This window comes from Iodobacter sp., assembly GCF_025352645.1.
Lineage (GTDB): Bacteria > Pseudomonadota > Gammaproteobacteria > Burkholderiales > Chitinibacteraceae > Iodobacter.
Genome location: NZ_JANXSO010000017.1, coordinates 1 through 57,671 on the forward strand (window position 1 = coordinate 1; position 57,671 = coordinate 57,671).

The 57,671-nt window shown below is 48.9% G+C and carries 47 protein-coding genes, 1 tRNA gene and 2 pseudogenes (1 of these 50 running past the window's edge); 36 read left to right on the forward strand and 14 right to left on the reverse strand.

Annotated elements, in window-relative coordinates; genetic code table 11:
* The 8 genes and pseudogenes from Q0R17_RS01705 to Q0R17_RS01740 all read left to right on the forward strand — a co-directional run.
* A pseudogene (locus tag Q0R17_RS01705) lies at positions 1-134 on the forward strand (IS701 family transposase); the annotation flags it as partial.
* A 46-nt stretch (positions 135-180) separates the two neighbouring features.
* The gene (locus tag Q0R17_RS01710) at positions 181-330 is read left to right on the forward strand and encodes a hypothetical protein (protein ID WP_293931568.1); all 150 of its coding nucleotides are present in this window, start codon (positions 181-183) and stop codon (positions 328-330) included.
* 112 nt (positions 331-442) lie between these two features.
* Entirely contained in the window at positions 443-931 is a 489-nt protein-coding gene (locus Q0R17_RS01715) for a GNAT family N-acetyltransferase (RefSeq protein WP_293931570.1), read from the forward strand.
* A 30-nt stretch (positions 932-961) separates the two neighbouring features.
* Positions 962-1,870: a hypothetical protein gene (locus Q0R17_RS01720; RefSeq protein WP_293931572.1), complete on the forward strand. Its 909-nt coding sequence runs from the start codon at positions 962-964 to the stop codon at positions 1,868-1,870.
* 25 nt (positions 1,871-1,895) lie between these two features.
* Complete coding sequence (locus Q0R17_RS01725; RefSeq protein ID WP_293931575.1) at positions 1,896-2,255, forward strand: metallophosphoesterase; 360 nt, start codon at positions 1,896-1,898, stop codon at positions 2,253-2,255.
* A 19-nt stretch (positions 2,256-2,274) separates the two neighbouring features.
* Positions 2,275-2,625 carry a metallophosphoesterase gene (locus tag Q0R17_RS01730; RefSeq protein ID WP_293931578.1) on the forward strand — a complete coding sequence of 117 codons (351 nt, stop codon included), beginning with the start codon at positions 2,275-2,277 and terminating at the stop codon, positions 2,623-2,625.
* Positions 2,626-2,702: 77 nt separating this feature from the next.
* Positions 2,703-3,062: a nuclear transport factor 2 family protein gene (locus Q0R17_RS01735; protein ID WP_293931580.1), complete on the forward strand. Its 360-nt coding sequence runs from the start codon at positions 2,703-2,705 to the stop codon at positions 3,060-3,062.
* 81 nt (positions 3,063-3,143) lie between these two features.
* Complete coding sequence (locus Q0R17_RS01740; protein ID WP_293931583.1) at positions 3,144-3,665, forward strand: GNAT family N-acetyltransferase; 522 nt, start codon at positions 3,144-3,146, stop codon at positions 3,663-3,665.
* Here Q0R17_RS01740 and Q0R17_RS01745 read toward each other — a convergent pair.
* A complete protein-coding gene (locus tag Q0R17_RS01745) occupies positions 3,662-4,822 on the reverse strand; it encodes an iron-containing alcohol dehydrogenase (RefSeq protein ID WP_293931586.1) in 1,161 nt (386 codons plus the stop codon). The two genes, Q0R17_RS01740 and Q0R17_RS01745, sit on opposite strands and share 4 nt — an antisense overlap.
* A gap of 167 nt (positions 4,823-4,989) precedes the next feature.
* On the opposite strand from Q0R17_RS01745, the gene Q0R17_RS01750 reads away from it, so the two are divergent.
* Positions 4,990-5,385 (forward strand): hypothetical protein, encoded by a 396-nt coding sequence (locus Q0R17_RS01750; RefSeq protein ID WP_293931589.1) that lies wholly within the window; start codon positions 4,990-4,992, stop codon positions 5,383-5,385.
* A gap of 115 nt (positions 5,386-5,500) precedes the next feature.
* Here Q0R17_RS01750 and Q0R17_RS01755 read toward each other — a convergent pair whose 3' ends face one another.
* Positions 5,501-7,861 carry a serine/threonine protein kinase gene (locus tag Q0R17_RS01755; protein WP_293931592.1) on the reverse strand — a complete coding sequence of 787 codons (2,361 nt, stop codon included), beginning with the start codon at positions 7,859-7,861 and terminating at the stop codon, positions 5,501-5,503.
* Between the two features lie 66 nt (positions 7,862-7,927).
* On the opposite strand from Q0R17_RS01755, the gene pnuC reads away from it, so the two are divergent.
* Complete coding sequence (gene pnuC, locus Q0R17_RS01760) at positions 7,928-8,485, forward strand: nicotinamide riboside transporter PnuC (protein WP_293931595.1); 558 nt, start codon at positions 7,928-7,930, stop codon at positions 8,483-8,485.
* Positions 8,482-8,991: an ATP-binding protein gene (locus Q0R17_RS01765; protein ID WP_293931598.1), complete on the forward strand. Its 510-nt coding sequence runs from the start codon at positions 8,482-8,484 to the stop codon at positions 8,989-8,991. Before pnuC ends, Q0R17_RS01765 begins: the two co-directional genes overlap by 4 nt.
* Before the next feature lie 237 nt (positions 8,992-9,228).
* On the opposite strand, the gene Q0R17_RS01770 is transcribed toward Q0R17_RS01765, so the two are convergent.
* On the reverse strand, positions 9,229-10,119 hold the full coding sequence (locus Q0R17_RS01770) for a hypothetical protein (protein ID WP_293931601.1): 891 nt from the start codon (positions 10,117-10,119) through the stop codon (positions 9,229-9,231).
* A gap of 336 nt (positions 10,120-10,455) precedes the next feature.
* On the opposite strand from Q0R17_RS01770, the gene Q0R17_RS01775 reads away from it, so the two are divergent.
* The 13 genes from Q0R17_RS01775 (at position 10,456) to Q0R17_RS01835 (ending at position 27,848) form a co-directional block, all read left to right on the forward strand.
* A complete protein-coding gene (locus Q0R17_RS01775; RefSeq protein ID WP_293931604.1) occupies positions 10,456-13,089 on the forward strand; it encodes a cytochrome c peroxidase in 2,634 nt (877 codons plus the stop codon).
* Between the two features lie 44 nt (positions 13,090-13,133).
* Complete coding sequence (locus tag Q0R17_RS01780; protein WP_293931607.1) at positions 13,134-14,756, forward strand: bifunctional alpha/beta hydrolase/class I SAM-dependent methyltransferase; 1,623 nt, start codon at positions 13,134-13,136, stop codon at positions 14,754-14,756.
* Positions 14,753-16,060 (forward strand): phosphatase PAP2/dual specificity phosphatase family protein, encoded by a 1,308-nt coding sequence (locus Q0R17_RS01785; protein ID WP_293931610.1) that lies wholly within the window; start codon positions 14,753-14,755, stop codon positions 16,058-16,060. The genes Q0R17_RS01780 and Q0R17_RS01785 overlap by 4 nt, the downstream gene beginning before the upstream one ends.
* Entirely contained in the window at positions 16,057-16,470 is a 414-nt protein-coding gene (locus Q0R17_RS01790) for a hypothetical protein (RefSeq protein ID WP_293931612.1), read from the forward strand. Before Q0R17_RS01785 ends, Q0R17_RS01790 begins: the two co-directional genes overlap by 4 nt.
* Before the next feature lie 100 nt (positions 16,471-16,570).
* Positions 16,571-17,992 (forward strand): sigma-54-dependent Fis family transcriptional regulator, encoded by a 1,422-nt coding sequence (locus Q0R17_RS01795; protein WP_293931613.1) that lies wholly within the window; start codon positions 16,571-16,573, stop codon positions 17,990-17,992.
* Positions 17,993-18,540: 548 nt separating this feature from the next.
* Complete coding sequence (locus Q0R17_RS01800) at positions 18,541-19,329, forward strand: ABC transporter ATP-binding protein (protein WP_293931615.1); 789 nt, start codon at positions 18,541-18,543, stop codon at positions 19,327-19,329.
* Entirely contained in the window at positions 19,322-20,044 is a 723-nt protein-coding gene (locus Q0R17_RS01805) for an ABC transporter ATP-binding protein (RefSeq protein ID WP_293931618.1), read from the forward strand. Before Q0R17_RS01800 ends, Q0R17_RS01805 begins: the two co-directional genes overlap by 8 nt.
* A gap of 222 nt (positions 20,045-20,266) precedes the next feature.
* Positions 20,267-21,469, forward strand: a complete 1,203-nt coding sequence (locus Q0R17_RS01810) for an ABC transporter substrate-binding protein (protein ID WP_293931620.1) — start codon at positions 20,267-20,269, stop codon at positions 21,467-21,469.
* A 223-nt stretch (positions 21,470-21,692) separates the two neighbouring features.
* Entirely contained in the window at positions 21,693-22,598 is a 906-nt protein-coding gene (locus Q0R17_RS01815) for a branched-chain amino acid ABC transporter permease (RefSeq protein ID WP_293931622.1), read from the forward strand.
* Entirely contained in the window at positions 22,598-23,593 is a 996-nt protein-coding gene (locus Q0R17_RS01820) for a branched-chain amino acid ABC transporter permease (protein ID WP_293931623.1), read from the forward strand. The genes Q0R17_RS01815 and Q0R17_RS01820 overlap by 1 nt, the downstream gene beginning before the upstream one ends.
* A gap of 223 nt (positions 23,594-23,816) precedes the next feature.
* Positions 23,817-25,919, forward strand: a complete 2,103-nt coding sequence (locus Q0R17_RS01825) for a 3-hydroxybutyrate oligomer hydrolase family protein (protein WP_293931625.1) — start codon at positions 23,817-23,819, stop codon at positions 25,917-25,919.
* 39 nt (positions 25,920-25,958) lie between these two features.
* A complete protein-coding gene (locus Q0R17_RS01830; RefSeq protein ID WP_293931627.1) occupies positions 25,959-26,735 on the forward strand; it encodes a 3-hydroxybutyrate dehydrogenase in 777 nt (258 codons plus the stop codon).
* 165 nt (positions 26,736-26,900) lie between these two features.
* The gene (locus Q0R17_RS01835; RefSeq protein WP_293931629.1) at positions 26,901-27,848 is read left to right on the forward strand and encodes an alpha/beta hydrolase; all 948 of its coding nucleotides are present in this window, start codon (positions 26,901-26,903) and stop codon (positions 27,846-27,848) included.
* Positions 27,849-27,993: 145 nt separating this feature from the next.
* Here Q0R17_RS01835 and Q0R17_RS01840 read toward each other — a convergent pair whose 3' ends face one another.
* Entirely contained in the window at positions 27,994-28,551 is a 558-nt protein-coding gene (locus Q0R17_RS01840) for a hypothetical protein (protein WP_293931630.1), read from the reverse strand.
* Positions 28,552-28,778: 227 nt separating this feature from the next.
* Here Q0R17_RS01840 and Q0R17_RS01845 point away from each other — a divergent pair, with 227 nt between their 5' ends.
* The gene (locus tag Q0R17_RS01845) at positions 28,779-30,080 is read left to right on the forward strand and encodes a tryptophan--tRNA ligase (RefSeq protein WP_293931778.1); all 1,302 of its coding nucleotides are present in this window, start codon (positions 28,779-28,781) and stop codon (positions 30,078-30,080) included.
* 68 nt (positions 30,081-30,148) lie between these two features.
* Positions 30,149-30,727, forward strand: coding sequence for a GNAT family N-acetyltransferase (locus tag Q0R17_RS01850; protein WP_293931631.1), 579 nt, complete (start codon positions 30,149-30,151; stop codon positions 30,725-30,727).
* Between the two features lie 125 nt (positions 30,728-30,852).
* On the opposite strand, the gene Q0R17_RS01855 is transcribed toward Q0R17_RS01850, so the two are convergent.
* From Q0R17_RS01855 to Q0R17_RS01875, 5 genes are all read right to left on the reverse strand, one after another.
* On the reverse strand, positions 30,853-32,778 hold the full coding sequence (locus Q0R17_RS01855) for a DUF5666 domain-containing protein (RefSeq protein ID WP_293931632.1): 1,926 nt from the start codon (positions 32,776-32,778) through the stop codon (positions 30,853-30,855).
* A gap of 192 nt (positions 32,779-32,970) precedes the next feature.
* Positions 32,971-34,320 (reverse strand): efflux transporter outer membrane subunit, encoded by a 1,350-nt coding sequence (locus Q0R17_RS01860; protein ID WP_293931634.1) that lies wholly within the window; start codon positions 34,318-34,320, stop codon positions 32,971-32,973.
* 253 nt (positions 34,321-34,573) lie between these two features.
* Entirely contained in the window at positions 34,574-37,711 is a 3,138-nt protein-coding gene (locus tag Q0R17_RS01865; RefSeq protein WP_293931635.1) for an efflux RND transporter permease subunit, read from the reverse strand.
* 46 nt (positions 37,712-37,757) lie between these two features.
* Positions 37,758-38,957: an efflux RND transporter periplasmic adaptor subunit gene (locus tag Q0R17_RS01870; protein WP_293931637.1), complete on the reverse strand. Its 1,200-nt coding sequence runs from the start codon at positions 38,955-38,957 to the stop codon at positions 37,758-37,760.
* Positions 38,958-39,199: 242 nt separating this feature from the next.
* The gene (locus tag Q0R17_RS01875; protein WP_293931639.1) at positions 39,200-39,802 is read right to left on the reverse strand and encodes a TetR/AcrR family transcriptional regulator; all 603 of its coding nucleotides are present in this window, start codon (positions 39,800-39,802) and stop codon (positions 39,200-39,202) included.
* A 407-nt stretch (positions 39,803-40,209) separates the two neighbouring features.
* On the opposite strand from Q0R17_RS01875, the gene Q0R17_RS01880 reads away from it, so the two are divergent.
* The 3 genes from Q0R17_RS01880 to Q0R17_RS01890 are packed head-to-tail and all read left to right on the forward strand — an operon-like array spanning position 40,210 to position 45,909.
* Positions 40,210-41,367 (forward strand): efflux RND transporter periplasmic adaptor subunit, encoded by a 1,158-nt coding sequence (locus Q0R17_RS01880; protein WP_293931640.1) that lies wholly within the window; start codon positions 40,210-40,212, stop codon positions 41,365-41,367.
* Between the two features lie 2 nt (positions 41,368-41,369).
* The gene (locus tag Q0R17_RS01885) at positions 41,370-44,507 is read left to right on the forward strand and encodes an efflux RND transporter permease subunit (RefSeq protein WP_293931641.1); all 3,138 of its coding nucleotides are present in this window, start codon (positions 41,370-41,372) and stop codon (positions 44,505-44,507) included.
* Entirely contained in the window at positions 44,500-45,909 is a 1,410-nt protein-coding gene (locus Q0R17_RS01890; protein WP_293931642.1) for an efflux transporter outer membrane subunit, read from the forward strand. The genes Q0R17_RS01885 and Q0R17_RS01890 overlap by 8 nt, the downstream gene beginning before the upstream one ends.
* Before the next feature lie 131 nt (positions 45,910-46,040).
* On the opposite strand, the gene Q0R17_RS01895 is transcribed toward Q0R17_RS01890, so the two are convergent.
* The 4 genes from Q0R17_RS01895 to pmbA form a co-directional block, all read right to left on the reverse strand.
* A tRNA-Gly gene (locus Q0R17_RS01895) sits at positions 46,041-46,114 on the reverse strand.
* 341 nt (positions 46,115-46,455) lie between these two features.
* Entirely contained in the window at positions 46,456-47,073 is a 618-nt protein-coding gene (locus Q0R17_RS01900) for an HAD-IB family hydrolase (RefSeq protein WP_293931644.1), read from the reverse strand.
* A 43-nt stretch (positions 47,074-47,116) separates the two neighbouring features.
* Positions 47,117-48,172 carry an FUSC family protein gene (locus tag Q0R17_RS01905; protein ID WP_293931645.1) on the reverse strand — a complete coding sequence of 352 codons (1,056 nt, stop codon included), beginning with the start codon at positions 48,170-48,172 and terminating at the stop codon, positions 47,117-47,119.
* 212 nt (positions 48,173-48,384) lie between these two features.
* Positions 48,385-49,716 (reverse strand): metalloprotease PmbA, encoded by a 1,332-nt coding sequence (gene pmbA / locus Q0R17_RS01910; protein ID WP_293931647.1) that lies wholly within the window; start codon positions 49,714-49,716, stop codon positions 48,385-48,387.
* A gap of 262 nt (positions 49,717-49,978) precedes the next feature.
* On the opposite strand from pmbA, the gene yjgA reads away from it, so the two are divergent.
* From yjgA to Q0R17_RS01930, 4 genes are all read left to right on the forward strand, one after another.
* On the forward strand, positions 49,979-50,548 hold the full coding sequence (gene yjgA / locus Q0R17_RS01915; RefSeq protein WP_293931649.1) for a ribosome biogenesis factor YjgA: 570 nt from the start codon (positions 49,979-49,981) through the stop codon (positions 50,546-50,548).
* On the forward strand, positions 50,549-51,199 hold the full coding sequence (locus Q0R17_RS01920) for an HAD-IA family hydrolase (protein ID WP_293931651.1): 651 nt from the start codon (positions 50,549-50,551) through the stop codon (positions 51,197-51,199).
* 20 nt (positions 51,200-51,219) lie between these two features.
* Positions 51,220-51,801: a molybdopterin adenylyltransferase gene (gene mog, locus Q0R17_RS01925; protein WP_293931652.1), complete on the forward strand. Its 582-nt coding sequence runs from the start codon at positions 51,220-51,222 to the stop codon at positions 51,799-51,801.
* 103 nt (positions 51,802-51,904) lie between these two features.
* A complete protein-coding gene (locus tag Q0R17_RS01930) occupies positions 51,905-52,567 on the forward strand; it encodes an alpha/beta hydrolase (RefSeq protein ID WP_293931654.1) in 663 nt (220 codons plus the stop codon).
* Positions 52,568-52,587: 20 nt separating this feature from the next.
* Here the strand turns inward: Q0R17_RS01930 and Q0R17_RS01935 are convergent, their stop codons facing one another.
* Entirely contained in the window at positions 52,588-53,493 is a 906-nt protein-coding gene (locus tag Q0R17_RS01935) for a glycerophosphodiester phosphodiesterase family protein (RefSeq protein ID WP_293931656.1), read from the reverse strand.
* Positions 53,494-53,723: 230 nt separating this feature from the next.
* Here Q0R17_RS01935 and Q0R17_RS01940 point away from each other — a divergent pair, with 230 nt between their 5' ends.
* The 3 genes and pseudogenes from Q0R17_RS01940 to Q0R17_RS01950 form a co-directional block, all read left to right on the forward strand.
* Positions 53,724-54,467 (forward strand): 5'-methylthioadenosine/adenosylhomocysteine nucleosidase, encoded by a 744-nt coding sequence (locus tag Q0R17_RS01940; RefSeq protein WP_293931658.1) that lies wholly within the window; start codon positions 53,724-53,726, stop codon positions 54,465-54,467.
* A gap of 203 nt (positions 54,468-54,670) precedes the next feature.
* Positions 54,671-56,089, forward strand: a pseudogene (gene aspA, locus Q0R17_RS01945) (aspartate ammonia-lyase).
* A 959-nt stretch (positions 56,090-57,048) separates the two neighbouring features.
* Positions 57,049-57,671, forward strand: the 5' portion of a protein-coding gene (locus Q0R17_RS01950; RefSeq protein WP_293931659.1) for a PEP-CTERM sorting domain-containing protein. Its footprint extends 55 nt past the window's final position; 623 of the gene's 678 nt are visible here — the first part of the coding sequence; the start codon lies at positions 57,049-57,051; the stop codon falls past the right edge of the window.

Genomic DNA, 57,671 nt, shown 5'->3' on the forward strand with positions numbered 1-57,671 from the left:
CGATTTACGCGGTGTTCAAGCTAGAAAGCTTAAAGATCAAGCACAAAGCTAACCACTTTGCGCTACGCGCCAAGCTCTATATCAAAGCAACCCAGCAGGCCTTGGTGGAACTACAAAACCTGCGGGCTGCGTAACATCAGATCAATCACTACTTTGAACTTACCACTGCATAGGCCTCCCATGCTCAATACTCATTCCCCAGCCGAGCAGTTTCTGATCGATTTTCATAAAAAGTACCCTGGTATTACCTCGCAGTGTTTTCAAGCCTTAGCTACGATCTGGCGTTTTTATCCGCTGACGATTGCAGCCATTTTTATGACGAATACCTGAATGAGCTAAACACACTTTGCGCGGCGGATGGCAAGATAGAGTTTACTGACCACTTACGCAGAATAAGCGCCATTGCAAAATAAAAACCAACTCAAACAATACCTCGGCCACCATGCTCAATATCCACTACCGCCAGTTAGATATCGCTACCGATATAGCCGCCCTGCAAGCCTTGCTAGAAAGTGCGCCCGCTTACAGCTTGTTGGTCGAGGGGTATCTACCTCAAGCCACAGCCGCGATTGAGGCCATGCAAGCGCTGCCGCCTGACTCCAGCCCTGATAATAAATTTGTTTTTGGCTTTTATCTGAATGAGCGCCTGATTGGCTGCGCCGATTTGTGCCGTCACTACCCAGAAACAGGCATCGCCTATCTTGGTTTACTGTTATTTGACGAGTTATTCCAAGGCCAAGGCTTTGGTTCGATCGCCATGCAACAGCTAAAAAGCATCGCTCAAAGCTGGCAATGCCAACGCATCCGCATCGCCGTGATTGCCAACAACACCGCCGCTTTGGCCTTTTGGCAGCGCCAAGGATTTATTGAGCCATACAAAAAACCAACAACAGCTTACGCAGATGATGCAATCGTCATGGAGTGCGTGTAAATTATCCGCCTAGATTCTCAAGAGAAAAAAATGACTGTAAGCTTTGAAGCTTTTATCCAAACCGCTTGGGCAGATCATGGCGATCATCCTCAGGATGTTGCCAACCGCCTCGCTAACACGATGCCCGTACCTCAATCACCGGCGCAGACTTTAGCGCTGGCAAGGTTGATTTGCCATGTGTACGGCGAGCATTTAGCACGGTGGCGACAGGGCATTGATTTACTTAATACTTTGCCAGCCACAGACACCGTGGCCGCAGATGCAATTCGCCTAAATTGCGCCATTTTCAGCTATGCATCAGGCCAGAGCACGATACTAGCAACGCTCAGCGCCGCCGAGCAGGCCCATGTTTTAGCCAACACCAGCAGCATTTTCGCAGCGCAAGGCGCGATTGAGGGCGCGATTGAGCAATTCAGCCAAGCATTAACCATTGCAGAGCCGCTGCCCACCACCGTGCACCGTGCCCTAGCGATAGCGGGCAATGCATTGGCCTGTACGCTTGAAGAGATCCGACCGCGTCATGCCGCAGAAACCAACGCGATGATTTTGGCGGCGCAAAGCGCACTAAAATATTGGCAGCTGACCGGCACATGGCTGGAAGTTGAGCGCGCCCATTACCGGCTTTGCCGCAGCTCATTACAAGCCGAGCACGCCGATGCTGCCTTAAGCAGTGCGCAGAACTGCCTAGATGTTTGCCTGCAAAACAACGCCCCCGCTTTCGAGTTGTTTTTTGCCCACGCCATCTTGGCTATTGCACAAAGTAAGCGAGGCAACAGCGAGGCTTTCACTCGCAACCATCAAGCGGCCTGTACATTCTTTGAACAGCTGCCCGCAAACGAGCAGCCGTGGTGTGATGCAGAGCTAAAAGAGCTGGGCGAGCTGAATGACAAATACATTTGTTTATCACTCAGCGTGAGCGCAGGCGCCCACGCTACATAAAAAAAATACACACTTTGGAGCCACCATGCGCCTCGCCCTTGTTTCTGATATCCACGGCAATTTGCCGGCCCTTGAAGCGGTAGTCAAAGATATGCAAGGCCGTGGCGTGGATGCGGTGATTAATCTGGGGGATAGCCTGTCTGGCCCCTTGATGCCATTAGAAACGGCACAATTTTTAATGGCGCAAAATTGGGTTCATTTAGCCGGCAATCACGAGCGCCAGCTACTGGCGTCAGCAGCCAAAGGGCTTTCTGATGAATTTGCTTACTCGCAATTGGGGGAGGTTGAATTAGCATGGCTGGCCACACTCCAGCCTTGCCAAGCTTATTCCCCAGAAATACTGCTTTGCCACGGCACGCCAAACAGCGATAGCATATTTGCTTGAAACGCTGGCGGATGGCCAAATGAGGATGGCAACGGCTGCAGAAATCCGAAGCCGTCTTGGCGAGCAAAGCGCCGAGCTGATTGCCTGTGCCCATACGCATATCCCCAGATCCATCAGAACCATCAACGGGCAACTGATCGTCAACCCTGGCAGCGTTGGCCTACCCGCTTATGAAGATAGCCAGCCTTTTTATCATCAAGTAGAAAACGGCAGCCCCGACGCCCGCTACGCCATCGTTGAGCAGCAAAAAAACAACTGGCAAAGCCTGTTAATCAGTGTGGCTTACAAACACAAAGCCATGGCAAAACTTGCACAGGCAAGAGGCAGAGCGGACTGGTCTAGCGCGTTAATGTCAGGATATATGCCGTGACCAGCAGGCTGAACATATTTTAAGAATCACAAGCCAAATGATAACCCCTTGCTAAATATCTCTTAACAGGAGTTTTTATGAGTATCGCTCTTATTCAAAAATATATTACTGCTTATAATCAATTTGATATCGAGCAAATGATTCAGCTGATCCATCCTGACATTGTTTTTACAAATATTTCCAATGGAGCAACCACCGCACAAGCCGTCGGGATTGATGCTTTTCAGGAAATGGCGCTTCAAGCTGCGGGGATGTTTATATCTCGGGCACAAACCATACAAAGCACTAGCCAATCCGCAGAACTGATTCTGGTGAACATTCATTATCAAGCCGTTTTAGCCAATGGACTAAAAGCCGGTGAAAAACTTTCATTGCAAGGAAAATCTGAGTTTGAATTTAAAGACAATAAAATATTTAGACTAACTGATATTAGTTAGCGCCTAGATTTTATACTGCATACGTGGGCAAAAATGCTTACCTACCCTACACAAACTCAGCACTCAGCCTAGTAGATAACCATGCCACAAGTCATCAGGCCCGCCCTGCCCGCCGATGCCGCAGCCATTGGGCAAATTCGCGTTGCGGCTTGGCAGGCAGCTTACACTCCCTTTATGCCTGCTGATTATTTAGCCGTACTGAACCCCGCTGCAAATATAGAATCACTAAGACTAAAGCTGGAGAATCTTTCGCCGCACTTTTATCTAGCGCTAATTGAAGAAGCGCAAGAGGTGGCAGGGTTTTATCTATTAGGCACGCCACGTTTTGAATGCCCAAGCCATAGCGCTGAGCTTTGGGCACTGAATATTGCCCCACACGCTTGGCGCAAGGGGATTGGTAAGCGGCTGGTGATGGATGCTATTGCTAGCGCTCGGCGTTTTTCTTACCAAAATATTGTGCTTTGGTGCATTGCAGGTAATCTAGGCGCACGCCAGCTTTATGAGCAATGTGGCTTTCGTGTAAACGGGCAGCAAAAAACCGACAGCCAACTTACTGGTCACCCCCTGCATGAAGTTTGCTATGCGCTCACCCTCCATTTTTAGGCTGCCATTCTTACAATCGCCACGCAATCTTCCAGCGTTAGCTTGGCGCGCTCACCCAAGGGAAAAGACTTATGCTTAGGCAAAAGCTCCCCCACTGCCTGCGCCACTTCATTGGCATTTAGCCCGTAGCTCGCTAAATGCGTTGGCAGCCCCATGCGCTCAAAAAAATCAACCGTGGCATCGATGGCCGCATGCGCCACTTCTATATCGCCTCCCACCAAGCCCCAAACACGGCGGCCATATTGCGCCAGCTTTAGCAACTTATCGTCAAAGCAATAACGCAGCAAGCTTGGCAAAATCACCGCCAGCGTTTGCGCATGATCTAGCTTATACAAGGCAGTTAGCTCGTGGCCGATCGCATGGCTTACCCAATCTTGCGGCTGGCCAGCGCCAACCAAGCCAAATAGCGCCTGATTAGCACACCACATAAAATTAGCGCGCGCATCCAGATCATTTGAATCTGCCAGCGTACGCGGCCCCACTTCGATTAAGGTAGACAGCAGGCCTTCGGCGTAGCGATCTTGCAAACGTGCCTCAGCAGGAAAAGTGAGGTATTGCTCTGTAGTATGGATAAAGGCATCCACCACGCCATTACCCACTTGACGCGCTGGCAAGCTACACGTCAGTAGCGGGTCGAGCACCGCAAAGCGCGGGAAAACCAGCGCATTTTTAAATGACATTTTATCTTGCGTTGCACGGCGTGAAATCACCGAGGCAAAATTACTCTCTGCGCCTGTAGCGGGTAAGGTGAGCACCACGCCAATCGGCAGCGCATCGTGCAGCTTGGTTCGATTGCCAACGATGAGCCAAGGATCAATCCCAGAATCTAGCCGCGCTGCCGCCGCAATAAACTTGGCCCCATCCACCACCGAGCCACCACCCACGGCCAAAACCCAATCCACTGATGCGGATTTGGCTAGCGCTACCGCACGCAGCAGCGTTTCGTACTCTGGGTTGGCTTCTACCCCTGCAAACTCAAACACTTCACGCCCTACTAAAGCCGCCAACAGCGCTGGGTAAGTACCATTCGCTTTAATACTACCGCCGCCATAGACCAGTAATACCCGCGCACCGTGAGGGATTTCAAGGGCAAGCTGCGCCAGCTGCCCCTGCCCAAAGTGAATACGTGTTGGTGCGTAAAAGCTAAAATTTTGCATGATTTCCTCCTCTAACAAGGTGTAAGCTTACGCCGATTTACACGTAAAAGGATGACGTCGCTGCAATACCGCAAGCAAGGCATAGCGTTGATCTGAGCATGATATTTTCAAGTGCAATTAAGGTGGGTAAACTTCGCGGCTTAGCAAACAGCCTCAAGGCCTTTAAGATGTCACTCAAAGCAACTTGGTATCAAGATAAACTCAAGAAAAAAGCCAAACGCGGCTTTAATGGCTATCCCATTGCAACGGTTACTTTTTATGGCCCTAATAATCAATTAGCCAATAAAATAGCGGTCGGCATTATTGTAGAAGAAGAAGGCGAAGTGACTGCGCTGCAAAAGTGGTTTGCTGATGACGGCGATATTCGTAAGGATGCCAAGGCGATGACCGAAATGCTGGCTTTTATCGCCCAGCATAGCGTGATGTCTGTGATTTCCCCAGAGCGTATTTTGGGCTGCCCGCATGAAGAAGGCACGGATTATCCGGTAGGTGAAGCCTGCCCAAAATGTGCTTATTGGGCAAACCGAGATCGCTTTACAGGCCAGTTAATTACAACAAACTAAGGCAGGTAAAACCCAATTCTATCAAATTAAGGATATGTAGAATTTGTAGGGTGGGCACGTATTTTGCCCACGTTGTACATCCGCGATGGCACCCTACATAATGGTAATTCAAGCCTCACAAGCCCATTTGTTTTTGCCTAATCGCTAGCAAAGCTTGGTTTCTTAAGGTTTTTAATAAGTTTAGTTCTTTACCCGCAATTTTTAAATTTCCGGCCTTGGTTTTATCTGCATATAGCAATCCTATAGTACGTTTTTCTAGTACTAAGGGAAGAATAATAAAGGTTTGTGATGCTAATGCGGTGCGATACCAACTAGGGATGCGTGAGCGGATTGATTCAACATTAATGTCTTCAATAAAAATATCTGCGTTTCTTTCCATTGCCACTTGAAATACATCCACGGCTTTATCCAAATCAATTTGAAAGTGCGGGATAATGTCGCCAATTTCTGCGCCAAAACCAAAGCGCCCCACAATTTTATTTTTCTTTGGGTCTCTGGTGGCAATCAATACGTGCTCAAAGCCCATACCGCGATACATGGTTTCTAAAATAATTTGCAAAACATCATTTAATTTAAAGGTGGTGACTAAGGTATTGGTAATATCTTGCACCCCTGCCGCTAATGCTTCTGCAGGGGGGATAATATGTTCATCCAATGCGGCAATATCTGCATCTAAATCAAATTGCCGAGTCATTAATTGGGCGCGATCAAGGGTATCCGCCACTAAAGGGGCATTTGGATTTTCGGTGAGCACCCCAGTGAGCTGGCGTAATTTATTGGCAAACTCACTATCACGCGTATCGACTCCTAAAATAGATAAATAGCCAAGATAAGCGCTTGCAGAGTCTTTTAATAAATCGCCTAATTCGCGTGCCGTCCACGCATAAACCGGCCTAATTCTTTTTTCCATTTCAATTAAAGCACGCTCTGCCGCAGCTTTGGGCATATAAGCCAAAGGCACTAGCCCTGCACCTAAATTGGCAAATAAGCGCAGCCTTTCGGTTTGATTTTGCGGTGCTTTAATACCACCTTCGGGTAAGGAGCGCATGCTGGCGGTGATCCGTTCAGGAAAATTCCAGCTATGCGCCACGCCTACGCCTAAATCTCTAAAACCCAAACCCAATACTTGCACCGATACAGTTTCTTCATGCCCGCCTGCTTGCACCCGTTTATTAATCTCAACATTTTCTTCATGAAAATAATAAACCGTCAGTAATTTACCCAGCGCGGTAAACATGCCGCAAATCAGCCCTTCTTCCACATCGCGTGCACCACTTTTTTTGCCCAACTCACGGGATAAAATTCCACCAAAAAATGCGCTTAATACCGCATCGCGCAAGGCAACGGCTTGCGATTTATTATGCATATGCTCAAATAGCAACAGGGTGATGGCTAAATTTCTTATGGTATCGAAGCCTAAAATCACAATGGCTCTAGAAATAGTGCTAATCGTGCCGCCAAAATGGCCATAACTAGCAGAATTAACAATTCGTAATAATTTATTGGTTAAAGAAAAGTCTTGCAAAATGACTTCTGATAGCACTTGCAAGCGCTCTGCATCGCCCTCGTTAATTTTATTAATCGCCGTAACCGCTTGCGATAGCGCAGGAAAATCGGCGGTGTGGCGCATGCGCCGTAGCAAAAAATCTAAGGTGCTATTACCGCTAGTATCAACGCCCTCTTGCAGATTTTGCCCACCCAGCCATTCGCGCAGCGCCAGCAACATAGAATGCGCATCGTGATAGCGCTCTTGCGGGTTTTTAAATAGGGCAACCATCACCAGATGATCGAGCTTTTCATCCACACTATCTTTAAGGCTAGATGGCGGCACAAAGGGCTCGTTGGCAATGCGGTGCAAGATGGTAAATACCGATTCGCCCTCGGCGGCGGTATGGCCAGTCAGCATTTGATAAAGCGTCATTCCTACCGCAAACACATCGGCTTCGGCATCAACAGGCTGGTTTTGCATCATTTCAGGGGCCATATAGCCCGCCGTGCCGATCATGCCGCCTGCTTCTTTGCTGCCGCGTTTAGCTGCAATACCAAAATCCATCAAGCGCGGGCGATTTTGCTCATCCAGCATCACATTATGCGGCTTAATATCACGGTGAATGAGCCCCTGCCCGTGGGCATAAGCCAGCCCCTCTAATACCCCGCAAATAACTTCTACTGCAGCTACTGGCGTCATCGCGCCATCACGGCTAATCAATTGGGCCAGCGTTTGGCCTTTGACATATTCAAACACCAAGCAGGGGTGGCCGTTATTAACCAGCGTGTCGTACAAGGCCACAATATTGGGGTGCTGCAGGCGGCTAACAATTTTAGCCTCATCGGCGGCAGTCACCGAGTGGCTATGTAATACCTTAATCGCCACAAGGCGATCCAACTGCGTATCATTCGCAAGATAAACCAAACCTTGCGCGCCCTGCCCTAATTCTTTGACAACTTTAAATCGACCTCCCGCAAATTCTTTCATAACGACGCTTTCCTTTTTCTTCTTAGCAATATAGCCTTACCACGCTTAAATTCGGAGCCTCCTGTCTTGTCTATATTAGAAATCATTGGTTTTATCGCATCTTTGCTGGGTATTTGGCTTGCCACACGCAGCCATGTGCTCACTTGGCCGCTGCAATTACTGGCCAGCTTACTGTACGTTTGGCTGTTTTTTGATGCACATTTGTTTGGCGAAAGCTTACTGCAATTCGTTTACGCCGCGCTTGCCCTTTATGGCTGGTGGGTTTGGAAAAAAAGCGCCTCCGATGCCTCTGTCGCCATCAGCAAGCTGACTCGCCGCGAATGGCTGATTATTGGAGGTGGCGGCACGCTGCTCACGCTTTTAGTGACTCGCTTTCAAGTACAGTTTTTACCCACCGATTTACCCTTGCTAGATTCTGGTATTTTTGTATTTGGCCTACTGGCACAGTGGATGCAGGCCCGCAAAAAAATAGAAAACTGGCCGTTCTGGATTGTGCTGGATCTAATCGCGGCTGGCGTTTATGCCTATAAGGGCCTGCACCTTACGGCAATTCTCTATGTGATTCTGACTGCCCTCGCAGTATCAGGCTGGATCAGTTGGCGAAAAGAGCTTGCCGCAGCATGAAAATTGCCATTGTTGGGCCAGAATCCTGCGGCAAATCCACCCTAGCGCGTGATCTAGCCGCAGCCCTAAACGCGCCGTGGGTGGCGGAATATGTACGCGAATATTTTGCCGCCAAAGGCACAAATGATTATGGCCTAGACGATATTATCCGCATCGCCCAAGGCCAGCTTGCCGCAGAAAACGCAGTGCCTGCGCCACTGCTGATCTGTGACACCACGGTGCTGGTATGCAAAATATGGGCGGAGGTGCGCTACGGCCACTGCCCCGCCGAGCTAACCGCCCTCTACCGCCCGCAAGACTATGCCTTACACCTACTCACCCGCCCTGACCTCCCGTGGGAGCCAGACCCTCTGCGAGAGAATCCAGACGATAGAGATTATTTATTTGATTTTTACGAAGCTGATTTAAAAGCCAGTGGCGCGAATTATGTGGTGGTGGAAGGAATCAGGGAGAGACGATTGGCTATAGCGATGAAGGCGGTTTTAGGGATGGGGTTAGAACACTAAGTACTAGGGCACAGAGGGCAAAGATATTTAAAATTTTTTGCCCTCTGCATTAAAAAGAACCTGATCGCCTCTTGCTCAATAACGCTAATGTAAATCGATTTATTACAGTTGCACCCTGTTTTTGCAGTTGTAAGGGCGGGTGCAACCCGCGAGCGATGCTAAAAAACGCGGGTTGCACCCGCCCTACGGTATTTATGATGCAGTAAGCAAAAGGCATAATCAGGAAAAAGAAACCACTTATAGGGCAAGTGCAGCCCCTAATGTCCAACCTCTAAATCCTTCTTCACCCCGAATGATCGAGGTACTTAGTTTTAATAATCGCGGTTGCCCAGCGATGACTCCCAGTGGCACATAAAACCCCGTACCGAGCTCTGCTATATAATGGCTAATCGAGTTACCTTTTATATATTTACTTAGATATAAAAACCCAAGAGGATAAACAGGGGTATCAAACACATAAAAACCTGTACTTTTATCCAGATCTATCTTAGCACTAACAATATCACTTCTTAGATCTTCTATCTGCGTTATGCCTTCATTTGTGTCTATCGTTTGCACAGAACGAAAATCAATCCCCATTAAGCTATTCACCTCGCCTTTAGTATATTTATAATAAACACCAACCGAAGGATTAACAGCCCAAGCATAACTGCTCATATATCCTCTATACGCTTTATCATCACTTTTAATATCAACTGTCATTTTAGATCGAGCAATAGCAAGTTCTGAATTAATAAAAAAAGACTGCAAAAAATCATACTGATAAGCAACAACTAAAGCCACACTGCAATTTTTAATATTAAACGTTGCGCCATCAGGAAATGATTCCCCTTTGTAATACTCTTTTTTTGCTCTTAAATATCCCAGCTTTAACCCTGTAAAAAGCATGCCTTCGCCTAATTTTATCGAATAAACGGGGATAGGTAACCGCACAATATTTATATCAAAATCTGATTCATCATTCATTACTGCAGGCTCAGAGAAATATCCTGCGCTAATACCCTCAGAAATAGCTAACTCAGTAGTAATCCCGTGCAATTCATTTAAAAAATTTTTATCAAGCTGTATTTCTGAATGTGCAGGTAAAATACAAAAAATGCATACAAGGATAGTTATTATTTTATCCATCTCTCTTCCTTTTTCACGATAGAAAATAAAAAACATCCAATGAAAATATAAATAAATTTTAAAAAACAAATACTAGATAAATTACAACACAACAAAATATGGCCAGACCCAACCTAGGATCAAGCTATGCTAACTTACTCCTAAGGCAGAGTCTGTAGGGTTTGCAATGGACTCAGTATAAAATAGTGGCACAGTGCGCATACACTATTGCCACCCATACAAGGTTCATGCCACTCAAAAACCTAAGTGTAAGCTACGCATCCTGCTTACAAACAAATAGCCAAATAGAATATGACAAGCGTACAATCCGCGCTTGATAATAATTCGTATTCCATAATGAAACTGCAATATCTAGCCTCCCTCCTTTGTTCGCTCTCCCTTTTTACCGCCTGCACCAGCGACTCTCAGCCAGAAATAAAAACCGGAATCTTACTTAAAACCGCGGGCGTTGATTACGATACGCGTAGCCAGCATGGCCGCACCACTGCCAATGGCGAGTATCAGTATGTAGACGGCGAGATGGTCACTTTTCATATTGGCTCGCTCGTACTTGGCCAGGTGGCAGCAGGCGCAATGATTACGCCGCTGACCCTCGCTAAAAACGAAGCCGATGCGCACAAAATCATGCAGCTTTTGCTGACACTAGATGAAGACGACGATGCCAATAATGGCATTCAAATTGCCGCCAGCGATGCGGCACGCTTTGCCAAAGAGCAAACCATACATTTAGCAAATATTGAAGCATTACTCGATGCCAACGGCGTAGCGCATACGCTGGTCAGCGCTGAATATGCTCGTCAGTTTTACAACCTTAGCATGCAGGCTATCAGTGGCAGCACGCCCACCCAGCGCTACACCCGTAAAGATGCAGACAGTGGTGCAACACTTAGCGATGAAGCCACTCGCGCAGGCTGCGTGGCCGATAGCCAAACCGGCTTAAGCTGGGAAGTTAAAACCACCGATGGTTTACGCGCAGCCAAACACCGCTACCTGCCTGCGATGGTGCGTGGCGCAATAAATGAAGGCCAGTGCGACCCAAGCTTAGAAGTCTGCACCCCTGCGGACTACAGCGAAAAAGTAAACGAAGCCAAATTATGCGGCTTTGATGATTGGCGCACCCCAACTGAGGCCGAGTTAAAAACCCTGCTCGATCCTTCCCAATACGATGCGGGCAAGCAGCTCGCCGCCATTGATCGCCGCGCATTCCCAGATGCTGAGCCTACTTTTTACTGGAGCGACACACTCAGAAAAGTGCATGGCTTTTTAGCGGTATGGTTTAACGACACGCATAAAACGCTCGATTCCACCTTGCTGGCCAAAGAGCGTTACGGTGCACTGCGTCTAGTTCGTGGAACAACTATTCCAGATGCACCAAGTAAAGAAGATCAAGCTGACCCGAACTATATTCCGCTGACGAATGAAGGCAAATTGCCCAAAATTGGCCAGCCTTACGCCTGCGTGGATATCAATGACAGGACTTTGCTGGCAAACAAGCAGAAAGCAGAAATCCGCCTACTTACCCCTTCAGATAAAAACGCACTCGCCAATCAAAGCCTCAGCCCAGAGCAAGTTAAAACACTGCTGACTGCCAGCAATACCGGAGCATGCGGCGTAAGTAACTGGCGCTTACCCACTAGTGCAGAAATGAGCAAAATCCTTACCATGGCACTGGATGCAGAAAACGCCGAGCTGCGACTAGCCATGCCCTACCTGGATAGCAAAGCCAGCTATTGGACCGGCACAGCAGACAAGCTCAGCAGTATTTCTGCCAACTCGCCTAGCGCCCAAAACCCTAGTACGGCACGTGTTGTACTGTTGTCCCAAACAGCCCGCCCCTTCTTTGAGCGTGTGCCAACTGGCCCAAACACTCGCCCAAGTGATGCTGAACTCGCCAGCTGGCGTGATCAGTATTCACGCTACCAAGCAGGCAGCAATATCCAGCCAAACTGGCCCACACCTACACTGGACGCCAGCACCAAGGAAGGCTTTGCCGATTTAGGCTTACTGCCCGCACCTAGTTTCCCCACCAACAATCCTTACTCGCCAGAAAAAGTAGCGCTGGGTGAAAAGCTCTTTGCTGATCCGCGTCTTTCACGGAATAACTTAATCTCTTGCGCCAGCTGCCACGACCCTAAAAATGGCTGGAGCGACCCGAAAGAATTATCCGAAGGCCATGTTGGCCAGCTGGGCAGCCGTAATGCGATGACCATCATCAACACCGCTTACGTCAAAGAATTATTCTGGGATGGGCGCGCCAAATCGCTAGAAGAACAAGCCAAAGGCCCAATCAGCAATCCGCTGGAAATGCACCAAAGCCTAAGCCAAACCGCGTATAAAATTGCCGCAGCGCCCGAATACGCCGCGCTCTTTACCGCAGCCTTTGGCGACAGCAGCATCGATGCCGGCCGCATTGCCAAGGCCATCGCCACTTTTGAGCGCACCATCACCAGCCAAGACAGCGAATTTGACCGCTTCTTAAAAGGTGATCGCAAAGCGCTAAGCAATGACGCGCTATGGGGATTGCAATTATTCCGCACCAAAGCGCGCTGCATTAATTGCCATAACACGCCTTTAATGTCGGATAACCAATACCACAGCAATGGCCTGCATTATTACGGCCGTGAATTAGAAGATTTAGGCCGTTATGAAGTGACTAAAAACCCAGCCGATATTGGAAAATTCCGCACCCCAATGCTGCGCGATATTATTTATAGCGGCAATTATATGCACAATGGCTTGTTCTCTATGGGCAATGGCGTCGGTGTATTAGCCATGTATAACGCAGGCATGGTGCAAACCTTGCCTACTGGCTTAGATAAATTCGACCCGAATTTCCCTAAAACCTCGCCAGAGATTAAATCGCTAGGCTTAAGTAAAAATGAAATCAATGCGCTATTCGAATTTATGAAAGCGATTTCTGCCGAGCCAAGAACAGGCCCTGCTACGGCAAAGGAATTGTTTCAGCGTTAAGCGAGCATTCTGGGCGCTTGCAGCATATTGCGGACGAATTGCAAATGCCTGATACCGCCCTATTTGCTTGGGACGCCCGTGGCCACGGCAAAAATAGCGGGCCACGTGGCTACAGCCCAAGCCTTGGCACCACCGTACGCGATCTGGATACATTTGTTCATTATCTTTGCCAAACTTATGGCTATGCAATGGAAGAAGTCATCGTGATTGCGCAAAGCGTAGGCGCGGTACTGGGATCGACATGGGTGCACGATTACGCCCCAAAAATCCGCGCACTGATTCTGGCGTCCCCCGCCTTTAAAGTGAAGCTTTACGTGCCTTTGGCAAGGCCTGGCCTGCGGCTGATGGAAAAGCTGCGCGGCAATTTTTATGTTAATTCTTATGTAAAAGCCAAGTTTTTGACGCATGATCCAGAACGCATTGCCTCTTACAATACCGATCCGCTGATTGCCCGCCCTATTTCAGTCAATATCCTACTAGGCCTCTACGACACGGCCGAGCGGATTATTGCCGATGCAGGTGCCATCCAAACCCCAACCCAGTTATTGATATCAGGTGCAGATTTTGTGGTGCACCAAGCGCCGCAGCGTACATTTTTTGAACGCCTTGGTAGTCCATGCAAAGAAATGCATACACTAGAGGGCTTTTATCACGATACCTTGGGCGAAAAAGATCGCGCCCAAGCCTTTACGCTGATTCGCAGCTTTATCCAGAAAGTTGAAGCGGGCGTGCCCAAAGTTGATTTAAGCCACGCAGACAAAAGCGGCTACACCGCCAATGAATATCAACAGCTGCAGCAAAATAGCTCGCCCTTTACCCTAAAACACTGGCATTTTGCCTTAACCCGCTTATCTCTTGCTACCGTAGGCAAGCTTTCTGATGGGATTCGGCTAGGTTGGGAAACTGGTTTTGATTCTGGCAGCACCTTAGATTATGTGTATAAAAACCAAACCTCTGGGCGGTCCCCACTGGGCCGCTTTGGTGATCGCACCTACCTAGATAGCGTAGGCTGGAAAGGCATACGCCAGCGCAAGGTAAACCTTGAAGAATTAATTGGCGCAGCCATCAAATCACTCACAGAAAGCAAGCAAAGCGTAAAGATTGTGGATATCGCCGCAGGGCATGGCCGCTATATTCTGGATGCTGTTGCTGGCCATCAGATCGACCGCGTTTTATTACGTGATTACAGCACTATCAATGTAGAGGCGGGCAAAGCGCTGATCAAAGAAAAAGGATTAGCGCATCTGGCTGATTTTCAGCAGGGCGATGCTTTTGATCAAGCCAGTTTAGCCAACCTTTCCCCTGCCCCCACGCTGGCCGTAGTATCCGGCCTTTATGAGTTATTCCCTGATAACGCCCCCATCAAAGCATCACTGGCTGGTCTTGCTGAGGCGGTACCCGAAGGTGGTTTTCTGGTTTACACCAATCAACCTTGGCACCCGCAGCTTGAGCTCATCGCCCGCACGCTGACCAGTCATAGAAGCGGGGCGGATTGGATTATGCGCCGCCGTACTCAATACGAAATGGATCAGTTAGTTGAGCAAGCTGGCTTTGAAAAAATCACCCAACGCATTGATGAATGGGGCATTTTTACGGTGAGCTTAGCGCGTCGAGTTGGAAAAACCACCCACTCTGCGCAAGCAAATAGCGAGACGACTCAGGCATGACGGCTCATCTGCCCGCACAACGCCCGTGGCGGCTCGCCCTTTTGTGGTTAGTGCTGCTGGGGCCAGGTTTTTTTATTTTTTATGGCGCGGCTAATCACTACGCCGCGTCCTTGCCTCTAGCTGAAGTTGGAAATATCGCCATGGCTTGGGAGCGGCAGATCCCGCTCTGGCCCTGGACTATCGTGCCTTACTGGAGCATCGATCTGCTCTATGGCATTTCTCTATTTATATGCGCCAGCCGTGGCGAGCTCAATACCCACGCCAAGCGTCTCTTAGCCACATCACTACTCTCTTGCTTATTCTTTGTGTTGTTCCCGATGCGTTTTAGCTTTGAGCGCCCTGAGCTTGATGGTGCTTTCGGCCAGTTGTTTACGCTTTTAATGGGCTTTGACAAGCCTTTCAATCAAGCACCATCGCTGCATATCGGCCTGCTTACCGTGCTATGGCTGCGCTATTACGCCCATACTCCTGCACGCTGGCAGCCTTTGCTGCACGTTTGGTTTGCCCTGATTGGACTATCCGTACTGACCACTTGGCAACATCATTTTTGGGATGTGCCCAGCGGGTTTTTACTCGGGTTTGTAGTCTGCTATTTATTGCCAACGCCTGGTGTGAGTTTGTTTTTAGCTGTGAATACGCCACGGCAAAGCACGCCCAAACTGGCCTTGCGCTATTTAGCAAGTGCATTGTTTTTGTCATTCATCATTGCTTACCTGCAAGGCTGGGCTTGGCTACTGCTTTGGCCAGTCACTTCCTTGCTGATCCTTACCGCCGCCTACCTAGGGCTAGGGCCTAGGGTCATGCAAAAAGATCGCGGACAAAGACGTTTTGCAGCACAAGCCTTACTTTGGCCCTACTCTTTTGTCATGCAACTGGTGCACCACTATTTATTAAAATCGCTGGCCGGTGCTGAAGAAATTAGCCAAGGCGTATGGCTAGGGCCGATCAGCGCAGCGACAGACCCACGCTTTAAATCTGTACTCGATCTTGCTGCAGAATACGATAGGCAAGCACCATCAACGGTGATTTATCATTCATGCCCGCTGTTAGATTTACAGCTACCCGATCAGCAAACCTTGCAGCACTGCGTACGCACACTGCAATCCATGCCTCAGCCGGTATTGGTTCACTGCGCTCTTGGCCTAACTCGAAGCGCAGCCGTAGTATTGGCTTGGCTGGTAGTGAGCCAGCAAGCAAAAGACATCAATGAAGCGCGGGAAATACTCCAAAAAAAACGTAGTAAATTTATATTAAGCGAGACGCAACTCAATCAATTAGCCCAGCTTTGTGATGGCATAAAATGAAAGATGAAGAATCGCTATTTTTTAAATTGAGTGGGGCAACGCTTGCTTCTTGCAAAATCCTAGTGTGGCCCACGCCATTTTTATTTTTAATCAGCTATTGGCTGGCTGCCAGCCATATCCTCAACAAAGTAGAAATAGGGCTACTGATGGCTAGCAGCCTAAGCGCTGCGATTCAATATTATTTTTACTGGCGTATCACACTAGATGAAAAATTATTAACTCAGCTGCAAAGTGAAACTGATTTGCTACAGCTCGATCAAGCATTACATAGCCTATTTGGCAAAAACACCCCGCCGCGTGCTTTAGCATTACGCATGTTGGGCATTAAAAAGCTGATACGTCATTATTTAATCAGCACCTTTTACTCATGGCTAAGCTGGTTTGTTTTATTAGGATTATTAATCAGCTGATTTTGTACAACAGATTCTCAGCAAACCCGTGCTCTAATGAAGCAGATAAGCCTGCTGCGTGTTATGGTAAAAAATCCCTGTGAGTAAAGGATTATGGGCAATGTCTGATATTTACCCAAATCAATTAACCGACGGCCATAATGAGCGGCAATTGGCGTTGCAATCTTTATTTCGTACTTTAGAAGACCATTCCGAAGGCACGGTGATTGTGGATGAGCAATGCAAAATTGTTTGGATTAATGCCCGCTACGCCGATCGCTTTGGCTTTAAAGACCCCGCTAACGCCATTGGCAAAGCCGTAGAAGAAGTCATCCCTAATAGCCAATTACGGGAAGTATTACGCACCGGCCAACCTATTTTATTAGATTTAATGGAAACGGCAGAAAGAACGCTGGTAGTGACTCGGCTGCCATTAAAAGATCAACAAGGCCAACTAATTGGTGCAATTGGCTTTGCTTTATTTGATGAAATTCAATCGCTAGCACCGCTAGTAGCCAAGTTTTCTAGCCTGCAAAAAGAATTAGCGGTAGCACATGAATCGCTGGCACAAGCCCGCCGTGCTAAGTATTCATTTGCCCATTTTATTGGCGAATGCGATAGCGTTCGGGAGCTAAAGCGCCAAGCCAGCCGCGCGGCGCAAAGAGACGCCCCTATTTTATTATTGGGTGAAACCGGCACAGGTAAAGAGGTACTGGCGCACGCGATTCATGCCGCCTCCCCGCGTGCGCACAAGCCCTTGGTTACGCTGAATATGGCGGCCATTCCAGAAACGCTGCTCGAGGCCGAGCTATTTGGGGCAACGGCGGGTGCTTACACGGGGGCAGATAAAAAAGGGCGTATCGGTAAATTTCAACTCGCCCACGGCGGCACGCTATTTTTAGATGAAATCGGCGATATGCCGCCTGCCTTACAGGTCAAACTGCTCCGTGTCTTACAAGATAAAGAGTTTGAAGCGCTTGGCTCTAATCAAGTACAACGCGTCGACGTGCGCATCATCGCAGCGACCTCCGCCCCCTTGACCAGGCTCATTCAAGAAGGGCAGTTTAGAGCCGACCTGTTTTACCGGCTGAATGTGCTCACCATAGAATTACCACCGCTGCGGGCAAGGCAAAGTGATCTAGGCCTTTTAGCCGATGCCATTCTAAAAAAACTGGCCGCCAGCGGGCTGGGGCAACACCGCTTAGCGCCCTCGGCCATCGCCCTGCTTAGCCAATACCCTTGGCCTGGTAATGTGCGTGAGCTGCATAATATTTTAGAGCGCAGCCTGATGCTCAGTGATCGTGCCGTCTTACAAGCAGAAGATTTGCGCCCCCTCCTTTACCCAGCAGCTAGCCCAAGCCCCAACCCCGTACCCTTAAACCTAAACCATAACGACGCCATGCTCGCTTTTGAGCAGCAGCTCATTTCTGACGCACTAAAAAGTTGCGCTGGGCATATACCCAGCACCGCCGCCAAGCTAGGCATTGCCCGCGCTACACTGTATAAAAAAATCGCCAGCTTTAAAATGAGCCCCGCAAACTGAACAAGTAGCCTGCTGAGCTTAAAAAACCCGTCTCATTATCGAGAATAACATCCTAATAATGAGACGGGGCGATGGCTCACCAGACCCTTAGCTTTATTACATTTTGGTGCACGCCCCCTGCTGGCGTCGTCTCATTTTATAGACAACCCTCGGTCTAATCTATTCTCAAGCCGCATATTTGCTCAATTCTTATTGCTGGCACACATCATGCTTACTAATAGTCTTATAGGCTTAATGTACGGACTAGGCATTCCATCCTAAATAACAAGATAGACTTTCTAGCCAAGAAAGCACCCGTTAAAAATAGAGATCTACCTATTACAAACATTGAAACATCGTAGGGGGATGCAACCCGCATTTTTTAGCATCGCCCGCAGGTTGCTCTCTCTGCACTTTAAGATTTAACCCGCTGATTCACATCATGATTTTTTTGTTGGCGCATATGGGGTTGCACCCGCCCTGCCCATGCAAAAATAGAGTGCAATTCTAGACATCATCCCAAGGCCTTTTGTCTGTATTGAATTAAGCCTGTCATAAGGATAAATACAGTGAACGCAGACATCATTTTACAAACGCATGACTTATGCAAAGAGTTCAAAGGCTTTGCCGCCGTCAGCAATATCAATTTGCAAGTGGCGCGTGGCAGCATCCATGCCCTGATCGGCCCCAATGGCGCGGGCAAAACCACGGTATTTAACTTGCTGACCAAATTTTTAGCCCCCACTTCTGGGCGGGTGATTTTTGATGGCAAAGACATCAGCGCCACGGCCCCCGCAGAAGTGGCCATGCAAGGGCTGATTCGTTCTTTTCAAATTTCTGCTGTTTTCCCAAATATGAGCGCACTCGACAATATTCGCGTTGCGCTGCTGCGGATCAATGGCGGCGCACATCGGTTTTGGCGCTCTAAAAATGAATTAACTGCCTATAACGATCGCGCACTCTTACTGCTAGATGAAGTGGGCCTAGCGGAGTTTTCCCATGTATTAGCAGGGGAGCTGGCTTACGGCAGAAAGCGCGCCTTAGAAATTGCCACCACCTTAGCGCTGCAGCCCAAGCTAATGCTACTCGATGAGCCCACCCAAGGCATGGGCATAGAAGACGTAGAACGCGTCACCGCACTGATCAAACGCGCGGCAGTAGGGCGCACCATTTTGATGGTAGAGCACAACTTAAAAGTGGTTTCTACCTTAGCAGACAAAATCACCGTGTTAGCCCGTGGTCAGCATTTATCCGAAGGTGATTACGCCACTGTTTCTGCCGACCCAAAGGTCATGGAAGCCTATTTGGGCGTTAGCCCCGCAACGCCGATTCAGCCACAGGATGCTCTGCATGCTTAACCACGACGATCATACCGGTGAGATGTTGCGTGTAAGCGGCTTACACGCTTTTTATGGTGAATCGCATATTTTGCATGGCATTGATTTTGGGGTGCGCCGTGGCGAGCTCATTACCTTACTCGGCAGAAATGGCGCGGGCCGCAGCACCACACTCAAGGCGATTTTAGGCCTTACCGGCCAGCGGGCAGGCTCCATCATGGTGAATGGCCGTGAAGTAATCCGCATGCCCACCCATAAAATCGCCCACCTTGGTGTGGGCTGGTGCCCTGAAGAACGGGCGATTTTTGCAAGCCTAAATGTTGAAGAAAACCTCAACCTACCCCCCAAAGTGCGTAGCGATGGCATGAGTTTGGAAGAGATCTACACCCTATTCCCCAATCTATGGGAGCGCCGCAAAAGCCAAGGCACACGGCTATCTGGAGGCGAGCAGCAAATGCTGGCGATGGCGCGAATCTTACGCACCGGCGCGCGCCTTCTGCTACTGGATGAAATCACCGAAGGCCTCGCCCCTGTCATCGTAAAAAAACTCGGAGAAACCGTCACCCTATTAAAAGAGCGCGGCTACACCATTGTGTTAGTCGAGCAAAACTTCCACTTTGCCGCAGGCATTGCAGACCGCCACTACGTGATTGAGCACGGCCAAGTGATCGACGCCATCAGCGCCAATGAATTGTCATCCAGCACCGGGCGATTGAATCACTACCTAGGGGTTTAACAACAGCTCAAATGTAAGCGTAGGGTGGGCGCAAGCCGCATTTTTCAGCATTACTCGCGGGTTGCACCCGCCCTACGATATTGATGAGGCGTTTAAGCAAGAGACATGATCAGCACATGTTTTTATATATGTTTGCTCTCTGTGTCTACAGAGCTTTCGACCGCTTTTTTGAATTTCGCAGCCCCGCAAGATCATTGCCCAACCCTTACGGAGAACCATCCCATGCAAGCACGCTGTAAAACTCTAGTACTCGCTTTAGCCCTTGCCCTTCCAGCGCTTAGTTTGGCTGGGCCGCTTTCGGGAGATATGGTCAAGATCGGCATCTTGACAGATATGTCCGGCGTTTATGCCACGGTAGGCGGCAAAGGCTCGGTGATTGCTGCGCAAATGGCGATTGCTGATTTTGGTGGCAAAGTGCTGGGTAAGCCAATTGAGCTAGTCAGTGCCGATCACCAAAACAAAGCCGATATCGGCGTAGGTAAGGCACGGGAGTGGTTCGACACCGAAGGCGTAGATATGGTGAACGACTTACTGAATTCTGGCGTAGGCATTGCAGTCCAAAAACTAGGTACAGAGAAAAAACGCATCACCATCAATAATGGCGCAGGCTCCACCGCGCTCACCGGCAAAGAATGCGGCCCTTACGGTGTGCATTACGCCTATGACACTTATGCCCTCGCCAAAGGCACCGCTACCGCACTCATGAAGCAAGGCTTAGACAGCTGGTTCTTTTTACAGGCTGACTACGCCTTTGGTGCTGCATTGCAAGGCGACGCCAGCAAAATTGTAGCCGCCACGGGTGGCAAGGTACTGGGCACGGTAAAACACCCTCTTTCCTCTACCGATTTTTCTTCTTACTTACTGCAAGCACAAGACTCTAAAGCAAAGGTGGTTGGCCTGGCTAATGCGGGCGCTGATTTTGTAAACGCGGTCAAGCAAGCCAAAGAATTTGGCCTAAAGCAAACCATTGCGGGCCTCTTGGTCTTTGATAGCGATATCAAAGCGCTGGGCTTAAACGCCGCGCAAGGCATGAAATTTACCACCGCTTATTCATGGGAAATCAATCCAGAGATGGAAGCTTTTGGTAAGAAATTCTTTGCCAAAGCGGGCTTTATGCCCACCATGGATCATGCAGGGGTTTACTCCAGCACTCTGCACTATTTAAATGCGGTGAAAGCAGCAGGCACAGATGATGCCGATGCGGTAATGAAGAAAATGCGTGAAACCAAGGTGAATGACTTTTTCGCCAAAAATGGCGTAATCCGCGAAGACGGCCGCATGGTGCACGATATGTATCTGGTTGAAGTGATTAAACCTAGCGAATCCAAAGGTGCATGGGATCAGCTCAAACTCGTCGCCACCATCCCTGGCGACGTAGCCTTCAAGCCCCTGTCTGTTAGCGAATGCCCTTTGATAAAAAAATAACACACTGAAGCATTAAAACCCAAATCTTGAAACACAGAGGAAAAGAAGAACACAGAGGATCACGGAGAAAGGCAGCTCACACAAGAGCATGCCCTCTCTTCGCTTTATCTTGGGTTTCCTCCGTGAAACTCCGTGTTCTCTGCGTTCTCCGTGTTTCAAGGTTTGGGTTTACAGCACATTGATGAGCTTAGTCGCTAAGTAAAAATCACTTTCCGAGGTTTAAATGGATATCCCCCTGCAAGCCATTCTTTCTCAAGCCTTGCTTGGCCTAAATAACGGTGCTTTTTATGCCTTGCTGAGCCTTGGGCTGGCAGTTATTTTTGGCATGCTTAACGTCGTTAACTTTGCTCACGGCGCTTTTTATATGCTGGGGGCGTTTGTGGCTTTACTAGGATATGACCAATTAGGGCGCTGGCTTGGTGATGAAAGCATCCATATGTCGTTTTGGGCCGCGCTGATTATTGGCCCTATCGTGGTGGGCTTACTCGGCGTGTTGATCGAAAAAACCATGCTGCGCCGCCTGTATCAAGTTGATCACCTGTATGGGCTACTGCTGACCTTTGGCTTGGCACTGATTTTTGAAGGGGTACTGAGTAATTACTTCAACATGGCCGGCGAGCCTTACAACGCCAAACCAGAAATCCTAGAAGGCGCAATCAATCTGGGCTTTATGGTGTTTCCTAAATATCGGTTATTTTCGATTGTTCTCTCGCTCTCGGTCTGTTTTGGCGTGTGGTATTTAATCGAAAAAACCAAATTAGGCTCCCACCTCAGGGCAGGCACAGAAAATCCCGACGTAACCCGTGCGTTTGGGATTGACGTGCCCTCCTTACGCACTCTTACCTACTTTTTAGGCGTTGCTTTGGCTGGGCTTGCGGGTGTGGTGGCTGCGCCTATTTATTCAGTCAGCCCCAAGATGGGATCAGATTTAATCATCATCGTGTTTGCCGTGGTGGTGATTGGTGGCATGGGCTCCATCATGGGGGCCATCCTTACTGGCATTGCGCTGGGCTTATTAGAAGGCTTAGTCAAAGTGTTTTACCCACCGCTGGCCAATACCGTGATTTTTATTGTGATGGCGCTAGTCTTGCTCTGGCGCCCTTCTGGCCTATTTGGTAAGGAAAACTAATGAATGCGCCAGTGATTAAACTCGCCCCTGTAGCCGCGCTACAAACAAAGAAAAACCACTACACCCCGTGGATCATCGCCTTGGTACTGGCCTCAATCGCACCCTTTATGATTTACCCCATTTTTGCCATGGAGCTGATGTGCTTTGCCCTCTTTGCCTGTGCCTTTAATTTATTACTCGGCTTTGGTGGCTTACTGAGTTTTGGCCATGCGGCTTTTTTTGGCGGTGCGGCTTATCTGTGTGGGCATGCCATCAAAACCTGGGGACTAAGCCCTGAGCTAGGCATTCTTGTTGCCACCTTAGGCGCAGCGATTCTGGGCCTTGCCATTGGCAGCATCGCCATCCGCCGCCAAGGCATTTACTTTGCCATGGTGACGCTGGCTTTAGCGCAAATTGTGTTTTTTCTTTGTTTACAAATGCCTTTTACCGGCGGTGAAGATGGCTTGCAAGGTATCCCCAAAGGGCATTTATTTGGCTTAATTGATTTATCCGCCACCTTTAGCTTTGGCGGTCAACAGCTTCCCCTTGCGCTGTACTTTTTTGTACTGGCCGTGACTTTTGCAGGCTACTGGCTGATTTGGCGCACCGTTCACTCGCCCTTTGGCATGGTGCTTAAAGCCATTAAAGAAAACGAAGCCCGCGCTTTGTCTTTAGGCTATCGCGTGAATCGCTACAAACTCGCCACCTTTGTGCTCTCTGCCGCTTTGGCAGGGCTGGCTGGGGCAACAAAAGCACTGGTGGTTGGCCTTGCCTCTTTAAGCGATGTGTCTTGGCATATGTCGGGTGAAGTGGTGCTAATGACCTTGCTTGGCGGCATGGGCACGCTACTCGGCCCGCTGGTGGGGGCCGTTACCATCAGCACGATGCACCATGAGCTGGCCTCGCTCGGTTCATGGGTTACTGTGACCATCGGCGTGGTGTTTGTGGCCTGCGTGATGGCATTTAGGCGCGGCATCGTGGGCGAAATTGCCTACCGCTTGAAACGAAGCTTTTAACGACAGAGGCTATGGCATAGCGCTCTATCCAATCCTATCAACTTAAGGGCATTGTTGATCGTTCAATTTTAAGCGATCAACTTAGATCTATCTATTGCAAGGAAACATCGTAGGGCGGGTGAAACTCGCGTTTTTCAGTATCGCTCGCGGGTTTCACCCGCCCTACGAAAGGCATATTGCTGAAGTTGATAGGATTGCCCCCACACACACCCTGAGGTGAACGATGCGATTACTTCTTACAGGTTTTGTTCTTTTATTATCGGCCTGCAATAGCAATGATGGTTTAAATGAAAACACCCGCCCCGCTTGGCTAGGCAGCGTGAGCAAAACCAGTGTAGACGGCAATAGCAACGATTTACTCACCGCAGGCCTAGGCAAAAGCGGCTTAGCCCTAGCACTGCCCGCCTACGCCAACCCGAGTCAACCCACCGCTAGCGAGCTACGCCGTGCGGCGATATATAATAATTACCGCGCCTTGGTAGATATCAGCAGCAGCGGCGGTTATGGCAGGCTCTACGGCCCCAATATTGATATCAGTGGCAACGATACTTTGGGCGAGGGCAAGATTGCTGGGGAAGAATACCTAGCTTACAGCGACGATGGCAGCGGCAAGCAAAATGTCACGCTGATGGTGCAGATTCCAGCTAGCTTTAACAAAAGTAAGCCCTGCGTGATTACCGCCACTTCATCAGGCTCTAGAGGAGTTTATGGCGCAATCGCCGCCGCAGGTGAATGGGCGCTAAAACACGGCTGCGCCGTAGCGTATGCTGACAAAGGCACAGGTATCGGCATCCACGATTTAAGCAGCGGCACGGTAAATCAAATCGATGGTTTGCGCGTTAGCCGCAGCCTTAATAATGGCAATTTTAGTGCTGATCTTTCCCCTAGCGAATTAGCCGATTTTAATGCTCAATTTCCTAATCGCCTCGCCTCTAAACACAGCCACTCACAGCAAAACCCTGAAAAAGACTGGGGCAAAAACACGCTACGTGCGGTTGAATTTGCTTTTTGGTTGCTAAATGAAAAATACGGCAGCTTGCAAGGGGATACGCGGCTGGCTGATTTTGCCAACCCCGCCAGTGTTACGGTCATTGCCGCCAGCGCATCCAATGGTGGCGGAGCCGCCTTAGCCGCCGCCGAGCAAGATAGCAAAGGTTTGATCGACGGCGTGGCCGTAAGCGAGCCACAAGCCCAGCCCTTTAGCATGGGAAACTTAAGCATCCGCCAAGGCGCTGCCACCATGCCGAGTATTGGCAAACCACTAATTGATTACTTTACGCTGGCCAATCTTTATCAGCCCTGCGCGGTGCAGTCGGCACGTTTAAGCGGCGCAAATTCGGCCTTTGGTAGCGCGGTATCGCCCATACTGGGTAGCGCCCGCTGCGCCTCGCTGGCGGCCAAAGGTTTAGTCAATGGCAGCACGCTTGAAGCACAAGCCAGCGATGCTTATAGCAGGCTGATCGCCGCTGGCTGGCTGCCCGAAGGCGATGCCTTGCACGCCAGCCATTACGGTTTAAACGCCACCCTTGGCGTGGCGCTGACTTATATCAATGCCTATGGGCGCTTTTCGGTAAAAGACAATATCTGCGGTTATAGCTACGCCTTTAGCAATGCCAGCGGCGACATTACCGCGCCCAATAGCGTGAGTCTGGCGGGGATTTTTGGCAACGGCAATGGCGTGCCGCCCACCGCAGGGATATCCATTATCAATAATTTATCGGTAGGTATTGCCAAGGCCGATGCGTTTTCTATTTCGGCCTCCACCAATACCGCTGATTACAATATCGATGGCGCAATTTGCCTGCGTAAGCTTGCCACAGGGCTTAATCCGCAAACCGGCGCGGCATTAACGGGGAATGAAAAACTACTTGCTGATCGCGTCGCCAATGGGCTAAAAGAAGTTCAGCTCAGCGCCAAGCTGCAAGGCAAACCGGCCATTATTGTGGCGGGGCGCTCAGATACGCTCATCCCCGTCAACCACGCTGCTCGCGCCTATTACGCGCTTAATCAAGCCAGCGAAGGCAGCGCCTCTAAACTGCGGTATATCGAAGTGACCAATGGCCAGCATTTTGATAGCTTTTTAGCGCTAAGCGGCTTTCCAACACGATTTATTCCACTGCATGTTTATGCAGGCCGTGCTCTCGATGCAATGTGGGCTCACTTAACGGCTGGTGCGGCGCTACCCGATAGCCAATTGATTCGTACCACGCCCCGCAGCGTGGCTACAGATAATTTAAACATCAATGCGCTGCCTGGCATTGCCAGCCCTGTTGCTGCGGGCGATGCGATCCGCTTTAGTGACGCAACTCTTACCATCCCCCAATAAGCATGCAGCCCCCTGCCCACCTTACTTCAGGAGTTAAACATGCAAGTTTTGCTTGGTAAAACAGCACTGATTACCGGCTCTACCAGCGGTATTGGCCTAGGCATTGCCCGCGCCTTAGCCGATGCCGGTGCAAATATTGTTTTAAATGGTTTTGGCGATGTCTTGGCCGCGCGCCAACACATTGAACAAGCGGGCGGCAAGGTTCGTTACCATGGTGCAGATTTAAGCCAGCCTGAGCAGATTAGTGAGTTAATTAAGTATGCCAATCATGAGTTTGGCGGCATTGATATTTTGGTGAATAACGCAGGGATTCAGCATTTAGCCAATATTGAAGATTTTTCTATTGAGCGCTGGAATAGCATTATCGCGCTTAATTTATCTGCAGGATTTCATACCAGCCGCTTGGTTGTACCCGCCATGCGCAAGCAAAACTGGGGACGAATTATCAATATTGTTTCTGTGCATGGCTTGGTGGCATCCCCCAGTAAATCTGCTTATGTGGCAGCCAAGCATGGCATGATAGGGCTCACCAAAACGGTGGCTTTAGAGCTGGCCCAAACGGGAGTGACTTGCAATGCCATCTGCCCCGGCTGGGTGCTCACTCCTTTAGTTGAGCAGCAAATTGAAGCCAAAGCCAAACAACAACAGATCAGCCATGCCCAAGCCCAGGCGCAGCTTTTATTAGAAAAGCAGCCTTCCGGCGTGTTTGTAACCCCCGAGCAAATTGGCGCACTACTGCTGTTTTTATGCAGCGACGCCGCCCAAGAAGTGCGCGGGGCCGCATGGAATATCGACGGGGGCTGGATTGCACAATAGCTCAGAAATCGCTTCATTCATTTTAAAAATAAGCACTGGCAAGGCCTATCTATTGCACGATTCTGATTAGAAATAAATCAATCCACATAACATGCATTAAGCATGTAAATGAATAGCCCTTATCAGCCAGCAAAATATATTTAATCTTAAATAGCGGAAAACACAATGCGACAACTCAGCCCTAAAATTACGCCTTGGCTTAGCCAATTTAATCAACAAATGGCCGTATTAGAGGCCAATGGTTATAAGCCAACTTGCACCAATATTCGGGAGGGGCTGGCCTATTTAACGGCAGTTTTTGTGACTGATATTCCCAAAATAGCGTGGGTGCAAGATGATCTAGTTAAATCCACGGGCTACCCTGTACCGGTGCGTATTTATCACCCCAGCCCTGATCATGCTCTCCCTGTTTTGGTCTATTTTCACGGTGGCGGGCATATGGCGGGCGGCATTACCGTTTACGACGCGATTTGTCGCAAAATTGCACAGGCCGCCAAGCATATCGTCATTTCTGTGGATTACCGCCTCGCCCCAGAATGCCCTTACCCTGCCGCCGTAGAAGACGCTTACCATGTGGTCAGTAATATTTGGCGCGTATTAGACGATAGAAAACTAAACTACCTCCCCCAGCTTTCTATTGGAGGGGATTCAGCAGGCGGGGCGCTTTCTGCTACGGTGGCTAGCAAATTGCAATTTGAGCCTAATATCCCGCTGCATGCTCAAGTGCTGATTTATCCAAGCCTTGATTACACGCAAAGTGCCCCCTCTTTAATTGAAAACGGTGTGGGCAATTTATTAAGCACAGAAAAAGTGACTTGGTACTTTAATCAATACTTTCAGCATCAAGAAGATCGTAAAACAGCATCCCCACTGTTTGCAGAGTTCAGCAATAAACTACCACCTACCTTAGTAATCAGCGCCGAATTTTGCCCACTAAGAGATGAAGGCATCGCCTATTTGGCGAGGCTTAAAAAAGCGGGTGTTGCCACCGATCAATTGCATTTCAGTGATTTGCCCCATGCTTTTCTAAATTTAGAAAATCTAGTTAAAGAAGAATGCCAGCGAACCTATCAAAGCATTGGGGCGTGGCTTAACCTAAATAAATCCACATAAATATCCGGCAACCTCAAAAAAAAACCTCCTCGGATATTGCATTCAGAATAGGGGGCATTAAATACTCCGCGCCATAAAAAAACCGCTAACGGCACACCGTTAGCGGTTGATAGATGAACACAATAAAAACCAAAATTAAAAGCGCTTACTTAGCCCAAACAATTAATTTTTCACGATTAACAATCAATAATTGATCGCCAGCCGATGCTTTCATCAATACTGCTTTATTTTCAACAGGAACAGTAATGATTTCACCCTCTAAGTTTTTAATTTTCACATTGCCCGCATTTAGATTAACACTCAATACATCATTATAAATAGTCCGAGTTTTTAAAATACCAGCGCCATCCACGGTAATATCTTTGCCCTGAGCTTCAACTATTTTACGAACTCCAGCCCCGCCTTTTTGTAAAACCAAGGCTGTAGATTTAGAAGCGGAAATACCCACTTTATCATTGACCTTTACTTGGTCAAAATGGGTTATTTTTGGGTTTACATGTTCAAACATCAGAATTTGCCCATCTGGCAAACTTAATTGGATGGTGCGCTGAGGAATATCAATCGCATCAACTTTAGCCTCTAAGGTAGATTGCTCAGAAACGCCAACCAATACCTCATTATCTGCGATCTCATCTGCCAAAGCAGCTTGTCCAATTAATAAACCCGAAGTAATCAACAGCGTGCTAAATAGTTTATTACGCATTTTAATTCCTTTATTGGAGAGATCTAACCAGCACCAATATATACCTTTTTATTGGCATATATTAGCCAAGCCATATTAATACCATAACCATACCCAACTAAATTACCTTCACTCCCCTCGAAAATTTAATCCACTGCGGCAAATTTTATTTAGCTTTGTGTATTTCACTTACACGAAACCCGCACGCCTGCTAGACTTGCGACCATAGTTTGAATCGACAGGAAAAAGTGATGAGTTTGCGTGTTCTTACCGGCATTACCACCTCGGGTACACCCCATCTTGGCAACTATGTGGGGGCTATTCGCCCAGCCATTGTCGCCAGCCAAAGCACCGACACCGATTGCTTCTTTTTTATGGCGGATTACCACGCCCTAATCAAATGTGATGATCCGGCTAGGATTGAGCGCTCACGCCTAGAAATTGCCGCCACTTGGCTGGCTGCGGGCTTAGATCCAGAACGCGTTACTTTTTATCGCCAAAGCGATGTTCCTGAAGTCACCGAACTAAACTGGCTATTGACCTGTGTAACGGCTAAAGGCCAGATGAACCGCGCCCACGCTTACAAAGCCAGCACGGACATCAACGAGGCAGCGGGTGAAGATGCTGATGCAGGCATTACCATGGGTCTGTTTTGCTACCCAATTTTAATGGCCGCAGACATCCTGCTATTTAACCCGCACAAAGTACCGGTAGGCCGCGATCAAATTCAGCATATTGAAATGACCCGCGATGTAGCCGCGCGCTTTAACCATCTATTTGGCCAAGGCAGCGATTTATTTGTCTTGCCTGAAGCGCATATCGAAGAGCACGTTGCCACCCTGCCCGGCCTAGATGGCCGCAAGATGAGCAAAAGCTACGACAACACCATTCCACTATTTGAAGGCGGGGTAAAGGCGCTTAAAGACGCCATCGCAAAAATTGTGACCAATAGCCTGCTACCTGGCGAGCCCAAAGACCCAGACAACTCGCATTTAGTCACTATTTTTGAAGCCTTTGCCAGCAGCGCAGAAACCGCCCAATTTAAAGACGAATTACGCGCAGGCCTTAGCTGGGGCGAGGCAAAAAAACGCCTGCTCGATTTAATCGAACACGATATTGCGCCAATGCGTGAGCGCTATGAAGCGCTGATGGCGCATCCAGAAGAAATTGAAGTGTTATTACAAACTGGGGCGGCCAAAGCCCGCGCCACCGCCGCACCATTATTAAAAAAAGTACGCGAGTCCCTTGGCCTGCGCCCGATGCAAGCCATTACCGTGCCCGCCGCAAAAGCCGAAAAGAAAGCCGCCTTGCCTTTGTTTAAGCAGTTCCGCTTAGACGATGGGCTGTTTTACTTTAACTTTATCGCCAGTGATGGCCGTTTATTATTGCAAAGCCAAGGCTTTAGCCAAGGCCGAGAAGCGGGCTTATGGATTGCAAAAATTAAAAACGAAGGGGTGGCGGCACTAGAAAGCAATACCCCCATCGCCTTGGGTGAAGGTGTTGCCTTAAGCGATGTGGCTGATGCTTTAATGGTTTTATTGGCAGATTAAGTACGTTTTTCTTAGTAGCATACCCCGCTACGGCGCGGGGTATGCCGTAAATTGATGTCCAACACCACATGCCTGTAAAACTCGTCACCCCCAACCTAACACTCTTACCTAGTTATCTAGCTGCCCTTGAACGGTACTGGACACCCAATCATGATCGTGATCCTGCTGGGGCAAGGCAACTTCTAGATGCTATTTTGCGCGATCCAGCTACTTTTTTAGCCTCCCTATCTAACCCTGAGGGGAAAGGTAGCCCAATTGTGCTAGAGGATGGAACGGCCGTCCCCCGGCTACCTTTCACTAGGTACTGGATCTCTGACGGAGAATATGCGGGGGAAATCAATCTTCGCTGGCAACTTGGCACCTCTGAGCTTCCCGCTTATTGCTTAGGGCATATTGGTTACGCAGTAGTACCTTGGAAACGTAACGCAGGCTACGCTAGCCTAGCAATACGCCAGTTACTGCCCATTGCGCATAAATTTGATCTTAAGTGGCTAGATATTTCAATGGCGGCAAACAATATTGCATCGCGCCGAACTGCAGAAAAAGCTGGCGCAATACTCATAAAAGAATTTAACGCAGGGGCAGAATACGGCAATGTAGACGCTTTGCTCTATCAACTCCCCGTTCATGTTGTTTTACAGAACTAAAGTTATGTAAAACCCAAATATCGTAGAGGCATTACGGCAGCATTTTATGCTTAACAAACAAAACGCCCCAAAAGCATGAACAAAAGTTCAGCTGTTGGGGCGTTGTTCATTACGGTTAAAGAGACTTAATCTTCAAATGAAATCTGCGTAGCAATCAATATGCCATTTGTAAGCGTTCCTTTCACCGTGACTAGGCGGCCATTGCCTACATTTGCCGTTTTGCCGCTTTTGATTTCGGCTTTACTGGCGTTCACTTTTTGCCCCGCCACTTTAAAATCACTAGCCGAAACTAAGTCACTAATTGGGCCTTTTATTTCTAAAACATTTGCTATGGTGACGCGCCCTTTTATCTCGATTTTTTGAGCGCTTATTTTATCTCCACTCTTTAGTGCAGTCACTTCAACAGCCACCCCATTTACCACACTGTCTAGCGCGCCACCATCAATAGGCGTGGTTGTACCCCACAACACAATGACGCCATTGAGTTTGAACTGCGTTGCCGTTACGCCACTTAGCACCCCTGCAAGTTTAATGGGCGGTGCAATTTTTGCCGGTAGCTTAACTTCTTTAACAATCAGTACATCAGCCAATATCTCGCCACGCACTACCACTTTGCTACCATTTGCAAAATCAGTCTTACTAGCCGCCACATCCGAACCTTGCATGCCGTATTCCGTTTTATCATTGATTTGCAGCGTTAGCTTTATGCCGATCAAAGTAAATTTACCGGTTTTGGCATCAAGGTCTTTAACTTCACCTGTAATCGTCCGGATACCTACACTTGCCGTCTGACTGGCGTTTGGAGCCGTCGTTACAGGCGGTGGCGTATCGATTCTTAGCGTTTTGGCCAAGACGGTGCCATTGGCTACGCTACCCTGCACTTTCACCAGTACGCCATTGGCTAAGTTATCCGCGGCTCCGCCATCAAAAGTCGCCGCGCTTGCATCAACCAATACCCCTCGTACCTTAAAGCTAGCTAAGGAAACAAAATCGGTGACCACGCCATTTAGCTCAACCTTGGCGTCTACACTGTCTTTAACAAACTTCACATTGGCTGCTACCAGCTTATCGGTCTGCCAAACGCCACCCACGCGTACTGGTTTACCATTGGCTAGATCAGTGACTGCGCCGCTTTCAAACTTAGATTTACTCGCGTCCACCATCACTTCACCTAATTTAAAGCTCAGTGTTTTACTATCTAAGCCAGCAATCAAACCACCAATTTGCATTTTTAGGCCATCACCGGCTTGCGGTTTTCTTACCTTCAAAGCTTTAGCATTCATGACGCTGGCAGCGCTAATGGCTTGGTCACTCCACGCGGCCATCAACTGACCGTTTTCTAACACCACGCCATCTGGACGCAATTTTGCGTTAGTAAAGTCAATTTTTAAGCCACCCACCAACAATGTTTTAGCCGTATTGTCAAGCTGGCTCACTATCCCTACTACACGCACCATTAAGGCACTGCTAGGGTCTTTGCGCTCAATCCGCGTGGCCACAATCACGTTGGCGCCATCACGGCTACCATGCACTTCAACCACATCACCGACTAGCAAATCAGCCAGCACCGAGGCCCCCTCAAATACAGTTGGCGCTGCAGCATCGCTTGAAACACGGATGGTTTGCCCAGCTAATTTGAAACCAACACCCGCTTGTAATTCTGTAATTTTGCCGTAAACCTCTGGCAGAGCGGTGAGCGTTTTGATTTTATCATCGCTGCCTTGGTCAGATTCCACCTTCATGCCCAGCTTGATATCATTGCTGGTACCCGTGCTGATGACGGAAGGATCTTGCTCCACCTTAAAGCTGGCATTGCTATCGTCTAAGGTGTTGCCATCAACAATTACACTTCCAAAGCCCGTCACCGTGCCTTGGGCATAAGCACCGCCGCTAGGTGCTGGAGTGGGTGTTGGCACTGCGGTGGGGATGCTCGTTGGCGTAACAGCTACGGATGTAGACGGTGTTGAGCTACTACCACTCCCTCCACCGCAAGCGTACAAACCAAGACTGACGGCAACTGCAATAAGACAAAGCTTTAAGCGCTGATCCACGGTTCACTCCCTAATAAGTCTCGCATCAGTTTGATGTGCTTATGGGATTGTGGTGGGCTTTCATTGCTGACAAGAAGACTTACTCATGATTCAGCGATAAGCGGGCAGGGTTTGCTATTTAAAGTAGAGGCACGGCATGCCATGCCTCTATATGCATCATTTAAGCATTATGGTTTGTAAGGCCACCTATGCTTACCTTCCTCCCAAAGCCTTAAACGCTTGAGCCGATACCGCAAGGCGGGCGCGGCGGGTTTCGATCAGGGCTTGGCTGGCGGCGTAAAACTCACGCTGCGCATCCAGCACCTCTAAATAGCCTGATAAGCCCGAGGCATAGCGCGCTTCGGCAAGCTTTAAACGCTGGCCTTGGCGATCTGCCAGCTTTTGCTGTGCGGCAAGCTGCTCTACCAGCCAGCCTTGATCAGATAACACATCGGCCACGTCTTTAAAGGCCAGCTGAATGGTTTTTTCGTACTCCGCCACAGCGATCACCTTGCGTGCAGCAGCAACATCTGCCCCAGCGCTTAAGCGGCCCCCGTCAAAAATCGGCAGGCTGATTTGGGGCAAAAAGCTCCAAGCGCGGTTGCCGCCGGAGAACAAATCGCCCAATTCATCGCTCATCACGCCAGCGCTACCCATAAGGGTAACTTTTGGGAAGAATGCGGCACGGGCAGCGCCAATATTGGCGTTAGCCGCCACCAGTTTTTGCTCTGCGGCCCGTACATCAGGGCGATCAAGCAGCACTGCCGAGCTTAAGCCACTAGGTAATGCAAACACCTCAGCATTTAAGTTTACCTCGGGCAAGCTGACCACCTCGCCCACCAGCAGAGTCAGTGCGTTTTGCGCATTAACGGCTTGACGGCTTAAAACGGCTTTATCGCTTAAGGCGCTGTCTTGTGCGGCCTCTGCCTGCAAGAGATCTAAGCGATTAGCCACGCCCACATCCACGCGGCGTTTCACCACACGGGCACTTTCCTGACGCGCTGTAGCGGTTTGCTCGGCTAAGCGGCTGCGCGCATTTAAGGCTTGCGCAAGGTAATAACTATTTGCCACATCGGCAATCAAGCTACTACGTACCGATTGCTGTGCTTCTTCGCTGGCTAAGTAATTGGCTTTGGCCGCTTCGCTTAAACGACGCACCCGCCCCCAGAAATCCACCTCATAAGACAGCAAAGCCAAGTTGGCTTCATAACGGCGGCTGATATCTAGATCTGGGTTGCTACGGCTGGTGCTACCGGAGCCATTCGCACTCACGGCAGGCAGTAAATCCGCCTTCTGAATACCGTACAACGCCCGTGCTTCTTCGATTCTGGCCGTGGCAATTTTTAGATCGCGGTTATTGGCTAAAGATTTATCTATCACTGACTTTAAGGCAGGGTCTAGAAAATAGCTATTCCACTCTGGTGTATTGAGATCCTGTGGCTGGCTACCTAGCACACTGGCCACCGGTGCCGCTGGGCGAACGTAATCCGGCCCCATGGCGCAAGCGCCCAAGCCCAGCGTCATGGCAAGCAGCAGCGCCTTAGACATTAATTGTTTTTTCATCCGTTTTTTCTACCTATTGGTTCGCGTCATTATACGAAGAGTGGGCATGCCGCCCTTCGAACACCGGCAAGTCAATTAACCACCTGATTAGCGGGATAGCTCAGCAAAAATCATTTCAAACTTTAAATACATGACGATCGTCATCCCCGAATGTTTTTAATCGGGGATCCAGAGGTTTTGAGCGCCACAAGCCTGGATTCCCGCCTTCGCGGGAATGACGATTCAATAAGCCGAGCTAAACCACTCATCAGGATTAACGATGGTCATCCGCGATTTCATCTGTGCGCACCACGGTCTTCTCAGGGAAGAAGCGGCGCACCACCACAAAGAACACCGGCACTAGGAATACGGCAAATACCGTTGCGGTAATCATTCCGCCCATTACCCCAGTACCAATGGCACGGCGGCTGGCTGCCCCAGCACCGGTACTCATGGCCAGCGGTAATACACCGGCAATAAAGGCAAACGAAGTCATCAGAATCGGCCGGAAGCGTAAGCGGCAGGCTTCCATCGTGGCATCAACCACACTCATGCCTTGGCGTTGCAGATCACGAGCGAATTCAATAATCAGAATTGCGTTCTTTGCGGACAAACCAATAATGGCGATCAGCCCCACCTTAAAGTACACATCGTCTGGTAGGCCACGCAGTGTCATGGCGGCCACCGCGCCAAAAATACCCAGCGGCACCACCCACAGCACGGCAAACGGAATCGACCAGCTTTCATACAACGCAGCAAGGCATAAGAAAACAATCAGAATCGACAAGCCAAACAGGAACGGCGCTTGCGAACCAGACAGTCTTTCTTCAAACGAAGTGCCCGACCATTCAAAACCTACGCCTGCTGGCAATTGCTTAGCCATGGCTTCCATTGCGTCCATGGCCTCGCCCGAGCTTTTGCCAGGGGCTGGGCCGCCAGAGATCTTGAACGCAGGCAAGCCGTTATAGCGATCCAGCGCAGAGGCACCTGCCTGCCATTTAGCCACGGCAATTTCTGATAGCGGCACTAAATTACCCGCCCGCGTTTTAAGCTGCAGCTTGAGCAAATCGTCTGGCGAAAGACGGCTTTCTGGCGTGGCCTGCATCAGTACACGCAAAATACGGCCTTCACGCACAAAGTCATTCACGTAGGCCGAGCCAAGTGAAATAGCCAGCGTGTTGTTCAGCTCAGTCATATCAATACCCAGCTGACTGGCTTTTTCTTTATTAACATCCAGCAGCAGCTGCTGGCCTGGCTCCTGGCCATCAGGGCGAACCCCAGCCAAGGCTTTATTTTGCGCCGCCATACCCAGCAACATATTGCGTGCTTCGTACAGACGATCACGGCCTAAACCGGCGCGATCTTGCAAGCGGAAATCAAAGCCCCCAACCGATGCCAATTCAGGAATCGGCGGCACATTGGTAGCAAAAGAGAACGCTTGTTTAATGCGGAACAACATCATATTGGCGCGTTGCACCACGGCTGCAACTTGATCATCCGGCTTAGGGCGATCTTTCCAGTCTTTTAAGGTTACAAAGGCCAGCGCCGCATTTTGACCACGGCCAAAAAAGCTGAAACCGACAATCGCAATCACGCGATCCACTTCTGGCTGCTTCACAAAGTGCGATTCAATTTGCTCAACAATTTCTAAGGTACGCTCACGCGTCGCCCCAGCGGGCAATTGCACCACGCTAATAAAGTAACCTTGGTCTTCGTCCGGCAAGAAAGACGTTGGTAAGCGCGACATTAGCCAGCCGGTAGATGCCAGAATCAAAGCAAAAAACAGCAAGGACAAACCCGTCTTACGAATGCATGTGCCTACCCAGCCCTGATAGCGGATCGTTAAGGCAGCAAACTTGCGGTTAAACCAACCCAAGAAACCTTTCGTGCCATGATGCTCGCCCTTTTTCAAAGGCTTAAGGAAAGTCGCGCACAGCGCAGGCGTTAAGGTTAAAGCCATCAGCGCCGAGAAGAACATCGTCAGCACTAAGGTGACCGAGAACTGGCGATAAATCGCACCCACCGCACCTGAGAAAAATGCCATCGGCACAAACACCGCGGTTAGCACCAACGTAATGGCGATAATTGGGCCGATAATCTGCCCCATGGCTTTTTGCGTGGCTTCGCGCGGCGCAAGGCCTTCTTCAGACATAATCCGTTCGACGTTTTCGATCACCACAATGGCATCGTCAACCAAGATACCAATCGCCAGCACCATGGCAAACATGGTCAGCACATTGATCGAATAACCAAACAGCTGCAAACCCACCAAAGCGCCTAAAAGCGCAATCGGCACCACAATCGTCGGAATCAGCGTGGCGCGGATATTACCTAGGAACAGGTACATCACAATAAACACCAAGCCAATGGCTTCAACCAACGTGGTTAATACTTCTTTAATCGAAACATCGACAAACTTAGATGTATCGTAAGGCACTTCAACGGCAATCCCCTTAGGGAAAAACTTCGACAGCTCGTCCAGCTTGGCTTTTACTGCTTTGGCGGTTTCGAGCGCATTGCCATCGGGGGAGAGCTTAATCCCGATCGCCGCGATACTCTTACCATTTAAACGTGCCAATACGCTGTAATCTGATGCGCCCAGCTCAACCTTGGCCACATCTTTTAAGCGTAATTGCGAGCCGTTTTTGCCATCGCGCAGCACGATATTGCCAAACTGCTCAGCCGTTAAATAGCGGCCTTGTGTGACCACCGTTGCGGTAAATTGCTGGCCTGCAGGGGCTGGCAACTGGCCGATTTCACCAGTGGCCAATTGCACGTTTTGCGCGCGCACAGCAGCTAAGGCTTCTGAGGCGGACATCTTAAAGCCAGCCAATTTAGCCGGATCAAGCCAAATACGCATCGCGTATTCAGAGCCAAACAACATCGCCTCGCCCACACCCGGCACACGGCGAATGGAATCGATTACGCTAGAATTAACATAACTACCCAGCGCTACATTGTCGTAACTGCCATCTGGCGACAGCAGCGTGACAAACATCAGATAGTTACTACGGGATTTAACCACCTGTACGCCTTGTTGGCGTACTTCACTAGGCAAACGCGCTTCAACCCGTTTCACACGGTTTTGCGCTTCTACCGAGGCGATATCTAAATTTGTACCCGGCTTAAACGTCAGCGTAATCGCCATATTACCGGCGCTATCGCTATTGGAGCTCATATACTGCATGTTCTCCAAACCGTTCATTTCCTGTTCAATCAGCGCGGTTACGGTTTCTTCCATCACCTGCGCGCTTGCGCCGGGGTAAGTTGCGTTAATGGTTAAAGCGGGCGGAGCCACTTCGGGGTATTGAGAGATCGGCAGGCTTTTGAAAGCCAGCAAACCTGCCAAAATAATAATAATGGCGATCACCCAAGCAAATACCGGGCGATCGATAAAAAATCGAGCAAACATAAACTCTCCTAATGCGCTAGTGATGCCTATGCATCATCAGCCACATCTATTTTTTGGCAGGGGCAGGGGCAGAAGCTGCAGGTGCTGATGCTGGTGCAGATTTAGCGGCAGCCGCATCAATCGGAGTCACTACCGCGCCAGGGCGTACTTTTTGAATGCCATCGATCATCACCCGCTCGCCGCCTTTTAAACCACTCAAGACGATCCAATCTTTGCCTGAGAATCCACCGGTTTTTACTGGCGCAGGGGCGACTTTATTGTCGCTGCCCACTACATAAACAAACTGGCCTTGTGGCGATGAAACAATCGCTTGTTGTGGCACACGCACCGTGGAATCCATTGCACCTTGCGCAACCCTTACCGTGGCAAACATGCCAGGCAGTAAAAGATGATCTGGGTTAGGAAACTCAGCGCGTAAAGTCACCGTACCGGTCGTTGGATCAATCGTTTGCTCAGCAAATAGCAACTTACCGGAGTGAGCGTAGGCAGTGCCATCTTCTAATAAGAGATCAACGGGTAAAGTGGCTTGTTTAAGCTTGCCCGCTTTTGTCATTTGCTTTAAACGCAGCAAATCGGCACCAGACTGATTAAAATCCACATAAACCGCATCAATTTGCTCGATAGTTGCCAGCGGAGTAGCCGTGCCTTTATTCAGCAATGCGCCTTCTGAAACCAGAGCGCGGCCAATGCGGCCACTGATAGGCGCTTGTACGCTGGCGTACTCTAGATCCACGCCGCTGCGGCGCACTTCTGCCTCAGCGGCAGCCATTTCGGCTTCTGCTTGCTTAAGCTGCGCTTCAGCCTGATCAAATTCTTGACGGCTGACACCCTGCTCCCCCACCAGCTGGCGATAGCGATCAGCGGTTTGCTTGGCAATTGAAACACTCGCCTTGGCTTTAGCCAGTGCGGCTTTAGCCGTGGCGGCATTGGCCTCTAGTACGCGTGAATCAATCTTAAATAAAGACTGCCCTGCTTTAACCTCACCGCCCTCATTAAAGAGGCGTTTTTCTAAAATACCATCCACGCGGGCGCGCACTTCGGCAGTGCGTACCGCAGTGATACGGCCACTTAAATCACGTGTTAATGCTGCACTACCTGCCTGAGTGGTGACCACGGTGACTTCTGGCGGCGGCATTCCACCACCCGCGCCACCCGCAGCGCCTTCTGGCCCACCTTTACCGCAAGCCGCTAATAGACTTGCCGCAGCTAAAACTAAAACCACACTTTTTTTCAGTGAAGGAAGCATTACTAATCCTTAATCCGCTTAATTAAAATATTTACGCCAATAAATTGACGATCCACTTATCTTTCTACCAAGGCGCACATGGGCGCTTAGCTGGTTTTTAAAACTAACAACAGATACTTATACCGCCACATTAATAAAAAGGTTTTGCGCCCACCAAACGACATCCACAAACCGAATATAGGGGCGCAGCAAGCAGCGCCCTTAATGCCTGGCAATGCTCACCTATCATCGAAATATCATCTTTAACAGGGGCGATAGGCGCGCAAAAAGCGATCCACAAGACGCCCAACCTTAGCCTCTTCACCTGCAGGATCTGGCGGCTCGCCACCAAAAAACATTTTTAAACGATCGTAACCACTCAGCGTATCCAGTAGGTAAGCGGCAGCTTCAAAGGCATCGGCTTGAATTAAGCCACCTTCTTGCATGGCCGTTTCCAAAGTCAGCGCTAATTGCTTGGTGGTGCGCTCAATACAAAGCTCAAAGTGCCGACGGGCCAAATCAGGAAAACGGGGTGCTTCAGTGGTCAGCACACGGTGCGCACTAATGGACTCTGGCTCCATAATCCGCGCCCTAAATGACAAAGCAAATCGCATTAAGCGCTCCCGCACCGTGCCCTCGTCCACGGTTAGCGGTGCCAGCATTTCGGCAATACACAGCTCAATGGTCAGCTCAAACAAAGCTTGCTTACTGCCAAAACGGTTATAAATCGTTTGCCTTGCCACTCCAGCGCGTTGCGCCACTTTATCTATACTGGCTCGATAACCCATTTCGCAAAAAACAAGCTTTGCTGCCTCAACGACAGGATCGCCACTTGTATTCAGCGGCGCAATCTTACTTGTAACCATTATCTTCTCTCAACTTGGACTGGACAGTCTAATCCATAAAAAATGTAAAGTGAACTCATTTGCATACAACAAAAAGCGCCATATTTTTAGTATTGAGCAACACCAAGGCATTCAGGGCAAAATTAAGCACTCAATATGCTGTTTTTTTACGCATCAAAAGACACATTTTTTAAGCTTTTGGCATATTTCACGGTAGTGCACCTTTAAACAACTAATCTGACAAGATAATAGTGTGATTTTTTCAAATGAAATATGCACTAGCTCCCCCTATTAAACCCTTATACCCTGACTGGCCACCCTTTCAAGCAATGCAAATAGCATTAAGTAAGCAGCTGTTTTCTATCTCTTTTTTGCGGCACTTCATATAAAAATTCAATACTTCAAACCCTATAGCTGGAGATCACCTGATGAAACAGGGTACTAGGTTGTTACCAAAAACTTTTCACCTGAGCGCCCTTACCTTACTCATCTTATTGAGTGCCTGTGAGCAAAAAACTGGCCCCAGCGCACCGCCGCCAGCCCCAGTAAGTTTCATTGAATTAAAACCTACAGATGTTGTACTTAATAAAGAAATGGTGGGTGAAACGGCCGGCTATCGTGATATTGAAGTTCGCTCCCGCGTGAACGGCATCTTATTAAAAAGAACCTATATAGAAGGCGCACAAGTGCAAGCAGGACAAGTGCTTTTTGAAATTGATCCAGAGCCTTATAAAGCCACCCTTGATCAAGCCAAAGGCCAGCTTTCACAAGAAACATCCAAGCTAGAAAAAGCCCGTGCCGATCGCGATCGAATTATTCCGCTATTTAAAGAAAACGCAGTCAGCCGCAAAGATTACGACGACGCTTTATCCGCCTACACCTCAGCCCTTGCCAGTACGCAAACGGCGCAAGCCAGTGTAAAACAAGCCGAGCTTAATTTGGGTTACACCAAGGTAACAGCACCTTTCTCCGGCACCACCAGTAAGCTGGTGCAATCAGAAGGCAGCTTGATTTCTGCCACGGGTGATTCGGGCCGCCTGACGACGATTTCTCAGCTTGATCCGCTCTATGTTAATTTTTCTTACTCTGAGCAAGATCGGCAAGAGCTAGAAGCCGCCTCCCGTAGCGGCCAAGTCACCTTAAACGAAAGCTTTAAAGCCAAAATTAAGCTAGCCGATGGCAGCAACTACGCGCAAACCGGCTTGATTAATTTCTCTGACAACCGAGTTGATCCTAAAACCGGCACGATTCGCGCACGCGCTATTTTCAAAAACCCCAAGGGTGATTTACTACCAGGGCAATTTGTTCGCGTCACACTAGAGCTTGGCAAACGCAAAAACACGCTTTTGGTGCCTGAACGCGCTGTAGTACAATCACAAGCCGATCATATTGTGATGACCTTGGGTGAAGGCAATAAAGTCGTGCCTATCCCCGTTAAGCTAGGCTCGGTGATTGATGGCAAGGTAATTATTGAAGCCGGCCTAAAAGCAGGGCAAAAAGTGATTGTGGATGGGCTGATGAAAGCCAAGCCAGGCTCAGTGGTTAACCCAAGCCCTGCCAGCGCTGCTGCTGCACCAAAGGAATAAGCATGTTTTCAAAATTCTTTATTGAGCGGCCTATTTTTTCCAGCGTGATTTCCATCATCATCGTGCTGGCGGGCTTGGCCGCAATGCGCTCCCTTCCTATTGAGCAATACCCTGGCATTACTCCGCCCGTGGTTTCGGTCACGGCGGTTTACCCAGGCGCTACACCAGAAGTGATTGCCCAAACGGTCGCCGCACCGCTAGAGCAACAAATTAATGGTGTAGAAAAAATGATTTATGTGCAATCTGGCTCCGCTTCAAACGGCCAGATGAGCATGAATGTGTACTTTGAAATTGGTACCGATCCTGACCAAGCCACGATTAACGTGAATAACCGTGTATCTGCCGCCTTAGCCCAGCTGCCTGAAGAGGTAAAGCGCCAAGGGGTTACGGTTAAGAAGAAATCCACATCTATCTTAGAAGTTGTGGCCTTGAATTCACCCAATGGCCGCTACGACACCACCTATCTTTCTAACTATGCCCAGCTCAATATCGTTGACGAGCTAAAGCGCCTACCTGGGGTGGGTGATTTAAGTATGTTTGGCGGCACGGACTACGCCATGCGTGTTTGGCTGCGGCCAGATCGGCTCGCCCAGCTTAAGCTTTCTCCTTCTGACGTTATTGCGGCCATTCGCGAGCAAAACGCCCAATTTGCTGCAGGTAAAATTGGCGCCCAACCCACTACCGCCCCGATTGATTTCACGTATACGGTGAATACGCAGGGCCGTTTAAAAGATGCTAAAGAGTTCGAAAACATCATCATCCGCTCTACCTCTGACGGGGCAAAAATTCGTCTGAAAGACGTGGCACGGGTTGAAATGGGCGGTAAAGACTACGACTTGCAAGCCCGATTAAATGGCAAATCCGCCGTCGCCATTGGTCTGTATCTGCAACCGGGAGCCAATGCGGTTGCTGTTGCTGCCGCCGTTAAAGCCAAGATGGAAGAACTAAAAGTACGCTTCCCCGAAGGCATTGCTTACTCCATCCCTTATGACACCACCGAATTTGTTAAAATTTCGATTGAGGAAGTGGTACATACGCTGTTCGAAGCGATTATTTTAGTATTTATCGTGGTTTACCTTTTCTTACAAAACTTCCGCGCCACGCTGATCCCCTGCATTGCCGTACCGATCTCCTTGATTGGTACCTTTGCTGGCATGTTGATACTGGGATTTTCGATCAACCTCTTAACCCTGTTTGGGATGGTGCTGGCAATTGGTATCGTGGTGGATGACGCCATTGTGGTGCTGGAAAACGTTGAGCGGATTATGAGCGAGACCAAATGCTCCGCTAAAGAAGCCTCCATCCAAGCCATGCAAGAAGTTGCTGGCCCCGTAATCGCCATTGTTTTAGTGCTGTGCGCCGTATTCTTGCCCGTCGCCTTTATGGGGGGCATGACCGGTGTAATGTATAAGCAATTTGCCGTGACCATTGCGGTTTCGGTGGTGATCTCAGGGATTGTGGCCTTAACACTCACCCCAGCGCTGTGCGCTATTTTGCTAAAAAACAACCATCAAAAACCAGCTCGTTTCTTTGTGTGGTTTAACAATAGCTTTGATCGCCTCACCAATGGCTATGTAAGCGGCGTAGCCTTTTTAAACCGCCGTGTTGGCGTGGCGTTTATTCTATTTGCCGCTATCTTACTGGCGATTTTTGTCTTACTGCAAAAAGTACCTGGTGCACTGGTACCCGATGAAGATCAGGGCACTTTAATCAGCGCAGTGATGCTGCCTGATGCGTCTTCGCTCAATCGCACTGCTGCATCTAGCGATCAATTTGAAAAAATGTTGATGGCAAATAAAAATGTCGAAAACGTCGTTTCCTTTGTCGGTTTTGACATTTTGTCTGGTGCGGTGATTAGCAATAGCGGCATTGTTTTCTCAACACTTAAAGATTGGAAAGAGCGTAAAGACCCCGCCGACAGCTCATTTGCCCTCGCTAAAACCTTCCAAGGCATGGCGTATATGGGAATGAAAGATGGCTTTGCTGCCACCTTTAATCCACCGGCTATTCAAGGGATGTCCACAACCGGCGGGATTGAGGCCTATCTGCAAAATCGCGGCACGGGCAGCACGGCAGAGTTTTCGCAAGCCACCCAGCGCTTTGTTGACGAAGCAAAAAAACGCCCTGAGTTTGCCAGCGTTTCCACCACCTTCCGCGCCAATGTACCGCAGATTTATCTTGATCTTGATCGCGAAAAAGCCAAGGCACTTGGGGTGAGCATCAACCAAGTATTCGACACCATGCAAGCCACCTTTGGCCAAGTATATGTCAATGACTTTAACCAGTTTGGCCGCACTTATCGTGTGCAATTGCAATCTGAAGCGGATTACCGTGCCCGCCCAGATGATATTCGCAATGTTTATGTGCGATCAGATAAAGGCGACATGATTCCGCTGACCAGCTTGGTTAAAGTAAAAACCTCGGCGGGGCCAGAATTGGTTGAGCGCTTCAACGTCTTCCAAGCAGCAAAAATCATGGCTCAACCTGCCCCCGGCATCAGCTCTGGGCAAGCGATCAAAGCACTGGAAGAAGTGGAAGCCAACGTGATGGGCTCTGATTACAAGCTGCAATGGACCGGCTCTGCCTACCAAGAAAAATCAGCGGGCTCTTCAGCAGCCTTGGCGTTTGGCTTCGGTATTATCATGGTGTTCTTGATTTTGGCTGCGCAGTATGAGCGCTGGACGTTACCTATTGCCGTGATCAGTGCCGTGCCCTTTGCGCTATTTGGTGCCTTGCTTTCGGTTTACCTTACAGGGCTAACTAACGACGTTTACTTCCAGATTGGCCTCGTTACCCTTGTAGGGCTGGCGGCTAAAAATGCCATTCTGATTGTTGAATTTGCCGTGATGAAGCATGAAGAAGGAATGAGCTTGCTGGATTCCGCACTTTCGGCGGCCCGCTTACGTTTCCGCCCAATTGTGATGACATCCTTGGCCTTTATTTTAGGCTGCGTACCGCTCGTCACCTCTAGCGGCGCAGGCTCGGCCAGCCGCCACTCACTGGGCACACCGGTGATTGGTGGGATGTTGGCCGCCACCTTTATTGCCATTTTCTTTATTCCGCTCTTCTTCCGTTTAATTATGAAAAGCAGCGAGAAAAAAGCCGCTGCCCACACAGAAGCTGGAGATCACCATGCGTAAATCTGCGCTCGCCCTACTGATTACGGCCACCTTAAGTGCCTGCGCGCTTACGCCTCCCGTGGTAGACACTAGCAGCGATCTACCCAGCAGCTGGCGTAGTGATGCCGCTAGCGATATTGCGATTGGCCAAAACTGGTGGGCTCAATTTAACGACCCAGCCCTAGATGGATTAATTGCTGCGGCCCAAGCCAATAACCAAAATCTAGTGATTGCAGCATCGCGCATCGACGAAGCACGCGCCGCGCTTGGCATCACCTCCGCCGATCAACTGCCTCGGCTAGATTTAAGTGGCAAAGCGTCTAGAAGCCTTGCTTCCCAGCAAAACAATATCCCAGTAAGTGATAGCGCCGTTGATAGCTATCGCCTCGGTGCAACCGCATCGTGGGAGCTTGATTTATGGGGGCGCATCAAAAACAGCACCGATGCCGCCAAGGCCGATCTACTCGCCAGCGAATACAACCGAGATGCCGTAGCGCTGGCGCTGTATGCCAATGTGGCGCAAACCTATTTTAATTTGCGCGCACTCGATCAGCAGCTCGCCATTGCTCAAGAAACGCTCAAAACTCGGCAAGAAAGCTTTCAGCTTCGTAAACGGCGCTTTGAGGGCGGGGTTACCTCTGAGCTAGATATGCGCCAGGCCGAAGTAGAGCTCGCCAGCGCCCAAGCCAGCGTACCTAGCATTGAGCAAAACATCGCCAAAGTGGCGGGCAGCCTTGGCATCTTGATTGGCCAAAATCCACGCGCCATGATCGATATTGGCGTGCCACGCGGCAAAATGCTGACCCAAATCAACGTACCGATGAATGTGCCGCTTGGCCTGCCATCTGAGCTACTGGCCCGCCGACCGGATATTCAAGCCAGCGAGCAGAGCTTGCGTGCCGCTGGGGCCAGAATTGCCGCCGCCCGCGCCGCCTACTACCCCACTATCTCATTAACGGGAATATTGGGTTTAGAAAGCGCAGAAATCGGCAATCTATTTACTGGCCCTGCCAAAACGTGGTCTTTTCTTGGTAACTTGGCTGCACCACTGTTTGACAACGGTAAAACTGCCGCAACGGTCGATAGCGCTACAGCCCGCCAAAAACAAGCCGTGGCAAGCTATCGCCTGAGCATCCAACAAGCCTTTGCCGAAACGCAAAGCGCCTTGGCCGCCCGCAGCAGCAGCGTAAAAATCGTGGCCGCCCAGCAGCAGCAGTTTGACTCGCTAACTCGGCAATTAAAACTCGCCACCCTGCGCTACGACAACGGCTTTTCTAGCTACTTAGAAGTCTTGGATGCACAAAGATCCTTATTCCAAGCCCAGCTCAACCTAGCCGCAGCCCAACGCGATCAACTCTCCGCCACCGTGGACCTATACAAAGCCCTAGGTGGCGGCTGGAGAGCTCCAAGCCACGTTAGCTAAAAGCGCTATATTCAGCAGACTAAGCCCAAGCCAAGGATTCTTGGTTTGGGCTTAGTTTGTAGAGAATAAGGAAGCAAGTAGGCGCTGAGGCGTAAAAAAGCCCACTTATGCGGTAAGTGGGCTTTAAAATCTGGAGCGGGCGATGAGAATCGAACTCACGGCGCTAGCTTGGGAAGCTAGGGTATTACCATTATACGACGCCCGCTGCGTATTGCTGGCGCATTGTAAGTGCTAGGCATGATTTTTGCAAGCTTACCTAATGTTAATATTTAATCTGATTAGTCATATTTGCAACGCTGGTATTGAGATACTCGAGAGCTAAAGCCTTGAGCATAAACCAAAATACACACTATTTTCTGATCAGTAATATCGCAAACATGCTTGTATTTAGATTCCCTCTCTAGCCAAAATCTAGACGCAAAGTAACAAAATCTCTGGATTCCTAATAATAAACATCGGAAATAATGTCTTTATCAGCCGCTTCACAGCGATTGATACTGAGCTGAGCAAGCTTGCTAAAGAGTGCTTTTGATCATCTTGAGCACTTTAATTTTCAATAAAAGGTTTAAAAAATGGATGCGTAGCGGCCTCTAACATTTCTTTATCCCCTGCCGAATCGCCGTAAGCATAGAGCTCTATATCTGCAAGGGGGCCGACTAGCAATTCAAGCTGCACTGTTTTTCCTATGCCACGGCAATTAGCGCCTAATAAGCGCCCGTTTAATACATTATTGTTCGCAGCTAAACGCGTGCAGAGCAAATCATCAAAGCCAAGCCTCTTTACCATTGGCTCTAAATAAAGATCAAGCGATGCGCTTACCATAATCAAACGGTGCCCCTGCTGCTTATGCCAATTGATTCTCTCAATTGCAGCGGGGCGAAACCAGCGTTCTATTTCTTTTGCATGCTCTTTGCCTATTGCTTGCAATTTATCGAGTGATTGACCAACAAATAATTTAGCCACTATTTTTTCTTTAAAGCTATCCCGATTAGAGATGCCAATGCCAACTTTAATCGCCTCCCCCACTAAAGAAAATAAAGCTAAATACACGTCACGTTTGCCGAAAACTTTTTTTAGATAAGGGATAAAAGTATCTTTTGTGGTAATCGTGCCATCAAAATCAAATGCTGCCACAACAGGTTTTACAAAATGGCCTTGCGTCAAGTTATCACTCCTATATCAAATAGATTGATCAATATAAATAAGTTTACTGATCGTAATTATGCATTACATCGTGTGGATTTAAGGGTTGTAAGCCTTGCTGCGACACCTGAATAGCCGGCATCAACAAAAGCAATTCATCACATAAACGAAGCGTTGTTTGGCTTAATTCTGCACTTAGCCAATAACAAGCGCTGGCGCTTTGATCCGCCTCGGGCAGGCTATTAAGTAGCATTTCAGGGTGCAAAAAACGAATCCCGTGCGCCGCCCTAAATAACGCTTTTACCACCGCCTTGCGAAAAACCCCTTTGTCAGGAAGTGGCTCGGCATTTTTGCTGGCAACATCCCCCATTCGATCAAACACGCTATAGAGCGTGCGTTGGCCACGCTGTATTGATTCAAAACGCGTGGTACTTTGCTCGCATTCGCTTGCCGCAGAAGAAATCAAACCGCGCATGGCAATTAAACGAGCATTAAACCGCCCAAGTGCCGCTTCCACATCCAACGGCGCTCGCCTAGCAATACGGCTATACATCAGCGCTGATTCACGCAAATTATCTGCCAGCAAAAATCGCCAATGATCGAGGGCGCGCTGTGGAAATAAAGAAGCGGCAATAATAGCGATCAAAGAGCCTAAAACAACATCCCCCGTACGCCAGAGTGATTCAGAAACCGTACCATCCCCAACCCCAGCCACAATCACCAAGGTAATCCCAACCGTAAGCGCGGTATAACCCGCCTTGCCAATCGCATGATAGGCACTTAATAACACCACAAAGCCCATCCAAACATAACAAAGCAGGGGCGATGCGCCATACAGGGCAATCGCCAGCAGCCCTGCAAGCGCACCAACGGCAGTGCCCACCGTGCGTTGCCGCGTTTTCTGCGCCACTGCGCCTAAGTGCGGCACATTGCCAAGCATCACCACAATGGTTACCAACATCCAGCTTCCATGTTGAATCGGCAAAGCAAGATTAATGACCAAGCCAAAAGTAAAGGCCAGCGTCACCCGCAGCGCATGAATTAAACGATGATGCTGATAGAGGAATAAGGGATTTTTGGCAGCGCGCCAAGGTGTAGATAAGGCTCGGATTAGTTTCATGGGCAGACTAAAGAGCAAAGCAACAGTTTAAAGGGGGCTAAAGCGCCAGTGAAGTCACAATCAACAACATCAAGCGCTTTATACGATATTTGCACGTGATCCATAAGGCGAATAGAAAACAGCATAAACTATCAAACGCTAACGACCTTAAACATCGCTATTACAAACACACTGGGGATGATGGCGATAAACCATCCCCCTTGAGTACATCTTTACTCGCCAGCCACCGTCATCTTGCTCACTAAAATCGAGCCAACCTTACGGCTAGACCAAGGCGGACTATCATCGCCAATCCCCACGATATCTTTAAAGATGTCACGCAGATTACCGGCAATGGTGATTTCCTCTACCGCGTATTGAATCACGCCGTTTTCTACCCAAAAGCCTGCCGCACCACGCGAATAATCGCCCGTCACCATATTAGTGCCATGCCCAAGTAATTCAGTAACAAACAAACCCGTGCCAAGCTCAGCTAAGAGCTGCGCAAAGGTATGCGTGGCGGCCACCAATAGATTATGCGATCCACCCGCGTTGCCCGTGGTGCTCATGCCTAGTTTTCTGGCTGAATAGCTGGATAAAAAATAACCATTTAACACGCCTTGGCTAACCACATCCCGCGCCACGGTGGCTACGCCTTCCGCATCAAAAGCGCCGCTGCTCATGCCTTTTTTCAAGAAAGGATCTTCTGCGATACTCACACAAGGCGCAAACACGCTGGTTCCCAAGCTATCGGGCAAAAAGCTAGATTTACGATAAAGGCTGCTACCGCTAACGGCTTGTACAAAAGTACCAATCAAGCCAGAGGCCACGGGCGCTTCAAATAGCACCGGATATTCGCCCGTTTTAACGCGGCGCGCACCTAAGCGGCGCAGGGATCGCTCACCTGCACGCTGGCCTACCGCCACCGCAGAATCTAAATCTAAATAAGCGCGTGCGGAGCTATACCAATAATCACGCTGCATGCCAGATTCATCTTCCGCAATCACCGCCGCCGATAAACTATAGCGAGAGCTGCATTCTGCCCCCATAAATCCAAGCGAATTGGCATAAACAAAGCGGCTAGCGCCTGTCGATACCGATGCCCCTTCTGAGTTACTAATCCGTGCATCCACACCACGCGCAGCGTCTTCGCACTCGGTCGCCAGCGCAATAGCCCCTTCAACTGATAAATCCCAAGGGTGGTAAAGATCAAAATCAGGGAAGGATGTCGCCAAGCGATCTGCGTCTGGTAAGCCAGCAAAGGAATCTGCTGCGGTAAAGCGGGCAATCGCCAAGGCCGCCTTTACGGTGTCTTTAATCGCCGCAGCAGAAAAATCACTACTGCTGGCGTGCCCCTTTTGCTGCCCCAGATACACCGTAACGCCAACGCCTTTATCACGGTTGTATTCAATGGTTTCTACTTCGCCAAGGCGCACCGAAATATTTTGGCCATAACCCTCAGACACATCCACATCGCAGGCCGTTGCACCTTGGATTGCGGCTTGTTCCAGTACTTGGCTGGCTAAATCACAGAGTTCTTGCTGATTAAAACTAAATTCGGACACTGGTCATTTCCCGTTTTAAGAGATCGAAGTCAAAGGCTTAATATCCACAAAAAAACAAAAATCACGAAACACGCCACGTAGCAGCGCCTCAACTTTTGCGCCTTATGTTTTTTATGGGCCAAAATAATTTTGCGATATCGGCCCCTTTTAAGGGTGCAAATATGCATTTTTACCTTATTCGTGTGCGCTTGATTGCAAACTGATCGCAAAGCAAGGCGCAGTCTTTGGTATCATACCGGTTTTGCACGCAAGTAACCCTATCATGGCAAGACCAAAGCACGACCTCCCAGACGACGATATTGAGTACGTCAGTAAAACAGAAATGAAGACCGAGATGACTGCGCTGCAAAAACTCGGCGAAAAACTCGTTCCGCTCGATAAAAAGCAGCTGGCCACACTAAAGCTACCCGAACGCCTATTTGACGCCATCTTGGCGGCAAAAAAAATCACGGCCAATGGTGCAACGGCAAGGCAAAAGCAATTTATTGGCAAATTAATGCGTGATGTTGATCCTGAACCCATCAACGAGCTGCTGAATAAATTAGCCGGTCTTTCTGATCGCCACAGCGCATGGTTGCATCGCTTAGAGCGTTTACGCAGCAGCATGCTGACTGATCCTAAGGTCGTTGAGAACTTCGTTACCGAACATCCAGACGTCGAGATTCAACAACTGCGCCAGTTAGTCCGCAACGCTTTAAAAGAGCGTGAGCTACAAAAACCTGCCAAAGCGTTCCGTGAATTATTTAAGCTGATTAAACAATATATTCCAGAGCCAGCTCTGCCCGGCCTAGAAACCAGCTCAGATGATGATGAAATGGAAGAAGCAGAATAAATGAATTGGCAAATCGAATGCACTGCAATGCTGTTCGATATGGACGGCACCTTAGTTGACTCCACCCCTTGTATTGAAGGGCTATGGCGACGATGGGCCGTTCGCCAACATTTAGACCCTGATTATGTCATGCAGCATGTGCACGGACGCCGTGGCATAGAAACCATCGCCCTTGTTGCGCCCCATCTTGATGCCGCTGCAGAAGTTGCGCTATTGCTAGCAGAAGAAGCCCGCACTTTAGATGGCACAGTTGCTATTGCTGGCGCGGCAGAGTTTTTAGCCCTGCTTCACCCAGAGCAGTGGGCCGTTGTGACCTCTGCACCCCGCTCTATCGCCTTAGCCAAGCTCGCTTACGCCGGCCTACCTACACCGCTACATATTATTTCTGCCGATGACGTAAGCCAAGGCAAACCCCATCCCGAAGCCTTTTTAAAAGGGGCGGCGCTTTTTAATTTAGCCCCTCAGCAATGCGTGGCTTTTGAAGACGCATTAAGCGGCGTGCAATCAGCACAGGCCGCAGGCATCCCCGTAATTGCGCTCACCTCATCGCATTCCAAAGCACAGCTCAGTCATGCGGCACAAGTCATTGATAACTATCACGCACTCACGCTTCAAATCGGCGCAAAAATGGTGATATCCGCCACTCAGTAATCCCCTCTAGGTTACCCTTCATGAATACCTTAAAAATCGGCCTTGTCTCCACCTCAGATCGCGCATCCAGCGGTGTCTATCAAGACCTAGGCATTCCTGCACTTACAGAGTGGCTCGGCTCTGCTCTTAGCAGCCCTTACACCTTGAGCAGCCGCTTAATTAGCGACGATCAAGCCAGCATTGAGATCGCGCTTAAAGAGCTGGTGGATATTGAGGGCTGCCATTTAGTCCTGACAACCGGTGGCACTGGCCCCGCGCTGCGCGATGTAACCCCTGACGCCACGCTAGCCATTGCCGATCGCATCATGCCAGGCTTTGGCGAGCAGATGCGTCAGGTTAGTTTGCATTACGTGCCAACCGCTATTCTTAGCCGCCAAGTTGGCGTAATTCGTAAGCAATGCCTGATTTTGAACTTGCCTGGCCAACCAAAATCCATTAAAGAAACACTGGGAGGCGTAAAAGACGCCGCAGGCAAGGTCATCATCAACGGCGTTTTTGCCGCCGTGCCTTACTGCGTTCAGCTATTGGAAGGCCCTTACATTGAAACCCACCCTGAGGTGGTAGCCAGCTTTCGCCCAAAATCGGCGCTAAAGCCTGCTTAATATGCAACAAACATGGTGGGCTTCAGCCCAATCCTATCAACTTAAGCGAGCCAGCAGAAAGGTGCTGCGGATAGGCACCGCCCCAATCAACAAGGACTAACAAATGAGCACACTACCTTGCGTAGAAATTGAAACCACCAGCCAGCCCAGCGCCAGCGTGATTTGGCTGCATGGCCTTGGCGCAGACGGCAATGATTTTGCGGGGATTGTTCCTGATCTACAACTGCCGGCAGATTTAGGCGTTCGTTTTATTTTCCCACACGCGCCTAGCATGCCCATTAGCTGCAATAACGGCTATGTAATGCCCGCTTGGTACGATATTTTACATTTTGATCAAATCAGCCGTCAGGCCGATGTGGCGGGGGTTAAGGCATCAGTTGAAATGATCCGTGCGCTAATTAGCCGTGAAAACCAACGCGGCATCGCCAGTGAGCGGATTATTCTGGCAGGGTTTTCGCAAGGTGGTGCCATTGCTTACACTGCTGGCGTACTCCACCCTGAAAAACTCGCGGGGATTGTGGCGCTATCGACGTATTTGCCCGCACCTGAGCTACTTCAAGCGGGCCTTGCCAACCAAGCCACCCCAATCTTTGCCGCGCATGGCAGCGCAGATCCTGTGGTAGGCGTGCAACTGGGTGAAGCCGCCAGAGATCAGCTACAGGCGCTTGGCTTTAGCATTAGCTGGCAAACATGGCCGATGCAACATTCGGTATGCATGCCAGAAATCCAAGCAATTGGGCAATTTATCACGCAGTGCCTGCGCTAAAAGCTAAATGACGCGGCTATTTACCTAGCCGCCGCGCGAATGGCTTTCATCTTGATCGGCGAATCGCTCATCACATGATCCACGCCTAGTTTCTCTGCTGCTTGATAGGCAGCAGAGGAATCCACGCCAAACACGATGATTTTTACCTCTGGATTGGTCTTAAAGCAGCTCACCGCAGCGGGTGTCCACCAACGAGCTTTCACTTCTGAACGCCCCTCGCCCAGAGTAAATTTCTCAACCACCGTTACCGTGCGCTCCAGCTCCATACCTACCCATGCCCCTGCTGCAGGCGGTGTTTCGCAGCTACCGCTTAATGCCACGCTACTGAGGCGCTGCCGAGTTGCATCTCTGGATTCAAACACCCTCGCCTCGCGATAATCCGCCAACAAAGTTAAAATTTCTTTTTCTGTTGAGTAAATTCTGACTCGATCCCACGCTTTTTCTTCATCCAGCACCTTGGCTACGCTCGCCACCAAGGGCGCGGCGGGCAGTTGCTTCATATCCAGCAAAATCGGCACGAACTTAGGAATCACTTGTAAGGCCGCTTGCAGTGTGGGGATACGCACTGGCTGCTCGCGATAGGGAAATACTTTATTCCCGGCGGCATCTAGGCGGCTAAATGTATGGCCAGCGTTTAACTCTGCCAATTGCAAAAAGCTAAAGCTATTCAAAGCACCTTTGCCCTCCGTTAAAGCAGAAACATCCGCAGGCCGATACAATACAGGCACGCCATCACTCGTCATTTGCACGGTAATCCACAACATATCAGCACCATTGGCCAGCGCGCTTTGCACGGCCAGTAGCGTATTTTCTGGCGCATCCCCCGTCCCAGCACGATGAGCCACCAAAAGTGGCGCAGCATGACTCGCTGCCATCGTCATCACGCACAGCGCCACTAACAGTTTATTTACTAATCCAGAATGCATGACGATTCCTCAGCACAAATCAATCAGCGTAGAACAAGCAAATGACAAAAGAATGAAAACTAGTAAGCACCCTAAAAATCAGTAAAATAAGCACATTAAAATAATATTTAAGAAGTCTTTGTTATTAAAAGACAAAAAGTGATTATTTTATTTGGCATACGGCCCTATCTAAGGCATTATCCGCCACCTTGCCACACACGCTCGTGGCACTCGCCTAGGCATACAAACTAATGACAATTGGAATTATCGGCGCAATGGAGCCGGAAGTGGCTCACCTGATTGAGACACTCGAAAACAGCAGCAAAGAAACCGTGGCTGGCATCGATTTTTATAGCGGCACCCTTGCTAATCAACATGTGGTTGTTACCCGTTCTGGCATTGGCAAAGTGGCAGCCAGCATCGCCACCACTTTATTGATTGCCAAATATCAGCCTAGTGCCGTGATCAACACCGGCTCAGCCGGCGGGTTTGTCGATCACTTAGACATTGGCGACATTGTGATTTCTTCTGAAGTGCGCCACCATGATGTAGACGTTACCGCTTTTGGCTATGAGATTGGTCAAATGGCACAACAACCCGCCGCCTTTACACCCGATGCAAGCTTGGTTGCCGCAGCACACCGCGCCGTTGCCAGCCTTGGTCAGGTTAAGGCCATTGACGGGCTTATCTGCACCGGCGACAGCTTTATCTGCGACAGCACCCGCACCGCGCAAATGCTTAAAAACTTCCCAACCATGGCCGCTTGCGAAATGGAAGCCGCCGCGATTGCCCAAGTTTGTCATCAACACACACTGCCTTTTGTGATTATTCGCTCGCTATCCGATAACGCGAACAATGATTCACCCGTCGACTTTGACCAATATCTGATTAAAGCCGGTTATCACTCGGCCTTAATGGTGATTGCCTTACTGAATGAGCTGGATAACAGCCATCAGCGGCAAAAACCCCAAGACACGGCCATCGCCCAGCACTAAGCATACTGATGGTCTATTTTCTTTTGAAAATGGACCATCATATCCATGCCTCGCATCCAATAAACTAATAACATTCTTAATGCTAAATACTTGCAGCAAAAATAATGCAATTGGCATTAACACCCATTCTCTAAAATGTTGCGCAATATCACTTTGCTAAATTACCCCACTGATATGATTATTTTTTGTGGAGGTAATATCTGATGCAAAAGTTTAGAATTGAACACGATTTATTAGGCGAAAAAGCAGTCCCATTTAATGCCTACTATGGAATCCACACCCAACGCGCCATAGAAAACTTTCAAATATCGCAAAGTAAAATTAGCGACAATCCAATTATGGTTAAAGCACTCGCAAAAACAAAAAAAGCCTGTGCCTTAGCCAATGGCGAAATCGGCAGTATTGAGCCAAAAATAGCCAAAGCTATTGTGCATGCCTGCGATGAAATCATTTCAAATAACCGCTGCTTAGATCAATTCCCAAGCGATGTATTTCAAGGTGGTGCGGGCACTTCGGTCAATATGAATGCCAATGAAGTAATTGCCAATTTAGCGCTAGAATTATTGGGCCACCCTAAAGGTGAATACCAAACCATTCACCCTAATGATCACGTTAACAAATGCCAATCAACGAATGATGCCTACCCAACCGCGTTTAGAGTGGCACTATACGAACACCTATTGATTTTAATGCAGCATATGGAAAATCTTTCTAGCGCATTTATGCATAAATCAGTTGAATTTAAATCTGTGCTAAAAATGGGCCGTACCCAGCTGCAAGATGCCGTACCTATGTCGCTAGGACAAGAGTTTCACGCATTTTCCACCTTAATCAACGAAGATGTTCGCTTAATTGGGCAAATCAAAAACTTACTGCTTGAAGTTAACTTGGGTGCCACCGCTATTGGCACGGGGATCAACGCACCACATAACTATGGCCCGCTCGCCGTTGAAAAACTATGTGAAGTCACCGGCCATGCTTTTAAGTCCTCCGAAGATTTAATTGAAGCCACTTCGGATTGTGGCGCCTATGTTATAGTTTCTAGCGTACTTAAACGCACAGCCACCAAGCTCTCCATGATTTGCAATGACTTGCGGCTATTGTCTTCTGGCCCACGTGCGGGCCTTAAAGAAATTAACTTACCTGAATTACAGGCAGGCTCCAGCATTATGCCCGCTAAGGTGAACCCAGTTATGCCTGAAGTGGTTAATCAAGTTTGCTTTAAAGTGATTGGCAATGATTTAACCATTACTATGGCGGCAGAAGCAGGACAATTGCAGCTTAATGTAATGGAGCCTGTAATTGCCTCATCACTATTTTAATCTATCCATTTATTACAAAATGCCATGCTCGGATTAAAAGATAAATGCATTGATGGCATTACCGCCAATATAGAAACATGCCGCAAAAATGTACTTAATAGCATTGGCATTGTCACCTTTCTTGACCCTATTTTAGGCCATGAAAAATGCGATGAAATTGGCAAAATATGTGCGCAAACAGGGCAAACAGTGATGCAGGTTTGCTTGGAGAAAAAACTACTTAACCAAGCGCAACTCAATGATATCTTCTCAAATGAGAATTTACTTAATCCGCAATACCTAGGTAAATGCTATTTATAAGCAGCTACGTATCACTTAGTAAAATGGATATAGCTTGGTACTAAGCTACGGTTTCTCTACCTATTTAAAAAAAGTTATGCCACACAGCCCAGATAAATAGCCCATATAGCGTGAGCCATAGCCCGCGCTATTTTTAACGCCAAAATCATCACGTCTTTAAAGCGCACCAACACGGCTCAGCTGATTGCCAGCCTCTTTTTGTAGGCGCAACCCTAGCTAATAGACTTCCCATTAATACATTCAAATAGCCCCTTTGGCTCATTTTTTGTCGGTTGCCTGAAAGTATCAACGCTAAGAGATATAAGCCATAGAGCCGCAGCAAATAGCTGTCCCTAGCGTATATTGGCTTACATGAAATATATGATATTGTTTGCGTGAGAGGCCTAATTAGGAAAATTTAACAATAGAAAATTATATTTTTATTATTAACTGCGCAAGCGACCTTGTGCCCCTAGCAGCACTGGCTCGCGGCGAGCCAGAAGCCATCACGCCGCTTCATCCTAAGTATGATTTAACTCACAATTATTTTATTTTAGCGCATACCACTTCTTTTTTAAGAAATAAACAATCGTTTTATTCATACGGATATCTAGCATCAAACTAAGCGGACATTTATCGAAAAAGGCAACTAAACATCAAATAAATAACACATACCACACTCTAGCAAAAACAAATAAATCAAGCATAGAAAGAATATAAGGCATACCACGTGAATTTTTACACGCACAAGTAAATAAAACTGAGCTGGCATTTAGGAGGAAAATGCAACTTGATGCTAAGCAATATTAGTTTAGCAGTAAAACATTAAGCACTTATAGAGATGTAACAATTAATAAATATTAGCAGAAAGATACGCAATATTAAGCAATTCTAATAAATTGTAATCCTTGCGTTATTTATAAATGTCAAACTACACTTAATTATATTTAGTGTAGTTGTTCATATTTACTGGAGAAATCATGTCTATTACTTTTATTACAAAAAACATTGCGATTGCATTTAGCACCTTAATCCTAAGCAATATTGCACAAGCAACCGTCTACTCAAATACGGCCGCTCAAGATTCATCAGGCAACTTTATACTGGTTCCGGGCTTAGGTAGTGATGGCGGCAGCTCAAGCGCCACTACTAGCTTTGGTCAGCACTTTGTTGCCACAGGTGAAACACTGCAAAATTTTAATTTTTATGCCTCAGAAGGTAACCGTGGCAACATTAGCTTTGCCATCGCCGCATGGGATGGTCAAAAAGCGATAGGGCCTGCGCTTTATACCAGCTCAAATATTCTTTACAACGCCGGTTCACAAGCATTAGGTGCGAGCGGGCTTAACTTATCACTCACGGCTGGCAAGCAATATATCGCCTACCTAAGCACGGCAGGGATAGCATCACCCGCTGGAAACATCTGGATGAAAAGCTCCAGCACCAACGGCGGCTTAAACGACGGATTTGCCTCCATTAACTCCAACGGTGCAAACCCGCTATCACTTTCACAATCATGGACTAATTCGAATACAAACCTTAACTACACCGCAACCTTTACCACTCCAGTACCAGAACCTGAAACCTATGCACTATTAGGGCT

Bases quoted from the DNA above. Each gene is read 5' to 3' on its own strand.
- yjgA (WP_293931649.1), top strand. From the start codon at position 49,979: ATGGCAAGACCAAAGCACGACCTCCCAGACGACGATATTGAGTACGTC.
- Q0R17_RS01935 (WP_293931656.1), bottom strand. From the start codon at position 53,493: ATGCATTCTGGATTAGTAAATAAACTGTTAGTGGCGCTGTGCGTGATG.
- Q0R17_RS01725 (WP_293931575.1), top strand. From the start codon at position 1,896: ATGCGCCTCGCCCTTGTTTCTGATATCCACGGCAATTTGCCGGCCCTT.
- Q0R17_RS01810 (WP_293931620.1), top strand. From the start codon at position 20,267: ATGCAAGCACGCTGTAAAACTCTAGTACTCGCTTTAGCCCTTGCCCTT.
- Q0R17_RS01745 (WP_293931586.1), bottom strand. From the start codon at position 4,822: ATGCAAAATTTTAGCTTTTACGCACCAACACGTATTCACTTTGGGCAG.
- Q0R17_RS01875 (WP_293931639.1), bottom strand. From the start codon at position 39,802: ATGGTTACAAGTAAGATTGCGCCGCTGAATACAAGTGGCGATCCTGTC.
- Q0R17_RS01840 (WP_293931630.1), bottom strand. From the start codon at position 28,551: ATGCGTAATAAACTATTTAGCACGCTGTTGATTACTTCGGGTTTATTA.
- Q0R17_RS01730 (WP_293931578.1), top strand. From the start codon at position 2,275: ATGAGGATGGCAACGGCTGCAGAAATCCGAAGCCGTCTTGGCGAGCAA.
- Q0R17_RS01770 (WP_293931601.1), bottom strand. From the start codon at position 10,119: ATGGATAAAATAATAACTATCCTTGTATGCATTTTTTGTATTTTACCT.
- Q0R17_RS01750 (WP_293931589.1), top strand. From the start codon at position 4,990: ATGTCACTCAAAGCAACTTGGTATCAAGATAAACTCAAGAAAAAAGCC.
- Q0R17_RS01780 (WP_293931607.1), top strand. From the start codon at position 13,134: ATGCCTGATACCGCCCTATTTGCTTGGGACGCCCGTGGCCACGGCAAA.
- Q0R17_RS01775 (WP_293931604.1), top strand. From the start codon at position 10,456: ATGAAACTGCAATATCTAGCCTCCCTCCTTTGTTCGCTCTCCCTTTTT.
- Q0R17_RS01785 (WP_293931610.1), top strand. From the start codon at position 14,753: ATGACGGCTCATCTGCCCGCACAACGCCCGTGGCGGCTCGCCCTTTTG.
- Q0R17_RS01820 (WP_293931623.1), top strand. From the start codon at position 22,598: ATGAATGCGCCAGTGATTAAACTCGCCCCTGTAGCCGCGCTACAAACA.
- Q0R17_RS01905 (WP_293931645.1), bottom strand. From the start codon at position 48,172: ATGAAACTAATCCGAGCCTTATCTACACCTTGGCGCGCTGCCAAAAAT.
- Q0R17_RS01850 (WP_293931631.1), top strand. From the start codon at position 30,149: ATGCCTGTAAAACTCGTCACCCCCAACCTAACACTCTTACCTAGTTAT.
- Q0R17_RS01765 (WP_293931598.1), top strand. From the start codon at position 8,482: ATGAAAATTGCCATTGTTGGGCCAGAATCCTGCGGCAAATCCACCCTA.
- Q0R17_RS01865 (WP_293931635.1), bottom strand. From the start codon at position 37,711: ATGTTTGCTCGATTTTTTATCGATCGCCCGGTATTTGCTTGGGTGATC.
- Q0R17_RS01835 (WP_293931629.1), top strand. From the start codon at position 26,901: ATGCGACAACTCAGCCCTAAAATTACGCCTTGGCTTAGCCAATTTAAT.
- Q0R17_RS01920 (WP_293931651.1), top strand. From the start codon at position 50,549: ATGAATTGGCAAATCGAATGCACTGCAATGCTGTTCGATATGGACGGC.
- Q0R17_RS01940 (WP_293931658.1), top strand. From the start codon at position 53,724: ATGACAATTGGAATTATCGGCGCAATGGAGCCGGAAGTGGCTCACCTG.
- Q0R17_RS01795 (WP_293931613.1), top strand. From the start codon at position 16,571: ATGTCTGATATTTACCCAAATCAATTAACCGACGGCCATAATGAGCGG.
- mog (WP_293931652.1), top strand. From the start codon at position 51,220: ATGAATACCTTAAAAATCGGCCTTGTCTCCACCTCAGATCGCGCATCC.
- Q0R17_RS01815 (WP_293931622.1), top strand. From the start codon at position 21,693: ATGGATATCCCCCTGCAAGCCATTCTTTCTCAAGCCTTGCTTGGCCTA.
- Q0R17_RS01830 (WP_293931627.1), top strand. From the start codon at position 25,959: ATGCAAGTTTTGCTTGGTAAAACAGCACTGATTACCGGCTCTACCAGC.
- Q0R17_RS01930 (WP_293931654.1), top strand. From the start codon at position 51,905: ATGAGCACACTACCTTGCGTAGAAATTGAAACCACCAGCCAGCCCAGC.
- Q0R17_RS01870 (WP_293931637.1), bottom strand. From the start codon at position 38,957: ATGCTTCCTTCACTGAAAAAAAGTGTGGTTTTAGTTTTAGCTGCGGCA.
- Q0R17_RS01860 (WP_293931634.1), bottom strand. From the start codon at position 34,320: ATGAAAAAACAATTAATGTCTAAGGCGCTGCTGCTTGCCATGACGCTG.
- Q0R17_RS01740 (WP_293931583.1), top strand. From the start codon at position 3,144: ATGCCACAAGTCATCAGGCCCGCCCTGCCCGCCGATGCCGCAGCCATT.
- Q0R17_RS01710 (WP_293931568.1), top strand. From the start codon at position 181: ATGCTCAATACTCATTCCCCAGCCGAGCAGTTTCTGATCGATTTTCAT.
- Q0R17_RS01880 (WP_293931640.1), top strand. From the start codon at position 40,210: ATGAAACAGGGTACTAGGTTGTTACCAAAAACTTTTCACCTGAGCGCC.
- Q0R17_RS01735 (WP_293931580.1), top strand. From the start codon at position 2,703: ATGAGTATCGCTCTTATTCAAAAATATATTACTGCTTATAATCAATTT.
- Q0R17_RS01805 (WP_293931618.1), top strand. From the start codon at position 19,322: ATGCTTAACCACGACGATCATACCGGTGAGATGTTGCGTGTAAGCGGC.
- Q0R17_RS01790 (WP_293931612.1), top strand. From the start codon at position 16,057: ATGAAAGATGAAGAATCGCTATTTTTTAAATTGAGTGGGGCAACGCTT.
- Q0R17_RS01890 (WP_293931642.1), top strand. From the start codon at position 44,500: ATGCGTAAATCTGCGCTCGCCCTACTGATTACGGCCACCTTAAGTGCC.
- Q0R17_RS01885 (WP_293931641.1), top strand. From the start codon at position 41,370: ATGTTTTCAAAATTCTTTATTGAGCGGCCTATTTTTTCCAGCGTGATT.
- Q0R17_RS01755 (WP_293931592.1), bottom strand. From the start codon at position 7,861: ATGAAAGAATTTGCGGGAGGTCGATTTAAAGTTGTCAAAGAATTAGGG.
- Q0R17_RS01825 (WP_293931625.1), top strand. From the start codon at position 23,817: ATGCGATTACTTCTTACAGGTTTTGTTCTTTTATTATCGGCCTGCAAT.
- Q0R17_RS01720 (WP_293931572.1), top strand. From the start codon at position 962: ATGACTGTAAGCTTTGAAGCTTTTATCCAAACCGCTTGGGCAGATCAT.
- Q0R17_RS01715 (WP_293931570.1), top strand. From the start codon at position 443: ATGCTCAATATCCACTACCGCCAGTTAGATATCGCTACCGATATAGCC.